General features: G+C 42.1%; 60 protein-coding genes, 16 tRNA genes, 1 riboswitch and 1 other annotated feature (1 of these 78 cut by a window edge). Of the genes, 22 read left to right on the top strand and 54 right to left on the bottom strand.

The window, feature by feature from the left end:
* Positions 1-410 carry the 3' portion of an aldo/keto reductase gene (locus tag ACP7A0_RS05715; protein WP_060597047.1) on the top strand. The gene continues 430 nt to the left of window position 1, outside the view, so the window shows 410 of its 840 coding nt (coding positions 431-840); its start codon lies beyond the left edge, outside the window; the stop codon is at positions 408-410.
* A gap of 45 nt (positions 411-455) precedes the next feature.
* On the opposite strand, the gene ACP7A0_RS05710 is transcribed toward ACP7A0_RS05715, so the two are convergent.
* The 6 genes from ACP7A0_RS05710 to ACP7A0_RS05685 all read right to left on the bottom strand — a co-directional run bounded on the left by ACP7A0_RS05710 (position 456) and on the right by ACP7A0_RS05685 (position 8,059).
* On the bottom strand, positions 456-1,955 hold the full coding sequence (locus ACP7A0_RS05710; RefSeq protein WP_106072890.1) for an extracellular solute-binding protein: 1,500 nt from the start codon (positions 1,953-1,955) through the stop codon (positions 456-458).
* 25 nt (positions 1,956-1,980) lie between these two features.
* Complete coding sequence (locus ACP7A0_RS05705) at positions 1,981-2,841, bottom strand: carbohydrate ABC transporter permease (RefSeq protein ID WP_426004744.1); 861 nt, start codon at positions 2,839-2,841, stop codon at positions 1,981-1,983.
* Between the two features lie 219 nt (positions 2,842-3,060).
* Complete coding sequence (locus ACP7A0_RS05700; RefSeq protein WP_426004521.1) at positions 3,061-3,813, bottom strand: NAD-dependent epimerase/dehydratase family protein; 753 nt, start codon at positions 3,811-3,813, stop codon at positions 3,061-3,063.
* A gap of 46 nt (positions 3,814-3,859) precedes the next feature.
* Positions 3,860-4,762: a dienelactone hydrolase family protein gene (locus ACP7A0_RS05695; protein WP_060597050.1), complete on the bottom strand. Its 903-nt coding sequence runs from the start codon at positions 4,760-4,762 to the stop codon at positions 3,860-3,862.
* 130 nt (positions 4,763-4,892) lie between these two features.
* On the bottom strand, positions 4,893-7,307 hold the full coding sequence (gene leuS, locus ACP7A0_RS05690) for a leucine--tRNA ligase (RefSeq protein ID WP_034665405.1): 2,415 nt from the start codon (positions 7,305-7,307) through the stop codon (positions 4,893-4,895).
* Between the two features lie 97 nt (positions 7,308-7,404).
* Positions 7,405-7,626: a binding site (T-box leader), on the bottom strand.
* Positions 7,627-7,729: 103 nt separating this feature from the next.
* The gene (locus tag ACP7A0_RS05685) at positions 7,730-8,059 is read right to left on the bottom strand and encodes a DUF4257 domain-containing protein (RefSeq protein ID WP_223249904.1); all 330 of its coding nucleotides are present in this window, start codon (positions 8,057-8,059) and stop codon (positions 7,730-7,732) included.
* Positions 8,060-8,485: 426 nt separating this feature from the next.
* On the opposite strand from ACP7A0_RS05685, the gene ACP7A0_RS05680 reads away from it, so the two are divergent.
* Positions 8,486-9,289, top strand: coding sequence for a PAS domain-containing protein (locus ACP7A0_RS05680; protein WP_426004518.1), 804 nt, complete (start codon positions 8,486-8,488; stop codon positions 9,287-9,289).
* An 84-nt stretch (positions 9,290-9,373) separates the two neighbouring features.
* A complete protein-coding gene (locus ACP7A0_RS05675; protein WP_106048480.1) occupies positions 9,374-10,075 on the top strand; it encodes a coiled-coil domain-containing protein in 702 nt (233 codons plus the stop codon).
* A gap of 62 nt (positions 10,076-10,137) precedes the next feature.
* On the opposite strand, the gene ACP7A0_RS05670 is transcribed toward ACP7A0_RS05675, so the two are convergent.
* The 7 genes from ACP7A0_RS05670 to ACP7A0_RS05640 all read right to left on the bottom strand — a co-directional run bounded on the left by ACP7A0_RS05670 (position 10,138) and on the right by ACP7A0_RS05640 (position 15,025).
* Positions 10,138-11,448 carry an ABC transporter permease gene (locus ACP7A0_RS05670; protein WP_426004516.1) on the bottom strand — a complete coding sequence of 437 codons (1,311 nt, stop codon included), beginning with the start codon at positions 11,446-11,448 and terminating at the stop codon, positions 10,138-10,140.
* Positions 11,438-12,136, bottom strand: a complete 699-nt coding sequence (locus ACP7A0_RS05665) for an ABC transporter ATP-binding protein (protein WP_066030519.1) — start codon at positions 12,134-12,136, stop codon at positions 11,438-11,440. Before ACP7A0_RS05665 ends, ACP7A0_RS05670 begins: the two co-directional genes overlap by 11 nt.
* Positions 12,137-12,157: 21 nt before the next feature.
* Positions 12,158-13,153, bottom strand: a complete 996-nt coding sequence (locus ACP7A0_RS05660; protein WP_375566170.1) for an ABC transporter ATP-binding protein — start codon at positions 13,151-13,153, stop codon at positions 12,158-12,160.
* Positions 13,147-14,025, bottom strand: coding sequence for an ATP-binding cassette domain-containing protein (locus ACP7A0_RS05655; RefSeq protein ID WP_060597055.1), 879 nt, complete (start codon positions 14,023-14,025; stop codon positions 13,147-13,149). The genes ACP7A0_RS05660 and ACP7A0_RS05655 overlap by 7 nt, the downstream gene beginning before the upstream one ends.
* On the bottom strand, positions 14,018-14,410 hold the full coding sequence (locus ACP7A0_RS05650; RefSeq protein ID WP_034665384.1) for a GntR family transcriptional regulator: 393 nt from the start codon (positions 14,408-14,410) through the stop codon (positions 14,018-14,020). The genes ACP7A0_RS05655 and ACP7A0_RS05650 overlap by 8 nt, the downstream gene beginning before the upstream one ends.
* Before the next feature lie 17 nt (positions 14,411-14,427).
* Positions 14,428-14,607, bottom strand: a complete 180-nt coding sequence (locus tag ACP7A0_RS05645; protein WP_034665379.1) for a hypothetical protein — start codon at positions 14,605-14,607, stop codon at positions 14,428-14,430.
* Between the two features lie 142 nt (positions 14,608-14,749).
* Positions 14,750-15,025, bottom strand: coding sequence for a YtzC family protein (locus tag ACP7A0_RS05640; protein ID WP_034665376.1), 276 nt, complete (start codon positions 15,023-15,025; stop codon positions 14,750-14,752).
* A 152-nt stretch (positions 15,026-15,177) separates the two neighbouring features.
* On the opposite strand from ACP7A0_RS05640, the gene ACP7A0_RS05635 reads away from it, so the two are divergent.
* Positions 15,178-16,143 (top strand): TIGR01212 family radical SAM protein, encoded by a 966-nt coding sequence (locus ACP7A0_RS05635; protein ID WP_003217704.1) that lies wholly within the window; start codon positions 15,178-15,180, stop codon positions 16,141-16,143.
* The gene (locus ACP7A0_RS05630; RefSeq protein ID WP_426004511.1) at positions 16,140-16,715 is read left to right on the top strand and encodes a class I SAM-dependent methyltransferase; all 576 of its coding nucleotides are present in this window, start codon (positions 16,140-16,142) and stop codon (positions 16,713-16,715) included. The genes ACP7A0_RS05635 and ACP7A0_RS05630 overlap by 4 nt, the downstream gene beginning before the upstream one ends.
* Before the next feature lie 215 nt (positions 16,716-16,930).
* Here the strand turns inward: ACP7A0_RS05630 and ACP7A0_RS05625 are convergent, their stop codons facing one another.
* Both ACP7A0_RS05625 and ACP7A0_RS05620 read right to left on the bottom strand, forming a co-directional pair.
* A complete protein-coding gene (locus tag ACP7A0_RS05625) occupies positions 16,931-18,010 on the bottom strand; it encodes a tetraprenyl-beta-curcumene synthase family protein (protein WP_060597057.1) in 1,080 nt (359 codons plus the stop codon).
* Positions 18,011-18,040: 30 nt separating this feature from the next.
* Positions 18,041-18,820 carry an alpha/beta hydrolase gene (locus ACP7A0_RS05620; RefSeq protein WP_034665364.1) on the bottom strand — a complete coding sequence of 260 codons (780 nt, stop codon included), beginning with the start codon at positions 18,818-18,820 and terminating at the stop codon, positions 18,041-18,043.
* 45 nt (positions 18,821-18,865) lie between these two features.
* Between ACP7A0_RS05620 and ACP7A0_RS05615 the strand changes: the two genes are divergently transcribed.
* Positions 18,866-19,381: a gamma carbonic anhydrase family protein gene (locus tag ACP7A0_RS05615; protein WP_375566174.1), complete on the top strand. Its 516-nt coding sequence runs from the start codon at positions 18,866-18,868 to the stop codon at positions 19,379-19,381.
* A gap of 142 nt (positions 19,382-19,523) precedes the next feature.
* On the opposite strand, the gene asnB is transcribed toward ACP7A0_RS05615, so the two are convergent.
* The gene (asnB, locus tag ACP7A0_RS05610; protein ID WP_375566176.1) at positions 19,524-21,422 is read right to left on the bottom strand and encodes an asparagine synthase (glutamine-hydrolyzing); all 1,899 of its coding nucleotides are present in this window, start codon (positions 21,420-21,422) and stop codon (positions 19,524-19,526) included.
* Positions 21,423-21,570: 148 nt separating this feature from the next.
* Positions 21,571-22,773: a methionine adenosyltransferase gene (gene metK / locus ACP7A0_RS05605; protein WP_066030513.1), complete on the bottom strand. Its 1,203-nt coding sequence runs from the start codon at positions 22,771-22,773 to the stop codon at positions 21,571-21,573.
* Positions 22,774-22,968: 195 nt separating this feature from the next.
* Positions 22,969-23,103, bottom strand: a riboswitch (SAM riboswitch).
* A gap of 227 nt (positions 23,104-23,330) precedes the next feature.
* Here metK and pckA point away from each other — a divergent pair.
* Positions 23,331-24,917, top strand: a complete 1,587-nt coding sequence (gene pckA, locus ACP7A0_RS05600; RefSeq protein WP_060597059.1) for a phosphoenolpyruvate carboxykinase (ATP) — start codon at positions 23,331-23,333, stop codon at positions 24,915-24,917.
* A gap of 45 nt (positions 24,918-24,962) precedes the next feature.
* On the opposite strand, the gene ACP7A0_RS05595 is transcribed toward pckA, so the two are convergent.
* From ACP7A0_RS05595 to ACP7A0_RS05570, 6 genes are read right to left on the bottom strand one after another with little or no spacing between them, the layout of a single operon-like run.
* Positions 24,963-25,205 carry a DUF2584 domain-containing protein gene (locus ACP7A0_RS05595; protein WP_003217584.1) on the bottom strand — a complete coding sequence of 81 codons (243 nt, stop codon included), beginning with the start codon at positions 25,203-25,205 and terminating at the stop codon, positions 24,963-24,965.
* A 39-nt stretch (positions 25,206-25,244) separates the two neighbouring features.
* Positions 25,245-26,039: an alpha/beta hydrolase family protein gene (locus tag ACP7A0_RS05590; protein WP_060597060.1), complete on the bottom strand. Its 795-nt coding sequence runs from the start codon at positions 26,037-26,039 to the stop codon at positions 25,245-25,247.
* Between the two features lie 31 nt (positions 26,040-26,070).
* Positions 26,071-27,549 (bottom strand): phytoene desaturase family protein, encoded by a 1,479-nt coding sequence (locus ACP7A0_RS05585; RefSeq protein ID WP_426004506.1) that lies wholly within the window; start codon positions 27,547-27,549, stop codon positions 26,071-26,073.
* Positions 27,546-28,673 carry a glycosyltransferase gene (locus tag ACP7A0_RS05580; RefSeq protein ID WP_106156478.1) on the bottom strand — a complete coding sequence of 376 codons (1,128 nt, stop codon included), beginning with the start codon at positions 28,671-28,673 and terminating at the stop codon, positions 27,546-27,548. The genes ACP7A0_RS05585 and ACP7A0_RS05580 overlap by 4 nt, the downstream gene beginning before the upstream one ends.
* Positions 28,658-29,404 (bottom strand): lysophospholipid acyltransferase family protein, encoded by a 747-nt coding sequence (locus ACP7A0_RS05575; RefSeq protein ID WP_375566181.1) that lies wholly within the window; start codon positions 29,402-29,404, stop codon positions 28,658-28,660. The genes ACP7A0_RS05580 and ACP7A0_RS05575 overlap by 16 nt, the downstream gene beginning before the upstream one ends.
* Complete coding sequence (locus tag ACP7A0_RS05570) at positions 29,373-30,101, bottom strand: carotenoid biosynthesis protein (protein ID WP_375566182.1); 729 nt, start codon at positions 30,099-30,101, stop codon at positions 29,373-29,375. Before ACP7A0_RS05570 ends, ACP7A0_RS05575 begins: the two co-directional genes overlap by 32 nt.
* Positions 30,102-30,274: 173 nt before the next feature.
* On the opposite strand from ACP7A0_RS05570, the gene ACP7A0_RS05565 reads away from it, so the two are divergent.
* The 3 genes from ACP7A0_RS05565 to ACP7A0_RS05555 are packed head-to-tail and all read left to right on the top strand — an operon-like array spanning position 30,275 to position 32,843.
* Positions 30,275-31,276, top strand: a complete 1,002-nt coding sequence (locus ACP7A0_RS05565; protein ID WP_106031921.1) for an ABC transporter substrate-binding protein — start codon at positions 30,275-30,277, stop codon at positions 31,274-31,276.
* A 15-nt stretch (positions 31,277-31,291) separates the two neighbouring features.
* Positions 31,292-32,062 (top strand): ABC transporter ATP-binding protein, encoded by a 771-nt coding sequence (locus tag ACP7A0_RS05560; protein ID WP_034665342.1) that lies wholly within the window; start codon positions 31,292-31,294, stop codon positions 32,060-32,062.
* 34 nt (positions 32,063-32,096) lie between these two features.
* Complete coding sequence (locus ACP7A0_RS05555; protein WP_370876318.1) at positions 32,097-32,843, top strand: ABC transporter permease; 747 nt, start codon at positions 32,097-32,099, stop codon at positions 32,841-32,843.
* A gap of 33 nt (positions 32,844-32,876) precedes the next feature.
* Here ACP7A0_RS05555 and ytkD read toward each other — a convergent pair whose 3' ends face one another.
* Positions 32,877-33,353: an RNA deprotection pyrophosphohydrolase gene (gene ytkD / locus ACP7A0_RS05550; protein ID WP_034665337.1), complete on the bottom strand. Its 477-nt coding sequence runs from the start codon at positions 33,351-33,353 to the stop codon at positions 32,877-32,879.
* Positions 33,354-33,602: 249 nt separating this feature from the next.
* Between ytkD and ACP7A0_RS05545 the strand changes: the two genes are divergently transcribed.
* Complete coding sequence (locus ACP7A0_RS05545) at positions 33,603-34,256, top strand: TerD family protein (protein WP_106031920.1); 654 nt, start codon at positions 33,603-33,605, stop codon at positions 34,254-34,256.
* Positions 34,257-34,278: 22 nt separating this feature from the next.
* Positions 34,279-35,070 carry an AIM24 family protein gene (locus ACP7A0_RS05540; protein WP_034665541.1) on the top strand — a complete coding sequence of 264 codons (792 nt, stop codon included), beginning with the start codon at positions 34,279-34,281 and terminating at the stop codon, positions 35,068-35,070.
* A 28-nt stretch (positions 35,071-35,098) separates the two neighbouring features.
* Here the strand turns inward: ACP7A0_RS05540 and ACP7A0_RS05535 are convergent, their stop codons facing one another.
* The 4 genes from ACP7A0_RS05535 to ACP7A0_RS05520 all read right to left on the bottom strand — a co-directional run bounded on the left by ACP7A0_RS05535 (position 35,099) and on the right by ACP7A0_RS05520 (position 36,762).
* The gene (locus tag ACP7A0_RS05535; RefSeq protein WP_034665329.1) at positions 35,099-35,407 is read right to left on the bottom strand and encodes a hypothetical protein; all 309 of its coding nucleotides are present in this window, start codon (positions 35,405-35,407) and stop codon (positions 35,099-35,101) included.
* 43 nt (positions 35,408-35,450) lie between these two features.
* Entirely contained in the window at positions 35,451-35,855 is a 405-nt protein-coding gene (locus ACP7A0_RS05530; RefSeq protein WP_060597096.1) for a phage holin family protein, read from the bottom strand.
* A gap of 156 nt (positions 35,856-36,011) precedes the next feature.
* A complete protein-coding gene (locus ACP7A0_RS05525; protein ID WP_034665322.1) occupies positions 36,012-36,203 on the bottom strand; it encodes a hypothetical protein in 192 nt (63 codons plus the stop codon).
* 121 nt (positions 36,204-36,324) lie between these two features.
* Positions 36,325-36,762, bottom strand: a complete 438-nt coding sequence (locus tag ACP7A0_RS05520; protein WP_003217576.1) for a Dps family protein — start codon at positions 36,760-36,762, stop codon at positions 36,325-36,327.
* A gap of 133 nt (positions 36,763-36,895) precedes the next feature.
* Here ACP7A0_RS05520 and ytzI point away from each other — a divergent pair, with 133 nt between their 5' ends.
* Positions 36,896-37,042: a YtzI protein gene (gene ytzI, locus ACP7A0_RS05515; protein WP_034665318.1), complete on the top strand. Its 147-nt coding sequence runs from the start codon at positions 36,896-36,898 to the stop codon at positions 37,040-37,042.
* A 7-nt stretch (positions 37,043-37,049) separates the two neighbouring features.
* Here the strand turns inward: ytzI and ACP7A0_RS05510 are convergent, their stop codons facing one another.
* Both ACP7A0_RS05510 and ACP7A0_RS05505 read right to left on the bottom strand, forming a co-directional pair.
* Positions 37,050-37,484: a FixH family protein gene (locus tag ACP7A0_RS05510; protein ID WP_106031918.1), complete on the bottom strand. Its 435-nt coding sequence runs from the start codon at positions 37,482-37,484 to the stop codon at positions 37,050-37,052.
* Positions 37,485-37,598: 114 nt separating this feature from the next.
* On the bottom strand, positions 37,599-38,072 hold the full coding sequence (locus ACP7A0_RS05505) for an S-ribosylhomocysteine lyase (RefSeq protein WP_003217624.1): 474 nt from the start codon (positions 38,070-38,072) through the stop codon (positions 37,599-37,601).
* Positions 38,073-38,198: 126 nt separating this feature from the next.
* Between ACP7A0_RS05505 and yidD the strand changes: the two genes are divergently transcribed.
* Positions 38,199-38,423, top strand: coding sequence for a membrane protein insertion efficiency factor YidD (gene yidD, locus ACP7A0_RS05500; protein ID WP_003217666.1), 225 nt, complete (start codon positions 38,199-38,201; stop codon positions 38,421-38,423).
* Position 38,424: 1 nt separating this feature from the next.
* Here yidD and ACP7A0_RS05495 read toward each other — a convergent pair whose 3' ends face one another.
* Complete coding sequence (locus tag ACP7A0_RS05495; RefSeq protein WP_034665310.1) at positions 38,425-38,991, bottom strand: beta-class carbonic anhydrase; 567 nt, start codon at positions 38,989-38,991, stop codon at positions 38,425-38,427.
* A gap of 212 nt (positions 38,992-39,203) precedes the next feature.
* Here ACP7A0_RS05495 and ACP7A0_RS05490 point away from each other — a divergent pair, with 212 nt between their 5' ends.
* Positions 39,204-40,193: a metal ABC transporter substrate-binding protein gene (locus ACP7A0_RS05490; protein ID WP_375566189.1), complete on the top strand. Its 990-nt coding sequence runs from the start codon at positions 39,204-39,206 to the stop codon at positions 40,191-40,193.
* Positions 40,194-40,469: 276 nt separating this feature from the next.
* Here ACP7A0_RS05490 and ACP7A0_RS05485 read toward each other — a convergent pair whose 3' ends face one another.
* On the bottom strand, positions 40,470-40,712 hold the full coding sequence (locus ACP7A0_RS05485; protein ID WP_034665302.1) for a type B 50S ribosomal protein L31: 243 nt from the start codon (positions 40,710-40,712) through the stop codon (positions 40,470-40,472).
* Between the two features lie 175 nt (positions 40,713-40,887).
* Here ACP7A0_RS05485 and ACP7A0_RS05480 point away from each other — a divergent pair, with 175 nt between their 5' ends.
* The 4 genes from ACP7A0_RS05480 (at position 40,888) to ACP7A0_RS05465 (ending at position 43,731) form a co-directional block, all read left to right on the top strand.
* Positions 40,888-42,219 (top strand): cytochrome ubiquinol oxidase subunit I, encoded by a 1,332-nt coding sequence (locus ACP7A0_RS05480; protein ID WP_066030510.1) that lies wholly within the window; start codon positions 40,888-40,890, stop codon positions 42,217-42,219.
* Between the two features lie 21 nt (positions 42,220-42,240).
* Positions 42,241-43,287 (top strand): cytochrome d ubiquinol oxidase subunit II, encoded by a 1,047-nt coding sequence (locus ACP7A0_RS05475; RefSeq protein WP_181185487.1) that lies wholly within the window; start codon positions 42,241-42,243, stop codon positions 43,285-43,287.
* A gap of 68 nt (positions 43,288-43,355) precedes the next feature.
* Complete coding sequence (locus ACP7A0_RS05470) at positions 43,356-43,514, top strand: DUF1540 domain-containing protein (RefSeq protein ID WP_008360682.1); 159 nt, start codon at positions 43,356-43,358, stop codon at positions 43,512-43,514.
* A gap of 25 nt (positions 43,515-43,539) precedes the next feature.
* The gene (locus ACP7A0_RS05465; RefSeq protein ID WP_034665287.1) at positions 43,540-43,731 is read left to right on the top strand and encodes a hypothetical protein; all 192 of its coding nucleotides are present in this window, start codon (positions 43,540-43,542) and stop codon (positions 43,729-43,731) included.
* 106 nt (positions 43,732-43,837) lie between these two features.
* Here ACP7A0_RS05465 and menC read toward each other — a convergent pair whose 3' ends face one another.
* The 6 genes from menC to ACP7A0_RS05435 form a co-directional block, all read right to left on the bottom strand.
* A complete protein-coding gene (gene menC, locus ACP7A0_RS05460; protein ID WP_106036999.1) occupies positions 43,838-44,962 on the bottom strand; it encodes an o-succinylbenzoate synthase in 1,125 nt (374 codons plus the stop codon).
* The gene (locus ACP7A0_RS05455; protein ID WP_106071951.1) at positions 44,949-46,409 is read right to left on the bottom strand and encodes an o-succinylbenzoate--CoA ligase; all 1,461 of its coding nucleotides are present in this window, start codon (positions 46,407-46,409) and stop codon (positions 44,949-44,951) included. The genes menC and ACP7A0_RS05455 overlap by 14 nt, the downstream gene beginning before the upstream one ends.
* 71 nt (positions 46,410-46,480) lie before the next feature.
* Positions 46,481-47,299 carry a 1,4-dihydroxy-2-naphthoyl-CoA synthase gene (gene menB, locus ACP7A0_RS05450; protein WP_034665273.1) on the bottom strand — a complete coding sequence of 273 codons (819 nt, stop codon included), beginning with the start codon at positions 47,297-47,299 and terminating at the stop codon, positions 46,481-46,483.
* 14 nt (positions 47,300-47,313) lie between these two features.
* Positions 47,314-48,138 (bottom strand): 2-succinyl-6-hydroxy-2,4-cyclohexadiene-1-carboxylate synthase, encoded by an 825-nt coding sequence (gene menH, locus ACP7A0_RS05445; protein ID WP_106037001.1) that lies wholly within the window; start codon positions 48,136-48,138, stop codon positions 47,314-47,316.
* Positions 48,123-49,865 (bottom strand): 2-succinyl-5-enolpyruvyl-6-hydroxy-3-cyclohexene-1-carboxylic-acid synthase, encoded by a 1,743-nt coding sequence (gene menD, locus ACP7A0_RS05440; protein ID WP_034665266.1) that lies wholly within the window; start codon positions 49,863-49,865, stop codon positions 48,123-48,125. Before menD ends, menH begins: the two co-directional genes overlap by 16 nt.
* Positions 49,858-51,276 (bottom strand): isochorismate synthase, encoded by a 1,419-nt coding sequence (locus ACP7A0_RS05435; RefSeq protein WP_034665263.1) that lies wholly within the window; start codon positions 51,274-51,276, stop codon positions 49,858-49,860. Before ACP7A0_RS05435 ends, menD begins: the two co-directional genes overlap by 8 nt.
* Before the next feature lie 382 nt (positions 51,277-51,658).
* Here ACP7A0_RS05435 and ACP7A0_RS05430 point away from each other — a divergent pair, with 382 nt between their 5' ends.
* From ACP7A0_RS05430 to ACP7A0_RS05420, 3 genes are all read left to right on the top strand, one after another.
* Positions 51,659-52,597, top strand: coding sequence for a 1,4-dihydroxy-2-naphthoate polyprenyltransferase (locus tag ACP7A0_RS05430; protein ID WP_375566194.1), 939 nt, complete (start codon positions 51,659-51,661; stop codon positions 52,595-52,597).
* Between the two features lie 117 nt (positions 52,598-52,714).
* On the top strand, positions 52,715-53,449 hold the full coding sequence (locus tag ACP7A0_RS05425; RefSeq protein ID WP_106072585.1) for a TraR/DksA C4-type zinc finger protein: 735 nt from the start codon (positions 52,715-52,717) through the stop codon (positions 53,447-53,449).
* Between the two features lie 86 nt (positions 53,450-53,535).
* Complete coding sequence (locus ACP7A0_RS05420) at positions 53,536-54,012, top strand: TspO/MBR family protein (protein ID WP_034620862.1); 477 nt, start codon at positions 53,536-53,538, stop codon at positions 54,010-54,012.
* Positions 54,013-54,089: 77 nt separating this feature from the next.
* Here ACP7A0_RS05420 and ACP7A0_RS05415 read toward each other — a convergent pair.
* The 16 genes from ACP7A0_RS05415 to ACP7A0_RS05340 form a co-directional block, all read right to left on the bottom strand.
* A tRNA-Glu gene (locus tag ACP7A0_RS05415) sits at positions 54,090-54,161 on the bottom strand.
* Between the two features lie 7 nt (positions 54,162-54,168).
* Positions 54,169-54,259 (bottom strand) — tRNA-Ser (locus ACP7A0_RS05410).
* 3 nt (positions 54,260-54,262) lie between these two features.
* Positions 54,263-54,337, bottom strand: a tRNA-Asn gene (locus ACP7A0_RS05405).
* A 6-nt stretch (positions 54,338-54,343) separates the two neighbouring features.
* Positions 54,344-54,420, bottom strand: a tRNA-Ile gene (locus ACP7A0_RS05400).
* A 17-nt stretch (positions 54,421-54,437) separates the two neighbouring features.
* Positions 54,438-54,511: transfer RNA gene (locus ACP7A0_RS05395), tRNA-Gly, on the bottom strand.
* 11 nt (positions 54,512-54,522) lie between these two features.
* A tRNA-His gene (locus ACP7A0_RS05390) sits at positions 54,523-54,598 on the bottom strand.
* Between the two features lie 27 nt (positions 54,599-54,625).
* Positions 54,626-54,698: transfer RNA gene (locus tag ACP7A0_RS05385), tRNA-Phe, on the bottom strand.
* A gap of 18 nt (positions 54,699-54,716) precedes the next feature.
* A tRNA-Asp gene (locus ACP7A0_RS05380) sits at positions 54,717-54,793 on the bottom strand.
* Positions 54,794-54,797: 4 nt separating this feature from the next.
* Positions 54,798-54,874 (bottom strand) — tRNA-Met (locus tag ACP7A0_RS05375).
* 22 nt (positions 54,875-54,896) lie between these two features.
* A tRNA-Ser gene (locus tag ACP7A0_RS05370) sits at positions 54,897-54,989 on the bottom strand.
* 7 nt (positions 54,990-54,996) lie between these two features.
* Positions 54,997-55,073, bottom strand: a tRNA-Ile gene (locus ACP7A0_RS05365).
* Positions 55,074-55,077: 4 nt separating this feature from the next.
* Positions 55,078-55,151 (bottom strand) — tRNA-Met (locus tag ACP7A0_RS05360).
* Between the two features lie 25 nt (positions 55,152-55,176).
* Positions 55,177-55,249, bottom strand: a tRNA-Ala gene (locus ACP7A0_RS05355).
* 7 nt (positions 55,250-55,256) lie between these two features.
* Positions 55,257-55,333: transfer RNA gene (locus ACP7A0_RS05350), tRNA-Pro, on the bottom strand.
* A gap of 7 nt (positions 55,334-55,340) precedes the next feature.
* Positions 55,341-55,417, bottom strand: a tRNA-Arg gene (locus ACP7A0_RS05345).
* A 12-nt stretch (positions 55,418-55,429) separates the two neighbouring features.
* A tRNA-Leu gene (locus ACP7A0_RS05340) sits at positions 55,430-55,515 on the bottom strand.
* Positions 55,516-55,540: the final 25 nt, after the last annotated feature.

The following is a 55,540-nucleotide window of genomic DNA, read 5'->3' as shown; positions in this document are numbered from 1 at the left end:
GCAACTTCCAGCCGCATCACCTAGACGAACTATTAAAAGATGCAGACATCATACCAGCTATCAATCAAGTGGAGTTTCACCCAAAACTGACGCAGGAAACACTCTTTACGTATTTGAACACACATGGCATTCAAATGGAAGCTTGGTCACCGCTAATGCAGGGGGAACTGCTTCATCATCCGGTGATCAAAGAGCTCTCGGACACATACGGCAAAACACCTGCTCAAATTATTTTGCGCTGGGATGTGCAAAAAGGCGTCATCACCATTCCAAAATCAACGAAAGCCCATCGTTTAAAAGAAAATGCAGACATATTTGATTTTGCCTTATCTGATGAGGATATGAAGCGCCTTTCTGACTTAAATGAAAACAAACGTATCGGTCCAGACCCAGACAACTTTGACTTTTAATAAAAACACCCCCGCTTTTTAACTGTGCGGGGGTGTTTATGTTGATCATTTTGATTTTTTAAAGGAAGCTTCATATTCTTCTATGATTTTATGACCACCGTTTGATTTCCACTTCTCTACATCTTTCTTAAATTGATCTTCACTGATGTCTCCAAGAATGAACTTATAAGTCGCATCATCGATGATTTTTTTCAACTCGTTTCCTCGCTCTGAGGCTGTTTCTGAATACAGGCTTTCAGCAGGATTGGCGACGATGATGTTTTGATTGTCTTCTTCTAGCTCTTCATATTTTGTACGAACCGCATCTCCTTTATTTTTCAAGTAACGTTTATCAATTCCTACTAGACTGACAAGCGGCTGTACGTCTGTCTGCCAGCTTTTCACTTGGCTTTCTTCTCTGACAAATGTATTCCCTTCTTCTTTCTTATAATGCTCGCCATCAATACCGTACGTCATGAGACCATATACATCTTCTTCTGCAATGCGGTCAAAGAAGGCCAAAATCCGTTTTAATTCTGCCTCTGATTTCACGCTTGTTTTAGGGAATGCAAAGATACCATTATGACCACCTGATGCCCACACACGTTCTTTGCCATCTGGGCCTTTGATTCGGTTGATGATATCTATTTCCATGTTTTTATCTGTCGCGTCATCTCTCAAGTTCACTGCGTCTACCATATTCCCAACATAGATCCCTGCTTTTCCTTGTGAGAATAATTCCTGCTGCTGTGTTTTGCTTGTAACAGGGAAGTCTTTGTTGATATAGCCATTGTCACGTAGTTTCTTCATGTATTTCATTGTATTCATGTACTCATCTGTCATGAAGTCTGGCGTGAATTTGCCGTTTTCTTCTTTCCAGTCTGTCGGCATTCCCTCATATGAACCGAGTGTTTTAAATGCCCCATAAATCAAATCGTTCCGATCCGTAAAGCCAATTGTATCCGCTTTTCCGTTTTGATTCGGATCTTTTTCAGTAAAAGCTTTAGCTACCTCATAAAGATCATCCAATGTTTTTGGTGTATCCAAATTTAAATTTTCAAGCCAATCCTTTCGAATGACAATTCCTTGTCTTGAAAGTGGTCTCTCTCTATAAATGCCATAAAGCTTACCGTCTATAGAGGCGTTTTTATTAATCAGTTCGTTCATCTTACTTAAATTTGGATAATCCTTTAAATACGGACCGACTTCCCAGAACATGCCTGATCTGAACGCATTAATAGCAGACGAATTCTTAATGTCTTGAATCGTGACAATCTGCGGCAGATTCCCTGCGGCAAGTGCGGAATTTAAACGGTCTTCCTTCACGGCATCAGGCACCCATGTAATATCAAGCTCTGTATTTGTGAGCTTCTCAATCTCTTTTATGACGGAATCCTTCGGCGGCTGCTGATGATACAAAATAGCCATCCAGGTCAGCTTTACCTCTTTATTTAAATCAACCTTTTCATCTGATGAACTTGTTCCTTTGCTTGAACATGCGGATAGAATACCGCTTGCTGCAAATAACAGGACAAACGCAATCAACCATAATTTCTTTCTCCCCATAAGATCCCTCCGTTGTTCCATCTTTTTAACCTTTTACAGAACCTAGTAATGCCCCTTTGTTAAAATGCTTTTGAATAAATGGATAGACAAGCAGAACTGGAATGGTCGCTACCACAATGACAGCCATTTTAATCGTTTGGTCTGGCGGTGGTGTGGATGATCCCATATCCGACATATCTCCCTGCATTCCGCTTGAGACAATGACAATCTGCCTTAGCAGCACCTGAATCGGCCATTTCACTGAATCATTTAAATACAGGATGGCGGTCATGTACGTATTCCAATACGTCACGGCATAAAAAAGTGAAATGGTCGCAATAGCTGGCAAAGAAAGTGGCAGCACAATTTTAAAGAAAATCCCTAAATCGTTACAGCCATCCATCTTCGCTGATTCCTCAAGGCTTGCCGGGATGTTTTGAAAGAAGTTTTTCAAAATGATCAAATTGAATGCATTGATCGCAACCGGTAGAATAAGTGACCAATAGGTATCAAGCAGACCAAGTGTTTTCACCACAATAAACGTCGGAATCATACCTCCACTAAACAACATCGTGAAGACAACGAGAAACATCAATGTTCTCCGGCCTTTTAGCTCCTGACGAGACAGCCCATATGCCATGAGTGAGGACAAAAACATGCTGACAGCTGTTCCAACGAGCGTCACAAGAATGGACACAATGAGGCTACGATACACAATATCCGTAGAGAAAATATATTGATAGGCCTCTATAGAAAACGTGGTCGGGAACAAGATAAACTTCTTCGTGATGACCTCTTCTACTGTAGCAAAAGAGGCTGCAATGACATGGATGAACGGAAGCACACATATTAATGCGAACATGAGTAGAAAAGAGTAATTAAATAAGTTGAACAATCGGCCTTTAATAGAACGATCTATGTTCATCACGCCCTTTCTTTGAAAGCGTTATCATTTCGTCCGAAAATAAGCTGCAGCCTGTGACGATATCGTGATTAAAATGTAACAAACGGGGGAAGAAAGCGTCTATAATCATCTTGACAGACCAACTGGATGGATCCTGTCAATCGTGCTTTTATGCTCATGAAACAAAAGAATAAGATCATCAGCTAATGACATGATTATGCCCTATGCCTGATCATTTTCTTCTAGGATTTCCGTCGTATTCACATCAGGTCTGTAGCCTAACTCCTGCTTTATTTTTTCCGTAGACCAGGGCTTTTCTTCGTTTTCTGATACGGCATAATATGTCCCAAAGGGGACGGTCGTTTCAATCGCTGCCTTTGTCATCCCTATAAGATCTTCATGTGACAGAAGTGTTCGTTTCGTTCTTCGTTTCTTGTGTAATGCCTCCATCTCATCCGTCACAACCGTTCCAATCCGTAAATTAATAACAGACATCCCCGTTTGATCGTGGAACAAACGGCCTAGCTGTTCTGAAGCAAATTTTAAAATACCATAGACATTTTTAGTCGCTGGCACATCGTCTGTTGTAATATTTCGCCCTAGTAAGGAGCGGCCATCCTCTTCATAACGATCGGTCACATGATTGCTGCTTGCAAAAATGACTTTTCGTATGCCGAGACGTGCAGCTGATCGAAACATATAATAGGAGCTCCTCCAAAAAATATCATTCATTTTTTCAAACTCCTCAAGATTCATCACATCATGCGTCATATCCATGTTTAAAAGGTGAATGATGACATCTGTATCTCTCGGAATCGCCTCATATAATTCCTGTTCATTCGCTGCATCTGCTAAAATGGCTCCTTTTACACAGCTCGTTTGATCAATGATGGTGATTTCGTACTCAGAAGAGAGCGCTTTTGTTAAAATACGGCCTATCACACCGCATCCGCCAATGATCGTGATCTTTTTCATCTGTTTCCTCCTTTCTATTGACGTAGTATGTCCAAGCCTTTATGGGTTACAGCCATTTTTTCAAAAATCGAGTGGCCTCGTGACGCATAGCGGCTGTTTCAAAATGACCTGCATGAAGACCAACAAGCTGATACCGTTCTTTCAATGAAGCAGTTTGATAGGTTTGGCTCAATCCCTTTTGAATGCGTCCGACGCCTTCAGCAGGCGTGAGCGGATCAAGTTTTCCAACTAAGCTTAAATGCGGCCTTGGAAAAATCATTGCCTGAATATCAGCTGCTGTAAAGTACTTTGCTAAGCTTGGTACATAGTAATAAAAGCCATGCCTGTCTAAATTGTTCGTTTCAATTAATGTGTGATGATCGACCTGTGCGCAAAGATCAATACACACACTGACCCTCTCATCAAGCGCAGCAGTCCACCAGGAAAGAAGCCCTCCCATTGACATTCCAAAAACAGCTAACCGGTCCGGCAGCACATCAGATCGAGACAGCACATAATCAATCGCACACATGCTTTCATACAGCATCATGCCCCACATCACTTTTCCTGTTAAAAGCATCTCCTTAAAAATTTCACTTTCTGTTCTTCCTCTTCTCTCACCAAACCCTGCATGATCGATAGCCAGGACACTATAGCCTTTTGATGTGAACTCTTTCGCATATGAAGGCGCTTGCAAATAATGAGCACCTTTGATCAGCTCTTCCTTCCCATCCACGTAGTTCCCGCCATGAGAGTGCTGGAACAGCACAACAGGTCTTTTTTTCACCGTATCCTTTGGCTTTACAAAATAAGCAGGCACTTCCTCTACACCATGAATCGAAAGAATGAGTGTTTCGACTACATACGATTCACGTTCCTCGATCTTTAACGTATATGCCTCCACGCGATGGCGTTCTGGCATTTCTCCTAACAGACTGAGCAGTTGTTCGCGTTTGCTTTCCTTTTCCATTGACGTCACTCCTCATTTTCTTGATCACCTGTTAAAATACGAGGTCGATGAAGTAATCACCTTGTTTTCGACAAAATTATGTCCCGGGAAATAAAGAACACCCACCGGTTCATACCGATGGGTGTCATCATTAGTTCGCAACAATATTGACAAGCTTCCCAGGAACCGCAATCACTTTGCGAATGGTTTTCCCTTCAAGCTGTTCTTTTACGCGTGCATCATTTTTCGCAAGCTCTTCTAACTGTTCTTTTGTTGCATCAGCAGGAACGGTTAATTTTGCTTTCACTTTTCCATTCAACTGTACGACAATTTCTACTTCATCGTCGACAAGTTTTGACTCGTCATATTGCGGCCATGCTTCATAAGAAATAGACCCTTCATGACCAAGTTTATTCCAAAGCTCTTCCGCTAAATGCGGTGCAATTGGAGAAAGAAGTTTCACAAAGCCTTCTGCATATTCTTTCGGCAGTGTATCAGCCTTGTAGGCATCATTGATAAACACCATTAATTGTGAGATCCCTGTATTGAAGCGCAGGCCTTCATAATGGTCCGTTACCTTCATCACGGTTTCATGATAGCTGCGTTCTAATGCGCCTCCAGTTTGCTCCGTCACTTTATCACTGATTGTGCCATCTTCATTTGTGAATAGACGCCATACACGATCAAGGAAACGGCGAGCACCATCAAGTCCTGTTTCAGACCAAGCGATTGATGCATCTAAAGGTCCCATGAACATTTCATAAAGTCGTAATGTATCCGCACCATGAGATTCTACGATATCATCTGGATTGACAACGTTCCCTTTTGATTTACTCATTTTTTCATTATTTTCTCCAAGAATCATTCCTTGGTTGAACAATTTCATGAAAGGTTCTTTTGTAGGAACAACACCGATATCATACAAGAACTTATGCCAGAAGCGCGCATATAGAAGATGCAGTACAGCATGTTCTGCTCCGCCGATATATACATCAACAGGAAGCCATTTCTTTAGTTTCTCAGGAGATGCAAGCTTTTCTGAGTTATGCGGGTCAATATAACGTAAGAAATACCAGCAGCTGCCTGCCCATTGCGGCATTGTATTGGTTTCACGGCGTCCTTTTTTACCTGTTACAGGATCTACAACCTCAACCCACTCTTTGATATTGGCTAAAGGTGATTCACCTGTACCACTTGGCTTAATCTCAGTGGTTTTAGGCAAAATCAGTGGAAGCTCTTCCTCTGAAACGGCTGAAGAAGTTCCGTCCTCCCAATGAATAATTGGAATTGGCTCACCCCAGTAACGCTGCCGGCTAAATAGCCAGTCTCTTAAACGATATGTGACTTTCTTTTCGCCTTTTTGATGTTCTTCAAGCCATGCAATGGCTTTTTCAATCGCTTCTTCTTTTCCTAATCCATTGAGGAAATCAGAGTTAATGTGTTTTCCATCACCTGTGTAAGCTTCTTTTTCAATGTCTCCGCCTTCTACAACTTCCTTGATTGGAAGATCAAATGTTTTGGCGAATTCATAGTCACGCTCATCATGGGCAGGTACCGCCATAATCGCGCCTGTTCCATAAGTAGCCAGCACGTAATCTGCAATCCAGATCGGCATCTTTTCACCATTTAATGGATTGATGGCATAAGCGCCTGTGAAAATACCCGTCTTCGTTTTTGCAAGATCTGTCCGCTCTAAGTCGCTCTTTGATTGAATTTCTTTGATATATGCTTCGACTGCTTCTTTTTGAGCAGCTGTTGTAATTTTTTCAACAAGTGCATGTTCTGGTGCAAGTACCGCATATGTTGCACCAAATAATGTATCCGGACGCGTTGTGAAAACAGTAAACTGTTCGTCATGTCCTTCTACTTCGAAATGAACGTGTGCACCTTCTGAACGTCCGATCCAGTTACGCTGCATATCTTTGATGCTTTCAGGCCAATCAATGTCTTCTAAATCTTCTAACAGCCTGTCCGCATATGCCGTAATCTTCAGCATCCATTGCTTCATCGGACGTCTTTCAACTGGATGCCCTCCGCGTTCACTTTTTCCATCAATGACTTCTTCATTTGCAAGAACTGTACCAAGCGCCGGGCACCAGTTCACTGGTACTTCATCGATATACGCCAATCCCTTTTCGTACAATTTCAAGAAAATCCATTGTGTCCATTTATAATAATTCGGATCAGTCGTGTTGATTTCTCGATCCCAATCATATGAGAATCCTAGTGATTGAATTTGGCGGCGGAAGTTATTGATGTTCTCTTCTGTAAAGACCGCTGGATCATTCCCTGTATCTAGTGCATACTGTTCTGCTGGAAGACCAAATGCGTCCCATCCCATTGGATGAAGAACATCATATCCCTGCATACGTTTCATGCGTGATAAAATATCCGTTGCTGTGTAGCCCTCAGGGTGCCCGACATGAAGCCCTGCTCCTGATGGGTATGGAAACATATCAAGCGCATAGAACTTTGGTTTATCTTCCGAGTCAGATGTGGCGAATGTTTTATGTGTCAGCCAATAATCCTGCCACTTCTTTTCAATTTCCCGATGCTGAAAACTCAATGTGAAAACCTCCTTTAATATGTACGGCTGTATCTGCTCAGATGACCACTGCAAGAATTCAGATTTTTCTAAAATCAACAAAAAACCCTCATCCCTGGAAAGGGACGAGAGATTTTTTGGTTCCCGCGGTACCACCCTTGTTAGCGTCACTTTCTGTTTGTACGCTCACTTAATATCTTTAACGCAGACATGCGACAGAAGCTTTAACGCAACTGCAACTCTGAGGCGAGTTCAGAAGCAGATTTGATTGACTTTCACCAGCCGTCAATTCTCTAAAGACAAATACTGCTTTCCTACTACTCCTCTTCACTGTTCTTATCGTAACCGTCATCTAAGTAGTATTTTATAGAATTATGATCATAAGTGCAAGCAGGTTTGTATACAATGGGAATGTACCCTAGATCAGGGTAAAGTAGAGGATATTATTCGTGTGGAGATCGGTTATGACGGTTGGAGTCTGCATCCTGTGAACGCTGTTCTCTTACAAAATCAAAGCTTCGCAGAACTGCTTCTCCTCCGTAACCTGAAATAATTGATAAGATGACCAAGTGCAGACTAGAATCGGGATTTGAGGATAAGACAAGCAGTGTAGCGGCAATCATCCCAACGAGCCAATCTTCAATAAACCCTAAATAAATAAACTTTTTTGTCATTCTGGGCTTCTCTAGCCTGCCTTTTTTCTTTACGTGACCGAGAATGCCCATGACCCCTCCAATGGCGCAAGCAATAATGACTTGTTGCAGCATTTTCATCACCTTCCTAAAGCCCTTAGAATAGTAAAGCGACTTCAGGCTGTCCAGCCCCCTGTAATGCCATTCTGCTGTTCCGTCATAATCCATGTAAAAGGTCTATTCTCTCTAACGAAGAAAAAAAGCTTGTTTCTTCCATTATATGTGAATGACCCAAAAACAATCTTGATGCATTGGAATCATTTTTACCTAATCCATATTAACTATTTTTGTCATTTTATGAATTATGAGCAATTGATTCCTTCTTTTTCTAAAGAAAAGTCTCCTTACTTACTATATTCTAATGGAGGACAAACTATGATGACAAATTTAACAAAGCCATTGCAATCATTGAAACAGAACATATGTTATGTTACGTTATTAAGGAATACTTTTGGTTGAAAAGACAGCCATTTGATATGTCTGCTAGTAGCAGCAAAGGAGGGTAATATGGTCAGCTCGAACATCTTCGGCTTGCAAAAACAGCTTGAACTCATAAAAAAAGCGCTAGATCATGCGCGGATCGGTGTTGTCATTACAGACCCTTCTTTAGAGGATAACCCTATCGTTTATGTGAACCATGGCTTTACACACATGACTGGATACAAACCAGATGAGATTCTTGGGCGTAATTGTCGATTCCTTCAAGGAAAAGACACAGATCAAGAGCAGCTTGATTTAATACGTCATGGAATACAGAATAAAATACCTATTACCACACAGCTAAAAAATTATAAAAAAGACGGTACTTTTTTTTGGAATGAACTCAATATAGATCCTCTATACATTGAACAAGATGATAAAACATTTTTCATTGGCTTTCAAAAGGATATTACGAAACAGAAAGAATATGAACAACTCCTAGAAGATTCCTTACAGGAAGTCACCTCTCTTTCGACGCCAATCGTCCCAATCAAAAATGGTGTATCTGCTCTACCACTCATTGGAAAACTATCTGAAGAACGCTTTGATGCCATTGTTGCGAAGTTAACTTGTATATTAGATGATTCAAAGGATGATTATTTAATTGTCGATCTTTCTGGCTTAATCGATGTCGATGATTCCGTTGCAGGACGCATTTTCAAGCTGCATCATCTTCTCAGTTTAACTGGAACCGAACTGATCATCACAGGGATCAAACCGCAGCTTGCGATGAAAATGAAAGACTTGGATACAGATTTCAAGGATGCGATCACATATTTGACGGTTAAGGAAGCAATCAAAGGATTACCATTAGCTGAAAACCCTGTGTAAACAGGGCTTTTTTAGTTAAACCGCCCCTAAAAATGGAAAAATGAGGTATGATAGGAGTAAATAGAGATTTAGGGGGGCTTCTAGATGATGATGTTACTCATCATAGGTCTTTTATGTGTTTGTTTCGCCATAGGATATGCCGTCAATTTCTTATTACTCAAACACCAGAACGAGCATATCTTTTCAAAGAAACTATTTTATCCTTTTTTGATCTTGGGTCTCGTCTTTTCCATTATGTCATTACCGTTTGCTGCCACAGATGCACCGAAGGCACAAGCAGATCCATCTTCAGAACAGCTGTTAAAGGATCAAAAGCAGCTCACATCTGACATATCGCGCTTAAAAGCTGATAAAGAGGAGCTTACTGCCTCTTTAGAGGACGCAACAAAGGATAAAGAAAAACTAGCTAAAAAGCTAGAAACCATCACCTCAGAAAAAGAAACAGTCAAAAAGCAAGAAAAGACCATTCAAGCGCTTGAAGAGAAAATAGACAAGCTTGCCTCAAGCAATGAAACACTCAAAAAAGAGAACAAGAAAAGCAGCAGCGATACGAAGTCTTCCACTGTTCAGCGCTCCGCTCCTAAAGATGAAGGAAAAAGTACAGGCGGTCATGAATCGCAGAAGGAAACAAAAAAAGAATCAGCAGCCTGTAACATCAAAGGAAGTGTCAATGGCATTTATCACACACCGAGCAGCAGATACTACTCTAGAACAAAAAATGTAACCGAACTATTCTGCTCCGTAGAAGAGGCAGAACGTGCAGGGTACCGGGCACCTAAGCAATAGCCATGTGTCACAAAAAAAGAACCTCCTGTCAGCCCAATCGGGTGTCTTAGGAGGTTCTTTTTTTAGATTTCTCTTCTTAATGCTGCTAATACATTCGTTTTTGTTGCTTTACGTGCCGGATTAAGCCCTGAAAGGATCGCTACCCCTGCGCTAATCACTGTTGCTGTGATCACAAGGCTGAGCGGAATATAGGAGAAGGTGATCGAGAATTGATCGCTTGACCCTCCCTCTGACATGGACGACAAAATGGCTGGAATGATTAAATTGACGGCGAAACTAATGATATATGAGATGATAATACCGATGATCGACCCAATCACCCCAATATAAGCACTTTCCATGAGGAACATTCGCTTGATAATCGATGGATTCGCACCAATGGCTTTCATAATCCCAATCTCTTGTGTTCGCTCTGTTACTGCCATTGTCATCGTATTAAAAATACCAATTGCAGAAATAATGACTGCGATACAGCCGACAAAAATGAGTCCAATTTTGAAGACAGTAAAGAACATATCCATACCTTCGAGCTGATTCGTCACAGAGATGACTTGGTAGCCCTCATCTGTCAGCTTATTCGTGAGTGCACCGACATTGTCGAATTTATCCGCATAGACAGAGGTCATTTTCTCGACATTTCCTGCTTCAGGAGATAGATCAAGTATTTGACCAAATTCCTTTTCATACGCATTCGGAATGAGAATTTTATGATCCTGCTGCCACTCCAAATTTGGCTTTTTCATGACTCCTACTACACGGAAATCAAATGTTTTTTCTTTGACGACTTCATTTTCTTCGTTGAGTTTTGGTACCTTGATTTGAATCACTTTATTTAAAATATCTTTCGTGTAGCCTTTTGGCTCTTTTGGTTCTTCTTCACCGTTTGACGTTTGATTTAATTCTTTTTCATAGGCTTTGCGCTCTTTATCCGTCCAGAGAAGTTCAACCATATGATACCCAACCACAATTTCGTTTGCTGATGTTGGGACTTTCCCTCTGTCTAGTTCAAGCCCTGCTTCTTTTTCCTCTTTCATATCGGTCAGAGCAGCCTGCGTTTCACTTGAGCGGTCATCGAGCTCGACGTTTACCGATGGAACGAGAGACGTTCTTGAGACGACAGATTTCACATGGTCATATTTCTTTAAATCATCTACCTTGACGGCACCTTTTTCCTTGCCTAACACTTTCACTTCAGTGATGATTTGCTGTTTCATGATTTCATCTTGCGCCGATTTTTGCAAACCAAAACCGACAGATGCTAGAACGATTAAGAAAGAGCATGCCATTGTCGTCGCAAGAATGGTCATAAACACACGCAATCTATTTTTCTTCATGTTTCTTCTAATGAATTTGACCTGATCTCTAAATTTCAATGGTCTGTTCCCCTTTCTTTAATACACCATCATGAAGCTGGAACGTTGTATCTGCAATTGAAGCGACTTCATCGTCATGTGTAATGATGACAAACGTAATTCCTTTTTCACGATTGAGCTGCTGGATAAAGGCTAGAATTTCTCCTTCGGTTTCTGAATCTAGACTGCCTGTTGGTTCATCCGCTAATATAATAGATGGATTTAAAATCAAGGCTCTTGCAATACTCACACGCTGTTGCTGCCCGCCGGACAACTCATTCGGGTAATGCCCTGCATGATGTTCGAGGCCTACTCGTTTCAGCATTTCTTTTACTTTCGTCTTTCGTTCAGACGGCTTCACACCTTTTAAAGTGAGCGGAAGTTCAACATTTTCATACGTCGTTAAGCTCCCGATCAATTGAAAGCTTTGAAAGATAAAGCCAAAGTGATCTAAGCGGAAGTCCGCCCATTCTTTTTCATTAAAGCCGGTCACATCGGTCCCATCAATGACAATTTGTCCGCTCGTTGGCGTAATATATCCTGAAATTAAGTTCAAAAGGGTAGATTTCCCCGAACCACTTCGTCCCACAATACAAGCAATGTCGCCTCTTTTGATGGATAGGTCAATCCCTTTCAGCACAGGAATTTCATTCTCTCTGCCCTTTTTACCAATTTTAAACACATGATCTAACGCTTGAACCTGAATCATCTCTACTCCCCTACTCTCTGTTTATCTTTTTCGATATATTAAGAAATAACTTGTTAGTGCACCTACAACGCCGCCGATGATCATGCCAACAATATAGCCCAATATGGAAGTGTCAGAAGAAAATCCAACCCATCCAAACCCTAGAACACCGAAGACAATGACCAAAATCTGAATCGGTCTATCCATTTTTGAGTAAAGGAAGAAACGGCCATTTCGTTCAATCGGATGCTTGATAAAGCTAAACAAACCAATGAGATAAAATACAATCATCATCACAATGGGTATGATGAATTCTTCACCAGTGAACCAAATTGGAAATTTATCTATATCTCGAAATTGAAAACGATCTGTTATATAAGTAATTGGGGCGATAGGCATAATAAAGTAGTCATAACTGACATCGACCCAATGTCTATTCGTTCTTAAAATAAAATCTAAATGAAACATCGGAAGCCAAATTAATAAATATGGCAATATCGATGTACTGAATGTAACAATGGCTTGACTAATTGTGCTTCCTGTTAAAGCACCTGCTGCAAGACACAAACTATAAATCATTAAGGTTGACACGAGCGCAATGAAGTAACCACTATTAAAGTCAAATGTCTCTTTTGGTTGAATACCTAATATGAGTAAGTAAGTGAAAGCATATGACAACACATGAACGAGCGTTATGATTCCGGCACCTAAGAAAAACTTTGTTTGATAAATAGTACTTCTACTGAACGGCAAGGATAAAGTAAAATCGATTTGCCCTTTATTTCTTTCATATCCCAGCTGGATCATCGCAAAAAGCAAACCCATAAGCCATGAGAGGGCGATAAAAATATCAGAACTGAAATTATAATAAAAACCATCATCTACTGTTGTACATGTCGTATCATTTAAACAAGTTTGAAAGGATGAGTATCCCAGTAAAAAGGATAATGGCGTCGTAAAGACTGCAACCAGCATCACTAAAATAAATGTCAGCTCTGATTGCTTCCACTCCTTATATAATAATTGCCGCTTTACCATCTCCGTTTCCCTCCAAACTTTGCAATGAATACTTCTTCTAAATTCACAGGCAGTTCATGCCATACTTTTGGCTGCAGCGACTTCAAGTACTCTTTAGCCTCTACATCGGTTTTAAGAACAAGCGCTGTATAAAAAATGCCCGCTTGATCTAATATAGCAACGCCATTTTTTCGTATACTCAAGTTCATATCTTCTTCAAAAGCCATCTGAATTTTGACATAATCATTCTTTAATTCATCTAGATCCATGACACTTGTGAGTTCATTTCCTTCTAAAAACCCGATTCGGTTACACATACGCTCAATATCCTCTAATCGGTGCGATGTAATGAGAATCGATGTTTCACGTTCCGCTACCTCGTCGATCATGAGCTGAAGAACATCATTTCTTGTGACGGCATCAATTCCATCTGTCGGTTCATCTAACAAAATCACCGCTGGCTTGATCGCAAAGCTTAAAATTAATGACAGCTGTTTTTTTAACCCTGTCGATAGTTCACGATATTTCACTTTTTCCGGAATTTCATAGCGGTTCACAAGCTCATTGGCATATGTCACGTCAAACTTCGGATAAATATGCTTTAACAGCTGTACAAGCTGTCCGTAATTGTATCTGTCAAAGTAGGGATTGACGACTGGCATATACACAATATTTTGCTTCACTAAAGGATGGTCTTTCACAAGCACGTCTTTAAAATAAATCTCTCCTTCATCTGGAAGAAGAATTTGCTGAATCAAGCGGAGAAGTGTTGTTTTTCCTGAGCCATTCCTGCCTAGCAGACCGAAGATCTCACCTTCGCCTATTTTGAAGGAAACGTTACTGAGTACTTCACGTCCATTTAATGTCTTTGATACATTTCTAACCTCAATCAACTTGTTTTCCTCCCTCAAGACTTGAGCCGATCTCTTCTATCCATTCCTTCAGTTGTTGAATATCAATACCGGCATAATGAGCTTCTATGATGAGTTGTTTTAATTGCTCCTTCATCTCCAACACCTTCCCTTCATTCAGCTTTAACTGAGCCCCTTCTGTTACATACGTACCGCGGCCTCTTAGTGTTTCAATAATCCCTTCCCGCTCAAGCTCTTTATATGCTTTACTGACGGTGTTTGGGTTGGCGATGATAATGGTGGCGAGCTCTCTGACAGAGGGCAGTTTGTCACCAGGTTTCATTACACCTTTTAGACATAAAATTTTGAGTTGCTCAATGATTTGTTCATATAATGGCGCAGCGCTTCGTGGATCTATTTGAATCATGATGGCTCCCTCTTTCCTCATTCATGCTTTTGCAGTCCTATCGCTTGTTCATGCCCTTGCATTAAAGGGATTGAATTAGGTATCAAATCTTTTTGAACTTCAAAACCAATGAAAACGAGAACGAAAAAAAATGTACATGCTAACGCAACAGCCAGCACCATCCACTTCAAATTGATTGGTTTTTTTTCTTTTTTCATGGTTGAACACCTTTCTTCACTTTTTAAGTGTCTTTAGTGTATTAGTTGTTGTAGTACACTTAACACAATAAAGACACTCAGCCAAAAAGTCAATAGCCTTTTAAAAAATAAAAAACAGACCCTTAAAAAAAGGATCTGTTCATCATTCGTTGTCGTAAGAAATACCTAAAATCATTTGATTTTGCAAGCTTTGAATTTGAACACGCGCCCTGTCTAATCGCTCTCTTTGCTGATCATTGGCGACATCTTTTAATTTTTCTAATTCGTTCACCGCATCTTCAAGCATAAGCTGCGCCTTAGAAAATTCGTCCTCATTATAATGCTCTTGGCGTAAGTTCAAATCAAATTGCTCATTTGCAAACTCAAGGGTTTCAGTACTTTTTTGGATAAATTCATCGATCGACTGCCTTGTTGCCATCTTGCATTCCCTCCATTTCATCATTGCTCCCGCCTATTTTGCCCACGTAAAGCTTTTTCACTAAAGAAAATGTTGGACAGATTCAATTGTCCTCCTTCATGATTTTTGTTAAACTTTAAGGATGCCTATTATTACGCAAGGAGGTTACTGACTTGGATCAGCATAACCCTTTTTTATATTCAAACAGCGAAAAACGCTATCACACATGGAACTATCATTTGCGAGAGCACTTTGGTCATAAAGTATTTAAAGTGGCCTTAGACGGCGGCTTTGACTGCCCAAACCGTGATGGTACTGTAGCCCACGGAGGCTGTACATTTTGCAGTGCAGCTGGGTCTGGTGATTTTGCAGGAAACCGGGCTGATGATCTCATCACTCAATTTAACGAAATCAAAGACCGGATGCACACAAAATGGAAAGACGGAAAATATATGGCGTATTTTCAAGCGTATACAAACACACACGCCCCGCTTCCTGTTCTAAAAGAAAAATTTGAAACCGTCATGAATCTGGATGGAGTGGTTGGTTTATCTATTGCGACAAGACCTGACTGCCTGCCAGATGACGTGGTGGAGTATTTAGCCGAATTAAATGAGCGCACTTATCTTTGGGTAGAGCTTGGTCTTCAAACGGTTCATGAACGTACAGCGATGCTCATTAACCGTGCCCATGATTATGAATGCTACGTAGAAGGTGTAGAAAAACTGCGAAAACACGGAATTCGTGTCTGCTCGCATATCATCAACGGACTGCCTCTAGAAAACCGGGACATGATGATGGAAACAGCAAAAGCTGTCGCAGATTTAGATGTGCAAGGAATTAAAATTCATTTACTTCACCTTTTAAAAGGAACCCCAATGGTCAAGCAATACGAAAAAGGCAAATTGGAGTTTCTAAGCCAGGAAGAATATGTTCAGCTTGTTTGTGATCAACTGGAGATCCTGCCGCCAGAAATGATTATTCACCGCATTACAGGGGATGGCCCAATTGAATTAATGGTTGGTCCGATGTGGAGTGTAAACAAGTGGGAAGTACTAAATGCCATTAATGCTGAGCTCGAAAGACGTAACAGCTACCAAGGCAAACGTTTCGTCAGATTGGAAGAAGCAGCCAAATGATTTTGAAACGCATGCTCCCTTTTAGTAAAGAGCTGTTAGAACGGGCTTGTCAAAAAGGCGATGTCGTCATTGATGCAACGATGGGAAATGGCCATGATACACTCTATTTAGCTGATCTTGTAGGTCATGATGGACAAGTTTTCGCATTCGACGTACAAGAGGAAGCCCTACAGCAGACGAGAAAAAGGCTTGGCGAGGGATATCCTTACGTTCATCTGATCCACGATGGGCATGAAAAACTGGCTCATCACCTGCCAAAGGATGTTTATGGACATATTTCTGGTGCGGTGTTTAACCTTGGGTACCTGCCCGGAGGCGATAAAGCCGTCACCACTCAGGCTCATACAACCATCGAAGCCATCGAGCAGCTCCTCGACTGGCTTAAACCCGGCGGTCTGATCGTCCTTGTGATTTACCATGGACACTCCGAAGGAAAAAGAGAAAAAGAAGTACTTCTTGACTATTGCAGATCACTTCCTCATGAAGAGGCACAAGTTTTATCATATCAATACATGAATATTCAAAACGACCCGCCTTTTGTGGTCGCCATTGAAAAAAAGCTCAAATCCTAATGATCTGAGCTCAGATTATTGACAAAGGGCTAAAATGATTTTTATTTTAGCCCTTTGTCTTCTTTCAGCGTGATAGAAAACCTTTGCAGTCTAGGAAGAACGAGCACCGGAACGGAGCGAATTTGACATTCGTGAGTACCGGCGCACAGGACTGACAAAGAATGCGAGGGTTTGTCTGCGCGCTGAAGCTCAAATCCTAATGGATTTGAGCTTTTTTATGAGGATTTCATCCAAGGCATTTTCTGATAGGTCCGGTAAGCTCTTCCGTTGATATAGAAAAAGAATGATGTTTTCCCGCTTGATTTGATCAGCCGTTTTGCCAGCTTATTCATCTCTTTTTGGGCTGTCACTTTTTCATCGGACAAATAGACTGCCAGTAACCCTCTGTTAATCAATTTGTGAAAGTTTTCGTGCGGAATGCCTTTCAGCTGCTCATCCGCTTTTTCAATAAAATGCTGAAGTCTATCCATCATCTCATGATGAGAAGCATAGTAGGAGCAAAAGTTCAGATCTCCCCCAAGCCGGTCTTCTTCTTGGTCAATTAAATAATCAAGTAAAATGTGCAGACCTTGGATATAAGGGAAATAGCTTTCGTAAATTTGCTTCGCCTGCTTTTCTGTAAAATCCGGCTGCAGCGCATACGCCACAAGACAGAAAATCCCTAACGTTGATCCTGCACAAGCTGAAAATTCATACCATTCCATCTTAGGCAAATCCTTTTCATACTGGCGAAACCACGATTCTAGCCGCGGGACCCGCTCATGAGGAACGACGTGTTTATGTACTTGCAAATCACTGTAGTAATCACACAGCGTGTGTAAATATGGCTGAATGATTGGATAATGCTCAAGGCGCGTAAGCACGTCTTGACATGTGCGGACAAGCGCATGTAAATACCCATGATCCTCTTGATCATCACGGAATTGATAGTAAGGCTTGAGCTCAGCATGAATATCAAGCGCATCTCTCATCGCTTGATGCAGCATATGAAAATCTTTTGGATCCAGCGACGTGCTGCGGTCACATAGGTTATCTAAGTAATCACTGATGGTTTGATACGCCACAATGAATTCAATACACGTTTCTTTCGCCTCACCTGCTAGAAGAGATAAAATGCCTCCGCCTTCACAGTGAAAGGTTTTACTGGATATGCTCGCTAGTGCCTGCGTTCGCAGTTCTTCATTTTCAATCATTTCTGCATGAGCCCGCCACTTTTTCAGCTCCTGATGAACAAGCGGAAAAATATCTTTATACACCTTTGTCATCAGTGCAAAAGGACGCTCTGGTACTGACAAATCAATCCACCCCCAACTTAAAGCTCACCATCAAATATATTGATCTGTAAAGGCTCTTGCTGCCTTAAACACATCTTCTCTTTCCGGTTCATTAAAAATTTCGTGATACAGTTCTTCCCATTCACGGTATGATTTATTGGTTGATTCAATGCCATTGAACCATTTGATCACCCTCGTTTTATCCACGATCTTATCATCGCCCGCCTGCATTAAAAGGAGCGGAATCGATTTAAAGACATTCGTTGGCTGCATGGCCGCATCAATATTTTTGATCAGCTCTCGGTACCAGCGAACCGACACCTTTGTTACGTAAAGAGAATCATTTGAGTCTGCCTCAATCACAGCCTGATTCCGTGTGGCTAGTTCAATCGACAGCCCTGACTCGACTTTAAAGGACGGTGCCAGCACATTTAGACCTTTTGATGCAAAATCCATTAGCTTCTTCGGTTTAAATTGCAGACCTAAACAAGGTGATGATAAAATAAGGCCATCAATCTTCGTATGGGTATACTGCTTGATCCACTCAATTGAAATGAGTCCACCCATACTGTGTCCAAGTAAAAAAGTAGGAAGCCTGAATGATTTCGCATGTTCGATCCATTCATCTATTGTATCAATGTATTCCTGAAACGAGCGAATGTGGCCGCGCGCACGTGTCGATGTCCCTTGCCCAGGGAGGTCACCCATAACGACGTGATAGCCTGCATTTCGCCACATTTCGATCAGCCATTTATATCGGCCGTGATATTCACTCGCACCATGTACAATTACAATTGTACCAACTGGTCTTTCAGCATGCCAAGTCCACAAAGTAAACACCTCACAAATGTTGTATTAAGAAAGGAAGTCGAAAAAGTGATTTATCCATATCATCAGTTTACACCTGAGATTCATGAATCGGTCTTTGTCGCAGATAACGTCACCATTACTGGTGATGTCACGATTGGAGAATATTCGAGCGTGTGGTTTCAAACCGTCATCAGAGGCGATGTCGCTCCTGTGAGAATTGGAAAAAACGTCAATATTCAAGATTTATCCTGTCTGCATCAAAGTCCTGGAAAAACACTTCTTATAGAAGATGGTGCTACCATTGGACACCAAGTCACATTACATAGCTCAATCATTCGAAAAAATGCCCTCATTGGTATGGGGTCCATCATTCTCGATGGTGCAGAAATTGGCGAAGGTGCCTTTATCGGTGCAGGTAGTCTTGTCCCTCAAGGAAAGGTTATTCCAAAAGGATCACTCGCTTTTGGCCGTCCAGCCAAGGTCGTCCGTCAGTTAACAAATGAAGATATCCAAGACATGGACAGAATCCGTAGAGAATATGTAGAAAAAGGACAATACTATCGTTCCCTTTTATCCCGTTAACATCATACGTGTATCTTCACTTTATCATGTTTTTTTCAGGATATTAAGCAATAACTATGAACCGCTTGTTATTTTACCCTTTTCCACTGCTTTCTATCATGACAAAAAAGGTTTTCAGCACAAAGCTGAAAACCTTTTTTCATTAACTAAAGATGACTTCTTTCGGTTGATGATTCAACTGCTCTGGATCAATGCTGCGCTCCACATAAATGTTGTGCCAAATCATAAAGATGAGGACGGTCCAAATCTTACGGCTATGATCTGCTTTGCCAGCACAATGCTCATTTAATAAATCAAGCACATATTGCTTGTTAATGTATTCATCTGTTTGACTGTTTTTGATGATGTCTTTCGCCCAAGCATTCATCTCATTTTTCAGCCAATGACGAATTGGCACAGGGAAACCAAGCTTTTTACGGTTTAACACATGGTCAGGCACAATGCCCTCTGCTGCTTTACGCAATAAATATTTCGTTGTGCCATCTTTTGTTTTCAGCTCTTCTGGAATTTTAGAAGCCGCTTCAAAAACGACCTTATCAAGGAATGGAACACGAAGCTCAAGAGAATTCGCCATCGTCATCTTGTCTGCTTTCAGTAAGATGTCTCCGCGCATCCACGTATGAATATCAACATATTGCATTTTGTTAATATCACTGTAGCCTGCGCTTTCCTCGAAGTATGTCTTCGTTACGTCACGATACGTGATGCTTGGATCATAATGTTTTAAGAGATTTTTCTTCACTGGCTCTTCAAAGATTTTCGCATTACCGATATAACGTTCCTCTAATGGCGTACAGCCGCGAACGATAAAGCTCTTCCCTTTCATTCCTTCTGGCATTAATCGCGCCAGACGAAGAAGAAGCTTTTTCAGCATAGATGGTACAGATTCAAATGGTTTAAGAGAAAGAGGCTCACGGTAAATATTATATCCGCCGAACAGCTCGTCCGCTCCCTCACCTGAAAGAACAACCGTCACTTGTTTCTTCGCTTCTTTTGCCACAAAATACAATGGAATCGCCGCCGGATCAGCTAAAGGATCGTCTAAATGCCAGACAATCTTCGGAAGCTCGTTCATATATTCCTCTGGAGAAATAACGGCACTGAAGTTTTGTAAGCCTAGCTTATCAGCTGTTTCCTTCGCGACATCGACTTCACTAAAGCCATCCTGCTGGAAGCCAACAGAGAATGTCTTCAGCTCAGGGTGTAATTCCTTTGCGACAGACACGATGAAGGAAGAATCAATACCACCTGATAGGAATGAACCAACAGGTACATCACTTCTCATGTGAACTTTCACAGAATCATAGATTGCATCGCGTACTTCTTCTATTAATTTCTGTTCTTGTGTTTGTTCAGGCTTGAATTGAACCTTCCAGTATGTCTTAAATTCGATCTCCTGTCCTGGGCGTAAAATAAACTGATGACCAGGCTCAACTTTGTGCACCTTTTGATCAAGTGTATTTGGCTCAGGAACGAACTGGAACGACATGTACTGCTGCAATGAAGTCTCATCAAATAAAATGTTCTCGTTCACAGCCATTAAGCTTTTGCGTTCAGACGCAAAGTACACTTGCTCATCCATTTGTGTAAAATAAAGCGGTTTGATGCCAAAAGGATCTCTCGCGCCATATAATTGCTGCGCTTCTTTATCCCAAATTAAAAATGCAAACATGCCGCGAAGTTTAGAAGCCGCCTCTTCTTTATAATGACGGTATGTGGCAAGCAGTACTTCCGTATCAGAATCTGTGCTGAACGTATAGCCCTTTTTCACAAGCTCTTCCTTCAGCTCCACATAGTTATAAATTTCTCCGTTGAAAATAATCCAATACTTTTCATCTTCATAAGAAAGCGGCTGCTTTCCGTGCTCAACATCTATAATACTTAAACGTCTAAATCCAAATCCTACATGCTCGTCATGAAAGTAACCCTCATCATCGGGACCACGGTGAACGATGAGACGATTCATTTGTTTAATTAACTCTTCCTGCTCAGTAGTTTCGGACAATGGACGGTGATTAAATACACCAACAAACCCACACATATTATTGCCTCCACGTTATGTTATTTCTTAAAAGTAGACCTATAATTAGACAGTATTTTGTCCGATTTTGTTTCACATTTTTTCACTTTTTGTAGAATTTTTTTTAATCAAAAGGAAAACCGCTTAAAATAAGCGGTTTTCTATGTTGTTATTGTCCTAATGCTTCTTTACGAAGTGTATCGGCTTTATCCGTTTTTTCCCACGGAAGATCTAAATCATGACGGCCGAAATGTCCGTATGCAGCTGTTTGTTTATAGATCGGACGACGCAGGTCAAGCATTTTAATAATGCCAGCTGGACGAAGATCAAAGTTCGCACGAACCACTTCAATTAATTTTTCTTCAGAAGCTTTTCCTGTTCCGAATGTATCAATTGAAATCGATACAGGCTGCGCAACACCAATTGCATAAGCAAGTTGTACTTCACAAGAATCTGCAAGACCGGCAGCTACAATGTTTTTCGCTACGTAACGAGCGGCGTATGCCGCAGAACGGTCAACCTTTGTTGCGTCCTTCCCAGAGAAAGCACCGCCGCCATGACGAGCGTACCCGCCATACGTATCAACGATGATTTTACGTCCAGTTAAACCAGCATCTCCTTGAGGTCCGCCGATGACGAAACGGCCTGTTGGGTTAATAAAGTATTTTGTCTCTTCGTCAATGAGTTCGCTTGGAACCACAGGGCGGATGACATGCTCTTTTAAGTCGCTTTGAATTTGTTCAAGCGTCACTTCTGGTGCATGCTGCGTAGAAATAACCACTGTGTCAATACGAACAGGTTTATTTTGCTCATCATATTCTACTGTTACTTGTGTTTTTCCGTCTGGACGAAGATAGGCAAGTGTTTGATCCTTGCGCACTTCAGTTAAACGGAGAGATAATTTATGCGCTAGTGAAATCGGCAGCGGCATAAGCTCTTCGGTTTCGTTGTTGGCAAAACCAAACATCAATCCTTGGTCACCTGCACCGATCGCATCAAGTTCTTCTTCAGTCATTGTTCCTTCACGTGCTTCAAGCGCTTTGTCTACACCTTGCGCAATATCAGCAGACTGTTCATCAATGGATGTGAGCACTGCACATGTTTCCGCATCAAAACCATATTTCGCTCGTGTGTAGCCAATTTCCTTAATCGTGTCACGCACCGTCTTTGGAATATCGACATAAGTAGACGTTGTAATTTCTCCGCTTACTAATACGAGACCCGTTGTAACAGAAGTTTCACAGGCAACACGTGCATTTGGATCTTTCTTTAAAATTTCATCCAAAATGCTGTCTGAAATTTGATCACAGATTTTATCCGGATGTCCTTCTGTTACTGATTCTGAAGTAAATAAACGACGATTTTGACTCATAATGGCTATTTCCTCCTGTACAAGACCACATCATCCCAAGATGAGGCCTCCAATATGATACGGAACTCGTTCCCTCTTATATTTGAAAACGTTTCTATTAGAGATGTTATTGGCAATTTGTTCATATGATATCCCAAAAATAAAAAAACCATTTCCTTCATTGCGAGGAAAGGGTCTGAGATCGCATGCCTTTCACTCTTATCGCTCAAGGTGTTCTTGTACCTTGCATCAGGTTAGCACCTTGGTTTCTCAGCATATTCATGCCTTTTTCACAAGAAACCGGTTGCTGGGCTTCATCGGGCCTGTCCCTCCACCAACTCGGGATAAGAGTATCCGTTCAATAAGATATCTTATCTCAAACCCTTGCATCATGTCAATGCTTCATCAGAATTATCTCCCCTCTTTTTTTACCTCACCCTTAGCATCACCAAAAAGCATATTTTCATAGCAGAAATGAAAAAACACACACAAAAATATTTAAATAGTATAGACTATTATTATCAATGTGTTATACTAATCGAAACAAACAAATTCAACGGTAAAGGAAGGGTTTTTTTATGAACTCAGTGGATTTAAAAGAAGATTTGCAGTCATTGTTCTCATTAGAAAATACGCACCAAAATTTATCTGTTCCGAAACTTGTTGAAAAGATTTTGGCACGTGATGAAGGCGTCTTAACATCAACAGGAGCTGTCCGCGCTACAACTGGTGCCTACACAGGACGTTCGCCTAAAGATAAATTTATCGTCAAAGAAGAAAGCTCTGAACATAAAATTGATTGGGGTCAAGTCAACCAGCCGATCTCTAAAGAAGCATTTGACCGTTTATATACAAAGGTTGTGTCATACTTAAAAGAACGTGATGAACTATTCGTCTTTGAAGGATTTGCCGGCGCTGATGAAAGATACCGTATGCCAATTACAGTGGTAAACGAATTTGCATGGCACAATCTCTTTGCAAAGCAGCTGTTCATCAGACCTGACGGATCCACACCTTCTTCAAACGAAAAACCGTTCACCATCTTATCTGCACCGCACTTTAAAGCAGATCCTGAAACAGATGGCACAAACTCTGAAACGTTTATTATCGTTTCTTTTGAAAAACGCACCATTCTGATCGGTGGTACAGAATATGCAGGAGAGATGAAAAAGTCCATTTTCTCTGTCATGAATTACCTGCTTCCTGAGCAAGATATTTTATCCATGCACTGCTCAGCAAACGTCGGTCAAGAAGGCGATGTCGCATTATTCTTCGGCCTTTCAGGTACTGGGAAAACGACGCTTTCTGCAAGCGCAAGCCGCAAGCTGATCGGTGACGATGAACACGGCTGGTCTGGCTCAGGAGTCTTCAATATTGAGGGCGGATGCTATGCGAAATGTGTGAACTTAAGCGAAGAAAAAGAACCGCAAATCTACAAAGCCATCAGCTTCGGATCAGTTCTTGAAAATGTTGTGCTTGATGAAGAAACACGTGAAGCGGATTATGATGACACATTCTTCACTGAAAACACACGCGCTGCTTACCCAATCGAAATGATTGATAACATCGTGAAGCCAAGTATCGCAGGACATCCTTCTGCCATTGTCTTCTTAACAGCTGATGCATTTGGCGTTTTACCTCCAATCAGCCGTTTAACAAAGGAACAGGCGATGTACCATTTCTTGAGCGGTTACACAAGTAAATTAGCAGGAACTGAGCGTGGTGTCACATCACCAGAAACGACATTCTCTACTTGCTTCGGTTCACCGTTCTTGCCGCTTCCAGCTCACGTCTATGCTGAAATGCTTGGCAAAAAAATTGATGAGCACGGCGCAAAAGTATTCCTTGTGAATACAGGCTGGACTGGCGGAGGCTATGGTACAGGCAAACGCATGAATCTAGCGCATACTAGAGCAATGGTGCAGGCAGCGATCGAAGGTGACCTCGACAACGCCGAAATGATCACTGATGACATCTTTGGATTACACATCCCGCTTCATATTCCTGGCGTACCAGATGAAGTGCTTCAACCTTCTAAAACATGGGATGACCAAGAGGCTTATCAAGAAAAAGCACACTTCCTTGCCAATGAATTTAAAAAGAACTTCCAAAAATTCAGCCACGCAGCAAGTGACATTGAAGCCAAAGGCGGACCACGCGTATAATCAAATGACAAAAGCTGAGGGGAATCATTCCCTCAGCTTTTTTTGTTAGTTCGTTGAATGCAGGGACACAAGACGGTAAGTCACTTTTGTGACATTGTCTGTAAGCTCCAGCTTTTCAACGTGTGCTGTCCCTGTTTTTTCTCCGTCTTTCGTTTTACGCACCTCAAGCGGAATATTTAATGGATAAATGCGGTACCCTTCCTTCATGAGCTCAAATACATTTTCTTCAATTCTTGTCTCTTTTCCCTTCGTGACAATCATTGTATTAAATTCAACAGGCATTCCCATATTGAAAATCCCCCTACTTTCTAAATTTCGTTATACTGCTTATTTTACCACATTTCCGCTTTTCCGGCTGTGCATCCATGTCGTCAGCCTTCTGACAATTTCCCGATTATGCTGCGGTGGGAAATAATGGTTGTATCCGTGAAAATACCAAGTCTCCACTGACTTTCCGTGCTGGCGCAGCGCATCTTCTAATAAATACGCATGCTCAATCGATACATTCTGATCCTCTTCTCCGTGGATGATGAGAACAGGCGCTTCAATTTTGTCCACATCATTTAAAGGCGTTCTGTCCTCATAGGCCTCTGGCACCTTGTGCGGGGGACCGCCAATCACACGCTTCATCATTCTTCTCATATCCACACGCTCTTCGTAGGTGAGCTTCATATCACTGACGCCTCCCCATGTCACAAAGGAAGCCGCCTCTTGTTTCATTTCAACAGCGGTCCAAATGCCCATTATCCCTCCGCGCGAAAAACCAAAGATATGAATACGATCCTGCTTCACCTTTTTGTGGTGCTTTAACAATTGAAAGGCAGCAAAAGCATCTTTCCGGTCCTCACCGGCAAAATCTTCGTTCCCTTCGCCTCCCTGATTTCCTCGGTAAAAGGGAGCAAATACGACAAAGCCCTGCGCTGCAAATTGCACAATCCGGCCTGGTCTCACCATCCCCACATTTTTAATGCCGCCTCGTAAATACAAAAAGCCGTCATAGAAACCTTCTCCGGCCGGTTCAGCGAGCAGCCCTTTGATCCGAAGCCCATCTGCCTCATAGGTCACTGTAAATAAGTGAATATGCGGATGGGGGGACGGAAACCTTCTTTTTTCCACAATCACTTGATTTCTCTCCTTTTCATCTGTTCTTACGTCAAGTGCTTAAAATGATCGCTTCTGCGACGAGCTGGCCTGATTTTGTCACCATCGGCGTGCCGCCGCCTGGATGAGTTGTTCCTCCAACAAACCAAAGCCCTTCAATGTCCTTTGACTGATTATTGATTCGGAAGAACGCCTGCTTGAACGAGTTGGAAGACATGCCATAAATGGCGCCATGATATGCTCCTGTTTTCTGCTGCAGATCAAGCGGAGTTTGAACCGCTTCATATTCGGCAACCTTATCCATATCAAAGAGACCCTTTTCCTTTAATTTTGTTTTCAAATGCTGCCGATACGTCTCCTTTAGCATGCCCCAATCTTGCTCTTTTGTCACATAAGGCGCATTCGTCAGTACAAAAAGGTTGCTTCTTCCCTGTCCTCCGCTTAAAGCTGGTTCTGAATGACCTGAATAACATATGTAAAGCGTTGGATCCTGAGGCAGTTGTTTTTTCTGAAAAATATCTTTGAATTCTTGCTCATAATTCTCTGGGAAAAACACATTGTGATGGGACAGCTGTTCATAGACTTTAGGTACACCTAATAAGAGAACAAAGCCAGATAATGACGGTTCAATATTAGCCAGCTTTTGATTTAAAAAGCTCGGGCGGTTTTTTTCATCTATGAGATAGCGGTAGACAGTCAGCGCGTCCGCCCCTGCAATGACTTGATCTGCTTCATACATCTGCTGAGCCGTCTCTACTCCTTTGATTCGCCGGTCCTTCACATGAATCTTGTTGACTTGTTCATTGAGGTGAATCTGCACGCCTAATTCCTTTGCCAAAGTCTCAAATGCTTCAACTAAACGATATGTACCGCCCTTTATTCCATAAATCCCTTTCTCCCCTTCTAAATACGCCATCATATTAAAAATAGCCGGTGCCTCATAGGGAGAAGAGCCGATGTATGTAGCATACCGTCCAAACATCGCCAATGTATGCGGATGACGGAAATATTGACGCAGCAGGCGTTGAACGGATGTAAACGGTTTGACTGAGAGAAGTGCTTTCATGAGCTTTACATCCGCCTTATCCTTCCACGTCAATAACAAACGATTTAAAAACTGCTCCTCAGCCTTTTGAAAAAGCATCTTTGATTCCTGTAAAAATGCACGGTATTGCTTCGCATCTTCAGGACTGAATGCTGCAATTTGAGATTCCATTTGCTCAATATTGGGCGTAAATTCGACCGTATGTCCATCTGAAAAAACGTTTTTGGTCAGGGGAGAAATCGGATAAAATGTGACGTAATCCTCCATCCGTCTATGACAGGAAGCAAACACTTCCTCAAAGTATGACTTCATTGTAATGGTACTCGGTCCTAGATCAAAAGAGTAGCCAGCTCCCTGATGGCGCTGCAATTTCCCGCCTAAAGCCGCTTCTTTTTCTAATATGGTGACCTGAACCCCTCGTGACTGCAAGCGGATCGCTGCTGATAATCCGCCAAGCCCGCCGCCGATGATGATCACTTTTTTCATTCGTACCTTCTCCCTTTCCATTCATACCCTTCTTTTTTCAGCGCGATTTTCATAGAAGCAAGGCCAATGGCGATCAAACTTAAAATGCTGACCGGCAATAAAAAGGCCATTGCAGATGTTCTCCCGTTCTCGATATCAATTGCCGCTTTGATCGACACACCCATCCCATAGCAAAGAATGGCTATGCATATACTGAGCACATCAAGCTGCAGCAATGCCATCATCAAACAAATGACAGGAGCCAAATAAAGCAGGGTGTATAAACAAAAGACACTGCTTAATAAAGCAATGCTTCGATTGACACCTGGGAACAAATTTTTCCGGTAGCCTTCCCAAACCTCTTGTCCACTCTCATACATTCTCATATACACAAATGGATGAATGCTTGCAAGTGTGAACGGAAAGCCTTTTTCCTTCACTCGTCTAGCCAAGGCCATATCATCCACTAGCGAATTCTTAATCGCTTCATGCCCGCCGATGTCGTGATAGCAATTCTTTTCAATGGCAATAAAGCCTCCATGTGCTGCGGCAAAAGCGGGGTTCCTTGAATTCCTTACCCACTTCACTGGCAGATGACAGCCTATGGTAAACATCATCATGGGAACCACAAGATGCTCAAAGAATGTACCTGTTTTTTGTTCTGGGAAGCCTGACAGCATGCCCGTATTTTGCGTGCATACCTGCTGATACACTGCTTCAATTGCCCCTCTTTTTAACCGGACATCCGCATCTAAAAATAGCAGCCAATCAGAAGCTGCTGCCTCAGCGAGCTGAGAACAGGCAAATGATTTACCTAGCCAGCCTTGCTTTAACGCTTGGCCTGACTGGACACGAATCCACGGATACGCTTCTGCAAAGCGCTCCACAATCGCTCTTGTCTGATCTGTCGAATGATCATCAAGAACAATGAGCTCTTTCGGATAAAGACGTTGATCAACGATCGACTGAAGACAGGCTTCTATCCGCTTCTCCTCATTTCTAGCCGGAATCAGTATCGATAACGAAATGGGTTCATCTGGCGAAAAAGAAGCGGACTTTATCACGGGAAACTGCTTCATATTCCATATGGTGAACATAAACTGACAAAGCAGCAACACACTGATCACGGTTAAGAAGAGCGCCATGTTTTCACCCACTTTTTAAAAGAATCAAACGCATCACTTGTTGACTGACTTGTCCTTGTCATCTGTTTAAATTCTTCGTTTAATGAAAGATCAGGATCAGCGATGACCTGCGCTTGATGTCGGTTTAACTGCGTTTCAAGCAGATCTCCAAGCATACGCGTCACGTCCTTGCTTCGTAGTGCCCCGCCAGATACTAAGGCATCTTCGCCGAACACAACAGAAACTGTCGGCTTTTGAAATTGATTAAATGTATACTGCAAGGTCACAGGCTTCACCACGACCTTCTCAAATTGCTTCACTAAAAAAGAAGCCCCTCCTTCCAGTTCAAGCGGCCGCATATCCTGATGCATAATTTTCCCCTGTGGAAAAAGCCATACAGCCCCGCCAGCCTGCATGTTCTCTCTTGCTGTCATCAATGCTTGTTTGACACTTTTCAGGTTCTCTTTATGAACCGGAAACGCTCCAAGCTTACGGAAAAAAGCATATTGCTTCAGCTGCTTCTCTTCCATCATCATGTAGTGATCAAGTTCAGACGCTTTTTCTGTTAAAAGAAAAATGATCAGTCCATCCCACCATGAGCTATGATTGGCGAGATAAAGAACAGGCAGCTTCTCCTTCGGGTCCACCGAGCCTTTCATCATCACACAGCGGAAATGCTTATGGAGTAAATACCGCTCAAGATAAAGTAAAAATATACGTCTAAACGATCGGCTTTTGTCGCTTTCTTTCAAATCGAACCCTTCCTTCACACAAAATGACAATGATCAGTGCTAAATAAAAAATGACATCGAGTCCGCCCTCTAATGCCAAAAGACCAAAAAAGAACACCATCGCCTGATAAATACGGCTCGTCCAGCTGAATGCCTTTTGATCAATTGAAACAAGCGGGAAAAGAAATGAAAGTCCTGCTCCAATCATACCCCAGCTCATAAAATTCTCAAAAGGAATACCATAAAACCCACCGCCGTCATACCACACCCAAAACTTCCGCTCAGCTGCTACTGGATCTAATATGAGGTCAAGCAAGACAATCCATATCCCCGTTTCGACGGCTCGTCTACACTTTGACTGCTGACTGGATAAAAAAAGGCTGTTTAAAAACACGCCAACCCATGCAAACGCAATGGTTAAGGGCACCCCTGCCACTAGAAAACCTAATGTCGGATAATAGTCATAGGCCCCGAATGGAAACCCCGTTGTGATACCTACCCACTCGACCGTAAATGTAAGCACCCCAACAATGGCTGCCCTTTTGATCACAAGCCCCCATGAGCCATAAATATGTCGCCCAATCTCTATGACGCAGCAGGCATACAGTACAAGAAAGATTCCGTTTGCAAACTGAAGCCATGCTGGCACTTCAAAAAAGACCATTAAGATAAGACCTACTAAATACCATCCAACAAATACCCAACTCGCTTTATACACGAAACCGCTCCTTTATTTCTGCCAAATTCAAGAAAGCATTCATTCCCCTAGTATAGAAAAAAAGACGCGTTCTATAAATAAACAATGCGCTTCTTATTTTCATCTAGGCACTCACCAAAAATCCCTTTTCACATACTTTAATAGTGATCTAGAACAAAGGAGGCGAATTACTCTTGAATCGTTCCATCAAAGTCAGACTGGCATTCATCGTCGTGGTCCTGCTCTTTATTCCATTTGTCGCCTGTAAAAAAGAACAAGAGCAGACCGTACAAGTAGCCGAGGTGACCCATTCGGTCTTTTATGCTCCGCTATATGTCGCCTTATCAGAGGATTTCTTCAAAGAAGAAGGCTTGGAGGTTGAACTGAAAACCACTTGGGGCGGTGATAAAACGATGACAGCTCTCTTATCAAGCGGTGCTGATATCGCCCTGACCGGGTCTGAATCCTCTATCTATGTAGAGGCTCAAGACACAAAGGACTCTGTCATGAACTTTGCACAGCTGACACAAACAGACGGCACATTTCTTGTTTCAAGGGAGGAAATAAACCAATTCTCTTGGGATCAATTAAAAGGGAAAGACTTCTTAGGACAGCGGAAAGGCGGCATGCCGCAAATGGTCGGTGAATATGTCTTGAAAAAGGAAGGCATTGATTTAAAAAAGGATCTTCGCATGATTCAAAATATTGATTTTGCCAACATTTCAGGTGCGTTCTCCTCTGGAACTGGCGATTTTGTGCAGTTATTCGAACCGACCGCTTCCTTACTTGAAAAAGAAGGTAAAGGGTACATTACCGCCTCCTTTGGAGAAGCTTCTGGCAAAGTGCCATATACTACCTTCATGGCAAAGAAGAGTTACTTAGAGGAAAACAAAGAGACAGCTGAAGCCTTCACCCGAGCCATTTACAAAGCGCAGAAATGGGTAGAAGCCAAGCAGCCTGAGGAGATCGCAAAGGCCATTCAATCTCATTTTCCTGATACAGATCTTGATGTCTTATCAACTGCCATCAAACGCTACAAACAGCAAGATTCCTATGCAACAGATCCCCTTCTGAATGAAGAGGAATGGAACAAATTGCAGGAAATCATGAAGGAGAGCGGTGAATTGCCGGAATTTATCCCGTACAAACAACTTGTCGATTCATCCATTGCAAAGAAGGTCACAGATCACAAATAGAATAGGAGGTAGCACATGTCTTTCCTTCAAATTGACCATGTGACCCACACGTACTTCTCTTTAAAAGAAAAAACAACGGCTATACAGCACATCAATATGGAGATAGACCAAGGTGAATTCATCTCATTTATTGGTCCCAGCGGCTGCGGAAAAACCACCTTGCTGTCTATCATCGCAGGCATTACGCCGCCCTCTGAAGGTCGAATTTTAATCGAAGGAAAAGAACCAAATCAAAAGGAGCATCAAATCGGCTATATGCTCCAGCAAGATTATTTGTTTCCTTGGAAAACCATCAAGGAAAATGTGATTCTCGGGTTAAAAATTGCGAAACAAGATTCACATGAGGCCACCTCAGCTGCCCTTGATTTACTGCCAAAGTTTGGACTGCATGAAGTAGAGGAAAAATATCCTAAGGAGCTGTCTGGCGGAATGAGGCAGCGTGCGGCTCTCGCCCGAACGCTTGCAGTTGATCCCGGTCTGCTTTTACTAGATGAGCCATTTTCAGCGCTAGACTACCAAACCAAACTGACATTAGAAGATCTCGTCTTTCACACATTAAAAAACTATCAAAAAACAGCAGTCCTTGTGACACATGACATCGGCGAAGCCATTGCGATGAGTGACCGCATTTTCTTATTCTCAAAGCATCCAGGCTCTATCCAGCGAATCTTTACCGTACCAGACGATATAAGGGCTCTCTCTCCTTTCGAAGCGAGACAGACCCCGCGTTTCCAAGAGCTCTTTCAAACGATTTGGAAGGAGCTGAAAACAGTTGAAACACAGTGACCTTTTACATGAAGCCTATCGCAAAAAATACCGAATGGAAAAACGTATCACACGTATCTATCAGTTCATCATATTCGCCAGCTTCTTTTCGCTTTGGGAGCTTGCCAGTCATTTCAGGCTCATCGATCCGCTGATTTTCAGTTCACCATCTGCGGTCTGCCAATTATTTGTGCAAAAAATATCAGATGGTTCTTTAGTAAATCATATGAGTATTACGTTATTTGAAACGGTGCTCGGTTTTCTACTTGGTACCTTTTGCGGCATTTTGCTCGCTGCCGCCTTATGGTGGTCCACCCGATTAGCAAACGTTCTTGATCCTTATTTAGTCATTTTAAATGCCATGCCGAAAGTTGCCCTCGCCCCCATTTTAATTGTTGCCCTTGGTCCTGGCATGATCAGCATCGTCGCGATGGGTGCGATCATTAGTGTGATTATTACAACGATCGTCATTTACACTGCCTTTCAAGAGGTCGATGAGAATTATTTAAAGGTGATGAAAACCTTTGGCGCGAAAAAAGGCGTCGTCTTTCGTGAGGTCATGTTGCCAGCCAGTATTCCAACGATGATTTCTGCCATCAAAGTCAATGTCGGTCTTTCTTGGGTTGGGGTCATTGTAGGGGAATTTCTTGTATCCTCAAAAGGGCTCGGCTACATGATTATTTACGGCTTTCAAGTCTTCAACTTTACACTCGTGTTCTTAAGTCTTTTCATTATTGCTGTGTTTGCTACCATCATGTACCAGCTTGTGGAATGGCTCGAACGCCGTTTTCTCCAAAAATAAAAAAAGCACAGGGATGGTCTCCCTGCGCTTTTTTTAACGAATCAAACCGTTCTTTTCTAAATAAGCAAGACTTTGTCTTAGCACATCATCTTTCATAATAAAACTGAAATTCTTATTTTTTGCGATAGATCTTGGCAAGTCTGCGAAAAGAACAGGTCCTTTCGTTTCAAAATACGTGTCCTGCTTCACTAGCCTTTCAATATCAGCGAAATAAATATTCTTTACGATGACCTTTTCTCTGCCTAGCACCTGATATTGGCCAATATACGTTAATTCACGAACAACAGCACCCGTCTCTTCTTGAATCTCACGTATAGCGGCTTGGTCTGCTTCTTCATTTGGCTCAACTTTCCCTCCTGGAAACTCATAGCCCCGATCCTCATGTTCAGTGAGCAGCCATTTTCCCTGGTAGCGGCAGATGGCCCAAACATGCTTTGGATGACTTGAAAAAGGCTTCTCTTCAAAGGAGAGCTTGACCGTATTATGATAATAGTCTTTAAATACATGCATGTGAAATCCCTCATATCCTGTCCTTGCTTCTTGTAAAACATCATACCACAGATCACATTTCTCTGAAGAATTTTTATCAAAAGTGAAACAAACGAGTGGTTTCATCTCGTCTGTATTTAAAATGAGGTTATTGTTGCTAAAACCTTTTTATCATCTCCAACTTCATCCAATTTTAATCATGAAACCTTTTATCCCTTGATGACGTAAATCAATAAGGGTTTGTCCTATCACGACGAGGAGGAAAACAGCATGAGTATAACAAATGGGTCAAAACAAAAGAAAGATCAAGCGCTTCCGCTCAGGAAAAATGAGAAAGAAGACGCACCTCATGAGGTGATCAAGAAACACCTCATCAAAGGACAAAAGCTAGATTTAACAAAAGACAATCCAAATATTGACCAAATTCATATCGGGCTTGGCTGGGATCTGGCTGGCCAGCCAATTGATTTAGATACGCAAGTGTTTCTCTTAAATGAAGAGGACAAGCTGTTGTCTCCAAGCCATCTGATCTATTATCATCAGCAGCAAAGCTTAGACGGGGCTGTTCGTCATCTTGGTGATCATCAATTTGGCGGCGGGTATCGAGACAATGAAATGATCATTATGCAATTAAGCAGAGTCTCACCTGATATTCATAAAATCGTCGTAACAGCCACAATACATGATGCACACGAGCGCAAGCATCATTTTGGACAAGTGACCAACGCCTACGTGCATCTTACTGATCAAATCTCGCAACAAGAGATTTGTACCTTTCAATTAACAGAAGATTATTCGTATTGTACCTCCATCATTTGCGCTGAACTCATAAGAGATGAGGACGAATGGGAAATTATCGCGACTGGGCAAGGAACTACGCTAGATTTAAATGACTTATGCCGCATCTACGGATTCACATCTTGACGCAGGAAAGGAGCCGGCACCAATGGGATTTCATTTCAACACGATAGAAGAACTCACTTTACAAGCAGAAGGCAGCGGAATCTTTTTTGCGAAAAAAGGCGCAATGATTGCCGATCAAGGAACGTTTCAATACCGCAAACGACTACTCGGGACAAATAAAGGAAATATGGTCAGTCAAGTATTTAACCACATCAGCAGAAAATTGACAGGTGAAAACCTTGAGGTGATGGAAGTGAGTGGACAAGGTACTTGTTATTTAGCTGATTCCAGCGAGCACGTGACAGTGATTAATCTTGAGCCGAGCGGTCCTTGGCAGCATGTAAGTGTAGAAAGTGAAGATCTACTTGCCTTTACTGAGGAGTGTCATTACGGCGTGACACCAGTAGGCGTTGGTATTTTATCACAGAAAGGACTGTTTACATCAAAGCTCTCCTATCAAGGCCACGGAGCGCAGGTCGCCATTAAAACGAATGGAAACCCGCTCATTTTAAAAGCCCCCTGCCGTGTAGATCCTGACGCCATTGTCGCTTGGACAGGCAAAGCACCGAAGGTCAAATTAGATGTGAACTGGAAAACCTTCATTGGACAAACATCTGGTGAATCCTACTTATTTGAGTTTCAAGAACAAGACCAAATTGTCATTATCCAGCCATCTGAGCGCACATCTGGCTTACGGGTTGGTTTAGATGATAACCGCTACAAGCCTCAAAGCCAGAGCTCTTCTCATGATTTCACTAATTCACAGACATCACAGCAAGAGAATAAAGGCGGGCTTAGTGACCTGATCGGAGGCATCTTACAACCGCGAAAATAAAGCATGTAGAAAATCTCTACATGCTTTTTCAATTCATTAATCCATTTGTTTCAATAAAGTTCTTTGTCTCTTCATTCCCGAGCTCATAAATCATTGAGTAAATCTCTTGTCTTTTTCGATCCATTTCATCATTCGGACTGTCATAATGATATTCTAGAAACGGAACATGCGCTCGAAAGAAGCCTTTCCAATCTGTCATATATTGTTCATCGAAATAGTCTCTCAGCTGCAAAATTTGATCATCATCTGCTTCTATTTGAAATTGCCAAGCCGCCGCATCTCTATGCTGCGATATCGACCCATCCTGTACAGATACATAATATGTGTGTCTCGCCATCTGATTCATCCTTTTTCCTTTAGTATGACCAGATATGAAGAAATTACGGCTTTTTGCGTAATTTATTTTTCAACATGTCCAACACATCAATAAACAACTGTGGAATGGGAATTCCGAGGGCATTGGCTGTCGAGACGATTTGGTAAGATTCATAAATAATATAAAAGATGATCGCTAAATCCTTAATCATCCCATTTGTCTTCAGCATGACATCGAAGAAATGCGCCATCGATATTAAGGAGACCGTCACAATCTTTCGAACAAGCCGTGTAAAAAAACGTTTCATTGTGAGCTGCCCAGTCAAAGATTCTCTTAGGCTTGAACAAATTAATTCGATGGCCATCAGTGTCACTAATATCATCAGTAAATATCCTGCTCCACCAAACAGAAAGCCCATCGCTGACAAACTGACTGTAAACAACGAAAAGATGCCTAAATCCTTGCTCACATGGCATCAACATCCTTTCAAAGTGGAACTCCTTACCTCAATAGTATATGCCGGATCCACGCAATAGCTTGGACGACAAAAAATAAAGGCGTCGTCTTTTAAATCAGACAGAGTGATGACAAGAAAAAAAGCCGCCTTGTGCGGCGGCTTCCATTCTTAGACTCTGACATCAATAAAGCGAGCGTCTGAATCCTTTGGCTGAACAGCTTGAGGCTGCTGCTGAACTTGATCCAGCATGACCATAGCTTGTGCTGTATTCGTAGCAAGCTGTGAATTCAACAAACTAATATTGAGTGTTCTTTGAATGCTCGCGACTTGTTGACTCATCATTCCTGCAATGGAAGACATCTTCTCCCCTCCCTTCTCTTTTCTCTTCGGCTGAAAGCCCTATGATTTCAATGGGCTGTCTGTCACAAATCCATCAAAAAAGAATGCCGATCTTATGATCGACATTCCTTTCACATTCGTATTATCCTAAAAATGCTTTAAGCATCCAGTTGTGTTTCTCAATAGATTGATGTATCGCAAGCAGCATATCACCTGTTGTTTCATCGCCAACTTCTCCAGCCAGCTCCATTCCTTGCTTTAATTCCTCTGCGATATTGGAGAAATCATCATATAGATTTTTCACCATTTGCTCCGCTGATTCATTGCCTTCAGCTTCTTGAATGCTAGAAATTTCTAAGCATTCTTTCATTGTCGCAACAGGCTGTCCATTTAACGCAAGCATACGCTCAGCCAAATCATCAATGTATGTCGCTGTTTCTGTATAAAGTTCCTCAAATTTCTCATGGAGTGTAAAGAAGTCTTTTCCCTTTACGTACCAATGATAGTTATGTAATTTCACGTAAAGCACAGTCCAATCAGCTACTTGTTTATTGACGACGTTTAATAATTTTTCAGACATGTTCATTCCTCCTTATGTAATTGCGTTTATAGTATGAGAATACCCTTTTCCTATTATACTGAAACCTGCCATGAATTTCTTCTATTTTGACTGCATGAAATATATGTTAATATGGAAATAAGGAGGGAGTTAGATGCTGTTACTTGGGATTATCAGCTTTATCATTATCTCAATCGTTGTCTTTTTATCACTGTGGACAACATCGAAGGCTTATGAATATAAGCATAAAATCGATTCACCACAGGATGCTGAACCAAACCAACGTCCTAACCCTAAATAAATCGCACTTAATGATGTGAGGTTTCTGCTTCAGTAGATGAACTCTCTTTTTTCACATCACCTACGTGGATGTTCGTCTTCGGCATATTATGCTGCTGTTTAGCTGTCACATGGACTTGTATGATATAAAGGCCATCTTTTTTAAAGGCTGTATGCAATTCATATACACCTTTGTTCTCTTTCTTTGGCTGAATCATCTTGCTGTTATCTTTGTCACCATCTTTCCACACTTCAAATTGAACATCGTCTGCATCATCAACAGGGGTATCACCATATGTGACAGCTGCTTTTACTATAACGCTTTCATTTTTCCCCACTTGCTCAGGTCCTGTAAGCTTCACTTCTAATAGCTCAGGCACCTCCCCTTTGCCGCTATTTGCTGCAGAGTTCCCACATGCACTTAGTAACATGAGCATCAAAATCATTCCCAACATTTTTCGCATCCCGAGTTTCCCCCTTCTTTTACTGACATGTCCATTTTAACAAATATCCCCTATTTTGACATCTCATGATCGAATTCAAAAAACCGGACATCAACATGTCCGGTTTATGATCTATTAACCAAATACTTTTAGGAGCTCTTCTTGATCTTGAGAAAGCCAGAAACGCATCAAACGTTTTGCCCCTTCAAGGTCATGAAGCTTCGCTTGGCCGCATTGCTCTTCGTTTGCAGCAGGAATCTCTGTTACCTCAACTGCATCCTTGAATGTTGCATCAAGAAGTTCAACGATCTCTTTTGGAGTAGGTGCACCACTGACCACTAAATAGTAGCCTGTCTGGCAGCCCATTGGAGAAATATCAATGATATCAAAATGATCGTATTTCTCTGAGTGTGTTCTAATGTTAAACGCAAGTAAATGCTCTAATGTATGAATCGTATCAGGTTTCATCGCCTGCTTGTTAGGCTGACAAAAACGAATATCAAATTTATTTACTTCCCCATCTGATCCCACTTTATGAACGCCACAATGACGAACGTATGGCGCTTTTACAGCATTATGATCAAGTTCAAAGCTTTCAACTGAAGGCATAATCACCACTCCTATAATTGCAATTTCCTATATTATAACATATTTCTCCGACCAGCTTAGTTTATAAAACTTTCCTTCCTTGTCCTTTTTTCTTATACTGTGAAAGACAGACAAGGAGGAACCTCTATGAAACAAATTTTTATCGGCATCATACGCTTTTATCAAAAATGTATTTCCCCTCTTACACCGCCTAGCTGCCGGTTTTACCCAACATGCTCAAACTATGGGCTAGAGGCGATCAAAACGCATGGCGCTTTAAAAGGCGGCTGGCTCACCATCAAACGGATTTTAAAATGTCATCCGCTCCACCCTGGCGGCATCGATCCTGTCCCGCCGAAAAAGGAAAAATAACTTATTTTTCTTCATATCCGTTGACGACTAAGTCAAGCTTGCCTGTTCCAGGATCAATGACAAGACCGTGCACAGGCACATCTGATGGAAGAAGCGGGTGATTTTTTACAACGGACACACTGTCCTTCACGCTCTCTTCAACAGAACTAAAGCTTTTGAGCCACTGTTTAAAGTCGATTCCTGAGTATTCCAGTACTTCAATACGCTTTTCTGGAATACCACGCTCAATGGCTTTGTTTAAAAGTGTTTGACTGTCTATTTTGCTCATACCACAATCATGATGCCCAATGACATAAACCTCGTCAGCATTTAATTCGTAAACAGCCACTAAAATGCTTCGCATGATACTTCCAAATGGATGAGAAACAAGAGCACCAGCACTTTTAACGATCTTGATATCTCCATTTTTCATGTTCATTGCACGCGGAAGCAGCTCGACAAGTCTTGTATCCATACATGACAGAATGACAGCTTTTTTCTGTGGAAACTTCGTTGTTGTAAATTCTTCGTATTTCTTTTCTTCAATAAACTGTTGATTATATTCGATGATTTCATCTAAAAGTTTCATACGTTTGCCCATTCCTTTATCTTTTTTAAAAATAAATATAGCACAATGTGAGAAATTTCGTCACGTTTTGCAGCGCATTTTTTTAAAGGAAACATCTGCTGATGAAATTTTTTTATTTTCCTCTTTTCAAATCGTAATTATTACGATACAATAACTCAGGACATTAAATCGTAATCATTTCTATCTAATAGATTGAGAGGAGACATTTCTACATGAAAAAAATCTTTTATATTTTAACAGCTGCTTTATTTGCGATCGGTCTTGCCGCTTGCTCAAGCAGTACGGGGACAAATGCTTCAAAAGGAAAGGCAGAGGGGAAACTAACCATTTACACCACGATCTTCCCGATCCAAGATTTCACTGAAAAAATTGGCGGTTCTCACGTTCATGCACAAAGTGTGTACCCGGCCAATGCAGATGCACACAGCTTTGAACCAAGTTCAAAAACGATGGTTGAAATGGCTGAAGGTGACGCCTTCATCTACAGCGGTACAGGAGCTGAAGCATTCGCTGATAAAACCGCTTCTACGTTAAAAGACCAAGGCGTGAAAACAGTCAAAGCAGCCGAAGGCATCAAATTGTTATCGACAAAAGAAGAGCATTCACATGAAGAAGGCGAAGACCATGATCACGACCATGAAAGTGAAGCTCATGACCATGATGAACACGACCATGGAGATAAAGATCCTCACGCATGGTTAGACCCAGTTTATGCACAGCAAATGGCGAAAAACATTAAGGACACTCTCGTTTCATTAGATCCAGATCATAAAGACGAATACACAAAAAACTATGAAAAACTAAAAAAGGATTTGCAATCGCTAGATCAAGAGTTCAACACAACGTTATCTAAAGCAAAACATAAAGAAATCCTTGTTTCTCACGCAGCTTACGGTTATTGGGAAAAGCGCTATGGCATTGAGCAAATCAGTGTATTAGGATTATCCGCTTCTGAAGAGCCTTCACAAAAGCAGCTCGAAAGCATTGTACAAAAAGCTGAAAAGCATCACATTCAATATGTGATTTTTGAAAACAACGTCAGCAGCAAAGTATCAGATACAATCCGTAGTGAAATTGGGGCAAAAAGCCTCACACTTAAAAATCTAGAATCTATTACTGAAGATGATGCCAAAAATGGCGAAAGCTACATCAGCTTAATGAAACAAAATCTAAAGACCTTAAAAACCGCTTTAAATGATTAATTACTAGAACCTCGGGTGATCATCCGGGGTTTTTTGCTGCAAAAAAGCACACCATTTGTAGGGTGTGCTTTTAGATTGTAGACAAAGGGCTAAAATGATGTTTATTTTAGCCCTTTGTCTTCTTTCCAGCGTGATAGAAAACCTTTGAAGTCTAGGAAGGACAGCTACCTTTGCGGAGCGAATTTAACATTCGTGAGCATCGGCGCACAGGACTGACACCGAATGCGAGGGTTTGTCTACACGCTGAAAGCACACCAATGCAGGGTGTGCTTTTTATTACATTTGATATTTTTTCTTAAACAACTCGGCTCTTCCGCCTTTTTCTCCGAATTTTTGTCGTCCTGTATAAAAAGGATGCGTATCAGAGCTTGTTTCTACTTTAATCACAGGATACGTTTTCCCATCTTCCCATTCTACTGTCTCATTGGATGTCTTTGTCGATTTACTCAAGAAGCGGTAACCGCTGTTTACGTCCATAAATACAACTTCATGTGAGGTTGGATGAATATCTCTTTTCAATGTCAAAACTCCTTTCGTTATCAAAACGTAATGATTACGCTTTATATTTATATTTTACTCCCTCTTTTACAACTTGTCAAAAATCAAGCTTTCTTAGTCAGGAAGAATAATCTAAAAATGGTGGAGAATAATAACATCATGAAAAAGAGAAGCGATAAGAAAGGCGGAGAAAAAATTGACTGATCTCGTTTTAGCTAGAAGCCTGTTCGGCACAACCATGGGCTTTCATATTATTTATGCCTCGCTTGGCGTCGGCATCCCGCTAATGATTTTGTTAGCTGAACTCATCTTCCAAAAAACGAAGGATCCTCACTATGCTGTCATGGCCAAACGGTGGACGAAAGCGCAGGCTGTCTTGTTAGGTGTCGCCATTCCAACAGGCACGATTGCTGGTACCCAGCTCGCTCTTCTATGGCCAGGTTTTATGGAGGTCATCGGAAAGGTCATGTCACTGCCATTTCAGATTGAAATTTATGCGTTCTTTATTGAAGCATTATTTATGTCTATTTATGTGTACGCAGCGGATCGCCTATCACCTGCTATGCGCATCATTACCGTTATTTTTGTCGTGATTGGCGCAGCCGCTTCAGCGATTCTGATCACAAACGTACATGCGTTTGAAGGTACACCTGCTGGCTTTCAAATGGTCAATGGAGAGATTACAAATATCGAGCCTTGGAAGGCCTTTTTCAATCCAAGCTTTGTGGTGACTGCGACACATGTCGTGCTGTCTGCTTTTACAACAGGTGCTTTTGTGATTGCTTCGGTGGCCGCTTTTAAAATGCTCAAAACAAGAAAGAATGAGAAACTCTATACTTTTCATCGAAAAGCCCTTTTTCTTGGACTTATTGTAGGAGGCCTTTTCTCATTTCTTACGGCCTTAAATGGTCATGAGTCTGCTCAGCTTCTGTATAAATATCAGCCTGAAAAGTTAGCCGGTGCTGAAGGTTTATTTGAAACACAATCACATGCGCCTCTTGCAATAGGTGGTTTTACTGATGCCGATTCACAGGAAATTAAAGGAGCAATTGAAATCCCTTGGGCGCTTAGTTTTCTGGCAGGAAATAGCTTTGATACGGTGGTCAAAGGCTTAAATGATTTCCCTCGTGACGAGTGGCCGCCTTTATTTATTCACACATTATTTAACGGCATGGTTATCATTGGCTCAGTCCTCATTTTGTTTGCAGTGTTAGCACTGCTTTACCGTAAAATTTTAAAACGCGAACATTATCCGAAGTGGCTCCTTTTTCTTTACTTATTCGGCGGGCCCCTTAGTCTTTTGGCCATTGAGTTCGGCTGGATCTTTGCATGTACAGGCCGTCAGCCATGGGTCATTTATCGAATGCTCAAAACCTCAGAGGTCGTCACATCATCCGGTTCAATCGGTACGCTCTTTATCCTTTTTGCCATTGTCTATCTCATCTTAGGCATAGCAACCGTTATTGTACTGACGTACTACTTTAGAAAACATTCGATTGAAGAAGACCTACGGTTAACAGAATCTTAAAAAGGAGCGATCTAGATGCAAATGGATGTTACAACTGATGCGCTCATTGCAATCACCATCTTATGGGGATTCGTTTTTATCTATGCAGTGATGGCATCAATGGATTTCGGCGCAGGATTTTGGTCGATGATTTATATGAATAGAGAACAAACAAAGGCCGCTAATATTGCAAATAAATATCTTTCTCCAACATGGGAAGTGACAAACGTCTTCATTGTGGCGATTGTTGTCGCATTGTTTAGCTTGTTTCCAGGTGCGACCTTTGTACTTGGTACCGTTTTATTAATACCCGGCAGCATCATATTGTTACTTCTTGCACTGCGAAGCGGGTTTCTCGTGTTTTCTCATTCACTCCCTAAAAAATACCGAAAAGCGGTTACTTACATTTCAGGGATAAGCGGCTTTATCATTCCGTCCATCCTGATCATGGTTCTTCCGATTACTCATGGTGGATTTATCTTTCAGGAGAACAACGTCTACTCATTAGATCTTGGACTGGTCTTTACGAGTGCAAATGTCTATTCTTTTGTCGGCTTTGCCATTTTCAGCACCCTTTTTCTTTCGTCTTTGCTTTTAGCTGATTTCTCGAATGTGGCTGATGAAGATGAAGCTTACAGCATTTATAGAAGAGGGGCTCTCATTACGGGTCCGCTTTCACTCTTGATGGCCTTTTTTATCATGCTGACATTAAGAAGCGAGGCCAATTGGCTGTTCACAAAAATGATGCAGAACATTCCTATTCTTCTTGTATCACTCCTGATGTTTTTGCTAGCAGGACTGGCTCTATTTTTACCAAACAGCCGGTTTAAGCAGCGGAAAGGCCGGCCCCGTTTAGCTGTCATTGCGATTACCATTCAATATTTTTTAGCAAGCTACGTGTACGGACGTGCCCATTTGCCTTATATGGCCTATCCAGATATTACAATCATGTCTGGATTTACAGACCCTGTCACATTTAGAGCATTGTTTATCACCTATATAGTAGGTTTTATCATCTTATTCCCTGGGTTCTATTTCTTCTGGAAATTGTTTATGAAGGATAAGCGCTATATTCGTCAGGAAGATTAACATGAATGGACGAGGTTCATTTCGGTTACATTATAGAAGAAAGACATACTCAAAAGGAGGTCATCTGTATGAGTCAAAAAATCCTTTGTGAAGTCAATAACTGTTCCTATTGGAATGCTGGAAACCGCTGTGGGGCAGATGCAATCTATGTCGTCAGCCACACAGGAAATACGGCTGAAAAAAGTGAAGAAACGGATTGTAAAACGTTTAAACCACAAGATCTTTAAGTCTCATTAAAGGAGGCGCTTCACATTGAAACACGATCGGCTGCTTCAAACGTTTTTTGACGAAATTCATGACGCGGACGAAGCCGCATTTTATCAGGCTGCTCACTCCTTTTTAAACCTTTGGGATTATGAATATGGCCATGCAGCAGACATGCCCAATGAAATGAATCACTATATCGGACAGCTTGCTTACGACAGCGAGCTTGTAGAAGAGTAAGAAAGAGCGGATCACCGCTCTTTCTTTCTTGATGAGACAGGAAGGAAAAACTTTCTCTCACTATACATAGATTTTATTGGATGTGCAAAAGGTGATTCACTCGTTTTCACATCACAAAATCATGTTTTGTAAACACGTCAATTTTATCTGAAAAAGAACGAAGCGCTTGATAATCCACTTCTACGCCCATTCCTGGGGAACGAGGTACCTCAATAAAACCATTCTCAACCTTGATTTCAGGAAAAATGATATCTTGCTCCCAATATTTTGATGAAGCTGAAATATCACCTGGGATTGTAAATTGAGGAAGGGAAGCAAGTGCCACGTTCTGCGCGCGGGAAATGCCTGTTTCAATCATCCCTCCGCACCATAATGGAATTTGATGCTCCTTACTGAATGTATGGATTTTAAGGGCTTCTGTCAGCCCCCCAACTCGTGAAGGCTTCACATTAATAATTTGACAGCTGCCAAGCTCTACAGCTTTTCTAGCATCATCTAAAGAACAAATACTTTCATCCAAACATATCGGTGTTTTTAAATGCTTTTGCAAATGGCGATGATCCACGATATCATCTGCAGCTAATGGTTGTTCAATCATTAATAAACGAAAGTCATCGAGCTGCTTGAGCTTGCTAATATCCTTTAATTCATAAGCAGAGTTTGCATCCGCCATTAATGGAAGGTTAGGGAAAGACTCTCTAATTTTTTTAAGAAGTCCAATATCCTGTCCCGGCTTAATTTTCACCTTCACACGCTGATAGCCTTGGTCAACATATTGCTGAATTTGCTTCAGCATGTCGTCAATGGGTCCTAACCCCGCCACAACACCAGAAGGTATTCTCTCTTTGGTGCCGCCTAATACATCGCGTAACGACTTATTCTCACGCTTCGCATAAATATCCCAAACAGCCGCTTCGATTCCCGCTTTCGCCATCCTATTACCTTTAAATTGGTACAGGCTGTCTGGTATTTCTGAAGGGTGTGTAAAGGTGCGTGTCAGTACATTCGGTATAAAGAAAGCTCTCAGCATATGATAGCAAGTCTCAATGGTTTCTTCTGTATACCATGGAGAAGAAAAGGCTGACACCTCTCCCCATCCAGTCAATCCTGTTTGATCTTTTACCTCGACAATAATAAACTCACGCTCTGAGATGGTTCCAAGACTTGTTGTAAATGGCTGCTTGAGCTTCATCGTGACATGATATAAAATCACTCGTTCAATTTGAATCATCTAAAAACCCCTTTGATTTGAGTCTGTGCCTCTGCAATTTATTCGACGCATTTCTTGGCAGCTCGTCCACAAAGTGAAAAGCGGCGGGCCATTTATATTTTGCTAAATGCGACTCACATAAAGCATAGAGCTCATTCTCCGGTATCTTATGGTCTGTGACAAGAAAGGCAGCCGGTACCTCTCCCCATCTATCATCATACATACCCGTCACTCCGGCTTCTTTTACATGCGGATGTGTTAACAGAACCGCTTCAATTTCAGCAGGATAAATATTCTCACCGCCAGAAATAATTAAATCTGAACGGCGGTCAAGCACAAATAAGAACCCTTCCTCATCCACATAGCCAATATCACCCGTTTTCAGCCAGCCTTGATCAAAGGCAGCTGTGGTTGCTTCTTCACGGTAAAGGTACCCTTTCATGACATTTGCCCCTTTCACCATAATTTCGCCATGCTCAAAAGGACGACAAGTGCGTGTACCATCTTGAATTTTCAGCTCACACCCAAAAAGGGGTTTTCCCGCTGATCCAAGCTTCTCTACACTAAATTCAGGCGCAAGGGTCACAATTTGTGAACAGGTTTCCGTCATACCGTACGATTGAAACACAGGGAAGCCTTTCTCTTTGCTTTCTTGAAGTATCGCAAAAGGCGCAGGTCCTCCGCCTAATAAAAGACAGCGCAAAGAAGACGGGCATTCTTCCAGTCTGCTTAATAAACGGGATAACATCGTTTGAACAACAGATATCATCGTCACACGATGCTGTTCAATAGAATCCTTTACTTCATCGACATCAAACTTCTCATGAAGTACGACAGTCATCCCATAGATCACAGACTTAAATAAAGCGGATAACCCGCTAATATGAAAAAGAGGCAGTGCAATAAGCCAGCGGTCATCCTCTCTGATGCCCATATTTAGTGCAGAGGAAATGGCACTATGAAAATGATTGCCAAACGTTTGCTCCACGCCTTTTGGGCGTCCTGTTGTGCCAGATGTATACATGATGGTCGCTGTTTCATTCAAATCAAATTCGCTCTCGATTTTCTTTTCATTATCTTGACCTGCTTCAGGTAAAGTCTCCATTGTATAAACGGGGAGATCACCTTTATGATCACTGGCATAAACAGGTTCAGTTAATAAAGCGGCTGCTTTTGCATCTTCAAGCTGATAGCGCCTCTCAGCTTTTGTTAACTTATTGTTCAATAGCACGATTTTTAATCCTAATGAAAAACAAGCATGAACAAGCATCACCATTTGAGGCTGATTGTTCATCAAAAGCCCAACCGTTTCCCCTTTTTTCAATGATGCATCTGCAAGTCTATTAGAAAGCTCATTTACTTCATCAGCTAAATCGCGAAATGTCCACTTTTTATCCTGATAAATGAGCGCGACTCTTTCTGGCGTTAAATAAGCACGGTACAGCAGCCAATTAGGTTGCTTCATCATGACACCTCCTCTTCTTAAAAGAAAACAGCTTAGTCTGATGCACTAAGCTGTTTTTCATCGATATGATTGAATCAAGGGAAACGCGGGAACTGACCGAAGTCCGGCTTGCGTTTTTCCTTAAAGGAATCGCGTCCTTCTTTTGCTTCATCTGTTGTGTAATAAAGAAGTGTCGCATCTCCTGCAAATTGTTGAATTCCAGCTAATCCATCCGTATCTGCATTAAATGCAGCCTTCAAGAATCGTAAAGCAGTCGGGCTCTTTTCTAGCATCTCCTCACACCACTTCACAGTTTCTTCTTCAAGCTGCTCTAATGGTACAACTGTATTGACAAGTCCCATATCAAGCGCTTCTTGTGCATTGTATTGACGGCATAAGTACCAGATTTCTCTCGCTTTCTTATGACCAACAATACGTGCAAGGTAGCCTGAACCATAACCAGCATCAAAGCTGCCTACTTTTGGACCAGTTTGTCCAAAAATCGCATTATCTGCTGCAATTGTCAGGTCACATACAACGTGAAGAACGTGCCCGCCGCCGATTGCATAACCAGCAACCATTGCAATCACCGGTTTTGGAATCACACGAATCAAACGCTGTAAGTCTAATACATTTAGACGCGGAATTTGATCGTCTCCTACATAGCCGCCATGGCCGCGTACTTTTTGATCTCCACCAGAACAGAATGCTTTGCCGCCAGCTCCTGCAAGTACGATTACACCAACATTTGAATTATCACGAGCACGTGAAAATGCATCAATTAATTCACTCACAGTCTTTGGTGTAAACGCGTTATGTACATGTGGACGATTAATCGTGATCTTTGCGATCCCATTGTACGTTTCATATAAAATTTCGTCATACTGACGCTCAGTTTGCCATTCAATAGCCATCAATAGTTCCTCCTCTAATCTTGCGTAATAAACTCACTTACTATTTTACCAAAAAAATGTGGTTGTTCCACATGAACTGTATGCCCAGCCTGCTCAGCCAATATGAATTGACTGCCTTCAAGCTCCTGCTGCATACGTTTGGCGATATTGCAGAACTTTTCATCAAGCGCTCCGCAAATCAACAAAACAGGTAAATTCATATGCTTTAAAGCCTTCCAAACAGAGGGCTGCGAACCTGTTCCTAGGCCTTCTAAGCTGCGAGCCAGTCCAAGTGGATTGGCTTTCAGCCTTCCCTCTCTCAGTTGAGCCTGCGTTTCAGCTGATAAAGTTTTCTGCGAAGCAAACAGTGGAATACTCTCCCAAAAATCCACAAACTTCACTAAACCTTCATGTCTAAGTTTCTGAGCGAGCTGATGATCGTGTTTGAGTCTTGCCATCCGCTCTTTAAAAGTGCGAAGCCCTGGAGAGGTACTCTCAAGGACCAATTTGTTGACTTGATCTGGATAACGAGAGGCAAATGATAAAGCAATACGTCCTCCCATAGAATATCCGAGAATATTCACTTTGTGAAGCTTTAATTGGTTTAAAATCTCTGCAAGATCTGCCAGCTGATGCGACATCGCATATCTTCTCATACTTTCTGGTGAGTCCGTGCGGCCATGTCCAAGCAAGCTGACTTGAATCAATCTTGTATTCACCATATAACCATTCAAGAACGTCCAAGAAGCCGCGCTTCCAGTGAAGCCATGTAAGCATAGCGTGGCATTCTCAGCCAATGGATTCTGATCCACCACCTCGTACGCCACACCATCACGCATCCGTATTATGAAAGAAGACATTCTTTTTTCACTTCTTCCAATATGTCATCCATCATTTGACGATGCTTGCTTACACGAGAATGGCGATCAGTTTCAATTTCAATTAAATGAAGCCCAGGCTCTTCTATATGTGCCATGTAGACATCATGTAATTCTTGTTTCGTTGACGGTTTCGAATAGGTTCCCCCATACAGCTTCGAAGCATACTCAAAATTCAGTCCAGTCGGCGTACCGAAGAGTTTTTCATAATACGGTTCATCAGACGCCTGTGGAAGGAAAGAAAAGATGCCTCCCCCATCATTGTTTAACAACACAACCGTCAGCGGAATGTCCAGCAGCTTAGCTGCAAGCAAACCGTTCATATCATGATAAAATGATAAATCTCCAATCACTAAGGTGACTGGCTGTTTCAAAGCCGCATACGTGCCAAGTGCTGTAGACACAACGCCATCAATGCCATTGGCTCCTCGATTCGCCATCATCCGAAAAGGCTTCGATTGCGCTTCAAAAAATGTATCCACATCACGAATCGGCATACTGTTTCCGATAAAAAGGACACTCTCCTTCGGCAAGAGATGCTGAAGCTGACGGTACACATTTCCCTCAAATGACAGATTCTCATCAGAATAATGGGATGCATGCGTTCTGAATGAAGAATTAACATTCTGCCAGCGTTTTAGAAAACTTGTATCCTCACGTTGATCCGCTCTCTTGAATACTTCATCTACAAAAGTTGCCACATCACTTTCAATGACGTATGAAGCACTTAATCCAGGATCTCGAAAACCTCCGGCAGCATCAACGACAATCTGATTCACTTCCACATGTTTTTCCAGCCACTTGAATAAAGGTTTGGACACAGGCATCGGTCCAAAACGAATGACCATATCCGGCAATAGATGCTGCTGCAATGCTTCATCTTTCAATAATGAATCATACGCATCAATAATAAGATCTGCATGTTCATGACCATTTCGCAAATGAGAAAGCGGGTCCGCTAAAATCGGAATATGCAAGGCTTTCGAAAGACGTAACACTGCCTCTTTCTCTTCCTGTGTATGAAGTTCACCACACACAATCAGTCCCTTTTTGGAATGGTTCATGACCGTCACGATTTCAGACATCACATCATCATTTGGGAAAGCCTGTCCTGCAGCTATGACCTTTTTTCGGCCTGTTTCTTCTCGCTCAAAAGGATCAATAGACAAATCAGGAAGCAATGGTTCTCTCAGAGGGACATTGATCTGAACAGGTCCCTTCGGCTCTTGCATTGACATATGATTTGCTCTTGCCGCAGCCGTCTGAACATAGCGTAACATCGTCTGACTTTCTTCTGGCAATGCTAAGTCTGTGAACCATTTAACAAACTTACCGAATAAGAATTGCTGATCAATCGCTTGAGGTGCCCCAACTTCCCTCAATTCGTGCGGCCGATCAGCAGTTAAAACAATAAGTGGTACACGGGAATAATGTGCCTCTACAATGGCTGGGTAAAAGTTAGCAGCTGCCGTACCTGATGTACAAATAAGCAGCACTGGTGCTTGACTTGCTTTTGCAAGACCAAGCGCATAAAAAGCAGCAGACCGTTCATCCACTAATACATGAACATTGATGTCTTGATGGGCAAGAGCCAGCATCGCAAGCGGGGTTGAACGGGAACCAGGACAGACAACCGCTTCCTTCACACCACCTTGTACAAATTCATCCATCAATCTGCCAATATATGTTGTCATGATTTGATTATTCAATCGGACGACCTCCAAGAGCAGATAGCATTGGTCTTAATTTCACTTGCGTTTCCTCGTACTCCTGCTTTGCAAGGGAATCCTCTACAATGCCGCAGCCAGCGAACAAACGAACATGGTCTTCCTCAATAAGACCTGACCGAATGGCGACAGCAAATTCTCCATTATCCTGAGAGTCAATCCAGCCCACCGGCGCCGCGTACCAGCCACGCTTCAACGGTTCGATTTCACGAATGACCTCAACCGCTTTTTCCTTCGGATATCCGCCTAATGCTGGCGTCGGATGGAGCTGTTCAATTAATGAAAAGAGGGAACAGCTGCTTTTAATTTCTCCCACAATCGGTGTAAACAAATGCTGAATGTTTTTTGTTTTATAAAGACTAGGTTGATTTGGTTTGTGCACGTGAAGGCAATTGGCCTCAAATGCTTGCTGAATCATATTGACGACAATTTGATGTTCAATCAAATTCTTCTCATCATGCAGCAGTTCCTCGCCTAATGCTCGATCTTCCGCTTCATCTTTTCCTCGAACAATCGAACCTGCTAAACAAGATGAAAAGACCTCTCCGCCGCTTTTTTTTACTAAGCGTTCCGGCGTAGCTCCGACAAATGCTTGTCTTCCTTGTTCAACCGCAAATACATAACTCGTTGTTTGATGCTTTAATAATTCTGCTAACAGTGGAGCGAGTTCTATTTGATTTTTATAGTGAAGCAAGACTTCTCTTGCTAAAACAACCTTTTCATATTCGTTTGCACGAATGTGGTCTGTCGCTTCTTGGATCGCCTTCATCCATTCCTTCACATCTAGTTCTTCCATATGAACAAGTTCAGCTTGTCCATCATGTCTGAGCGGTAATGTTTCAAAATGAGAGGCTTTTTGTTCTAATTCTTGAATGAGCTGATGAACATTCCCGTCCACCTGCTTCCATTCATTGATCGTAAGAAACGTGCCTTCTTTCGAGACAGTGAGCATCATCGATGGCACAAAAAAATGAGCCTCGCCAAAAGCTTCCCAGTGACGCGCCTTCTCTTCATACGGATCAAATGAGAATCCTCCAAATAAAAGCGGACCAACAGCCGCTTGCCTTAACTCCTTCTCATCATGAAAATGGAACATGTGCTGCTTCAGCTGTTCCCATTCTTGATGGACTATATCAAATCGTTCCTTGCCTTGCTCAGTTGATTTAATGACGGCCGCTCTGCCAAGTCCAGAAAATATCATTTGGCTTTCTGGATCAGACCAAAAAAACCGCTCGCCTAAAAAATCCGCTTCGCCGCTTTGGAAAAAGGCAAGAGGATCCAGATCGTCAACTCTTCTGGAGTAGCTTATCAAAACAGCATGGTTGACGTTATTCGCTTCTTCTAATGTCGCAAGCGCTTCCTGCCGGAAAGTACTTTGCACTGTTGTCACCATGATACATTCCTCCAAAATCCATGAAATAACATAAAAAAATAAAACCATAATGAAAAAATACATGATCATTCGAGTATGTCGAATGACCTGCTTTTCTATTATAAACCTTAACAGATGAACTTAGTAAAGAAAACAGCTTTTAAAACCTCGAATCCTTATTATATCACGCTTTCTAGATTTTTTCGCTCCTGCTTCTTTTAACGAGAGCATCTAAAGGAAAAATGGCAAGTCCTGTTCTAAGATCAAGCTTTCTCTCGATATGGCAACGATTAGCAAACATCTTTTTCCGGTTTCATCGCATCAATATATTGACACCTTTTTGAACTTTGCTAAACTGGAATTTGGACGTGTACGTATTTTTTTATTTAAAGGAGTATATTTTATGCAGCATCAATCGATATCAGATCAGCTTTCACCGATTAAGCCTGATAAGAACTGGCGGATTTGGTGGAATTTACTACGACCGCATACATTAACAGCGGCATTTATTCCCGTTACTTTAGGAACTGTTCTAGCACTTCCAAGTGGTCAAATACATGTTGGGCTATTTTTAGCTATGCTGTTTGCATCTATGTTTATCCAAATCGCAACGAACATGTTTAATGAGTACTTTGATTATGTTCGCGGATTGGACAACGAGAAATCTGTTGGCATCGGCGGAGCCATTGTAAGAAACGGTGTGAAGCCAAAAACAGTCCTCGGCCTCGCTTATGCACTATTTGCGCTTTCTTTACTACTAGGGGTGTATATTTGCATGATGTCTAGCTGGTGGATTGCACTGATAGGACTCATTTGTATGGCAGCAGGCTATTTCTATACCGGCGGCCCTGTACCCATTGCATATACGCCGTTTGGAGAACTTGTGTCAGGTGCTTTTATGGGACTAGGAATCATCTTGATTAGTTTCTATATCCAAACAGGCACACTGACATCTAAAGCTTTTCTCGTTTCACTACCAATTTCTATTTTAGTTGGTGCCATCTTACTATCGAACAATATCCGCGATTTAGACGGCGATAAAGAAAATGGACGAAAAACACTTGCAATCCTTGCTGGGCGAAAAGCTGCAGTGAACATTTTACTTTCCATGTTTTTGGTCTCATATGTACTTATTTTTGTTTATATCTTCACAGATATTGTCGGCCTTTGGAGTCTTCTTGTTTTACTCAGTGTGCCAAAAGCATATACAGCTATCAAAGAATTTAAGCAAAAAGAAAAACCAATTGAATTAATGAATGCCATGAAATCTACAGCTCAAACCAATACATTTTTCGGTTTCCTGCTGACAATCGCTTTGATCTTACAATACTATATTGCGTAACAAAGAACGCCTGCAGCCGCAGGCGTTTTTTCATGAGGAATTGCTTCAAATTGGAACTAGTCTTGCAGACAAAATTGCTCATACTAACATTATGTTTGATATGAAAGGATGATCGCTTTGTTGTCTAAAGACGAATTACATCATTTGAAGCAGCGACTTCTCGATGAAAAGCAAGAACTCGAAGCTAAAAGCCATGACGATGAACAAAAAGTATCATTTCCTTATGATTCGCTCGGAGAACTGTCAGCCTATGATAACCACCCAGGTGATCAAGGGACAGAGCTATTCGAACGCGGGAAAGATATTGCGTTAAACAGTTTGGAACATGAACATTTGTTAGACATCAATGAGGCACTTCAAGCCATCACAGACGGCTCTTATGGCCTGTGCAAGGTCTGTAAGGCCCCTATTCCAAAGGAACGCTTAGAAGCCTTGCCTAGTGCCGTCACATGCACAGAGCATTCAAAAGAACAAACCGTTTCACAAAACCGTCCGATTGAAGAGGATTTATTAAGTCCGCCATCAGGTCAATTTGAAAATGAAGAAAGCGCAGCCTACGATGGAGAGGATGCCTATCAAGACGTAGAACGCTATGGAAACTCTGATACCCCGTCCGATATGGAATTCCCTCCATTGACATACGATGATGTGTATACGCAATCAGAAGATGAAGATTATGTGGAGGGCTATGAAGGATTCGCAGCAGCTGATATTGAGGGCAAGGCAAGCAAGGTATATCCAAATAAAGCCCACGAAGCCTATGAAGAGGCATTAGACGAAGAAGGTGTCATGACGGTATTTGGTGACTTGAAGCCGTACGAAGAAGAACCTTATACAGAAGAAAATCATTAGTCCCCTCATATTGGGGGCTTTATGTTTATATCATGTAATGATTGGGAAATCACTTTAAGAGTGAATTTGATTGGAGGAGATTCTTAATGGCAAGAAAAAGTATCATTTGGGCAGTGGTTGTCTTCTTTATTACATATGCATTATTCTCTATTGCCGGATTCTTGTTTCCGATTGACAGAGAGTGGTATGATGCACTGAATAAACCGGAATGGACACCAAGTGGTGGTGTAATTGGTGCTGTGTGGGCTGTCTTATTTGCTCTGATCTCGTTGTCTGCAGCGATCATTTATGGAAAGTACGGATTTCAAAAAATCACTTTACCATTTTGGATTCTTTTTCTTTTAAATTACGTATTTAATCAAGCCTTTAGCTTTTTTCAATTTACACAAAAAGATTTATTTGCCGCTACGATCGACTGCCTGCTTGTAGCACTGACAGCACTTGCACTTGTCATCGTCTCGCGTAAACTAAGCAAAGTCGTTCCAATTTTACTGATCCCTTATGTCTTATGGGGCTTCTTTGCGACATACTTGTCTTATACGATCTATTCCATGAATATGTAAAAAAAGACCGCTATGATGGCGGTCTTTCCTTTTGAAGAAAATAAAAAAGAGATCTTTGACAAGACCTCTTTTAAACATGACCCGTACGGGATTCGAACCCGTGTTACCGCCGTGAAAGGGCGGTGTCTTAACCGCTTGACCAACGGGCCAGATAAATGGCGGAGAAGGAGGGATTTGAACCCTCGCGCCGCTTGCGCGACCTACACCCTTAGCAGGGGCGCCTCTTCAGCCACTTGAGTACTTCTCCATTTGGCTCCGCAGGTAGGACTCGAACCTACGACCGATCGGTTAACAGCCGATAGCTCTACCACTGAGCTACTGCGGAATATCATGGTGGGCCTGAGTGGACTCGAACCACCGACCTCACGCTTATCAGGCGTGCGCTCTAACCAGCTGAGCTACAGGCCCATGAACGGATATACAAATGGAGCGGGTGATGGGAATCGAACCCACGACATCAGCTTGGAAGGCTGAGGTTTTACCACTAAACTACACCCGCAAAAATATGTATGGGGCGATTGATGGGAATCGAACCCACGAGTGCCAGAGCCACAATCTGGTGCGTTAACCACTTCGCCACAACCGCCATACTGTCAATATTTTTTTATAAAAGTGGCTCGGGACGGAATCGAACCGCCGACACACGGATTTTCAGTCCGTTGCTCTACCAACTGAGCTACCGAGCCAAGTATTCTTTTTGAAAATGGCGGTCCGGACGGGACTCGAACCCGCGACCTCCTGCGTGACAGGCAGGCATTCTAACCAACTGAACTACCGGACCATTTTGGTTGCGGGGGCAGGATTTGAACCTGCGACCTTCGGGTTATGAGCCCGACGAGCTACCGAACTGCTCCACCCCGCGATGATATGGGTATTAAAAAATATGGCGGAGGAAGAGGGATTCGAACCCCCGCGGGCTTTGACACCCCTGTCGGTTTTCAAGACCGATCCCTTCAGCCGGACTTGGGTATTCCTCCGTATAGATGGTGGACCTTGTAGGACTCGAACCTACGACCGGACGGTTATGAGCCGTCTGCTCTAACCAACTGAGCTAAAGGTCCTTTATAGCGGCGGAGGGGATCGAACCCCCGACCTCACGGGTATGAACCGTACGCTCTAGCCAGCTGAGCTACACCGCCATGATCAAAATAATCTTTTAAAAAGTGGAGCCTAGCGGGATCGAACCGCTGACCTCCTGCGTGCAAGGCAGGCGCTCTCCCAGCTGAGCTAAGGCCCCATAAAGATGGTCGGGAAGACAGGATTCGAACCTGCGACCCCTTGGTCCCAAACCAAGTGCTCTACCAAGCTGAGCTACTTCCCGATCTTAATGGCGCGCCCGAGAGGAGTCGAACCCCTAACCTTTTGATCCGTAGTCAAACGCTCTATCCAATTGAGCTACGGGCGCTTATTTTTATAATGCCGAGGGCCGGACTTGAACCGGCACGGTAGTCACCTACCGCAGGATTTTAAGTCCTGTGTGTCTGCCAATTCCACCACCCCGGCGTGGATGGTATAAGCGGAAGACGGG

It is taken from the genome of Bacillus sp. DWP3-1 (assembly GCF_049896565.1).
Classification (GTDB): Bacteria; Bacillota; Bacilli; order Bacillales; family Bacillaceae; genus Bacillus.
This window is presented reverse-complemented; position numbering and strand designations above follow the sequence as displayed.

What these genes read in the sequence shown, in the direction of transcription:
- ACP7A0_RS05710 (WP_106072890.1), bottom strand. Translation starts at nt 1,955, where the DNA reads ATGGGGAGAAAGAAATTATGGTTGATTGCGTTTGTCCTGTTATTTGCA.
- ACP7A0_RS05700 (WP_426004521.1), bottom strand. Translation starts at nt 3,813, where the DNA reads ATGAAAAAGATCACGATCATTGGCGGATGCGGTGTGATAGGCCGTATT.
- ACP7A0_RS05695 (WP_060597050.1), bottom strand. Translation starts at nt 4,762, where the DNA reads ATGGAAAAGGAAAGCAAACGCGAACAACTGCTCAGTCTGTTAGGAGAA.
- ACP7A0_RS05685 (WP_223249904.1), bottom strand. Translation starts at nt 8,059, where the DNA reads ATGAAAATGCTGCAACAAGTCATTATTGCTTGCGCCATTGGAGGGGTC.
- ACP7A0_RS05680 (WP_426004518.1), top strand. Translation starts at nt 8,486, where the DNA reads ATGGTCAGCTCGAACATCTTCGGCTTGCAAAAACAGCTTGAACTCATA.
- ACP7A0_RS05675 (WP_106048480.1), top strand. Translation starts at nt 9,374, where the DNA reads ATGATGATGTTACTCATCATAGGTCTTTTATGTGTTTGTTTCGCCATA.
- ACP7A0_RS05665 (WP_066030519.1), bottom strand. Translation starts at nt 12,136, where the DNA reads ATGATTCAGGTTCAAGCGTTAGATCATGTGTTTAAAATTGGTAAAAAG.
- ACP7A0_RS05660 (WP_375566170.1), bottom strand. Translation starts at nt 13,153, where the DNA reads ATGGTAAAGCGGCAATTATTATATAAGGAGTGGAAGCAATCAGAGCTG.
- ACP7A0_RS05650 (WP_034665384.1), bottom strand. Translation starts at nt 14,410, where the DNA reads ATGATTCAAATAGATCCACGAAGCGCTGCGCCATTATATGAACAAATC.
- ACP7A0_RS05645 (WP_034665379.1), bottom strand. Translation starts at nt 14,607, where the DNA reads ATGAAAAAAGAAAAAAAACCAATCAATTTGAAGTGGATGGTGCTGGCT.
- ACP7A0_RS05640 (WP_034665376.1), bottom strand. Translation starts at nt 15,025, where the DNA reads ATGGCAACAAGGCAGTCGATCGATGAATTTATCCAAAAAAGTACTGAA.
- ACP7A0_RS05630 (WP_426004511.1), top strand. Translation starts at nt 16,140, where the DNA reads ATGATTTTGAAACGCATGCTCCCTTTTAGTAAAGAGCTGTTAGAACGG.
- asnB (WP_375566176.1), bottom strand. Translation starts at nt 21,422, where the DNA reads ATGTGTGGGTTTGTTGGTGTATTTAATCACCGTCCATTGTCCGAAACT.
- metK (WP_066030513.1), bottom strand. Translation starts at nt 22,773, where the DNA reads ATGAGTCAAAATCGTCGTTTATTTACTTCAGAATCAGTAACAGAAGGA.
- pckA (WP_060597059.1), top strand. Translation starts at nt 23,331, where the DNA reads ATGAACTCAGTGGATTTAAAAGAAGATTTGCAGTCATTGTTCTCATTA.
- ACP7A0_RS05595 (WP_003217584.1), bottom strand. Translation starts at nt 25,205, where the DNA reads ATGGGAATGCCTGTTGAATTTAATACAATGATTGTCACGAAGGGAAAA.
- ACP7A0_RS05585 (WP_426004506.1), bottom strand. Translation starts at nt 27,549, where the DNA reads ATGAAAAAAGTGATCATCATCGGCGGCGGGCTTGGCGGATTATCAGCA.
- ACP7A0_RS05580 (WP_106156478.1), bottom strand. Translation starts at nt 28,673, where the DNA reads ATGGCGCTCTTCTTAACCGTGATCAGTGTGTTGCTGCTTTGTCAGTTT.
- ACP7A0_RS05560 (WP_034665342.1), top strand. Translation starts at nt 31,292, where the DNA reads ATGTCTTTCCTTCAAATTGACCATGTGACCCACACGTACTTCTCTTTA.
- ACP7A0_RS05555 (WP_370876318.1), top strand. Translation starts at nt 32,097, where the DNA reads ATGGAAAAACGTATCACACGTATCTATCAGTTCATCATATTCGCCAGC.
- ytkD (WP_034665337.1), bottom strand. Translation starts at nt 33,353, where the DNA reads ATGCATGTATTTAAAGACTATTATCATAATACGGTCAAGCTCTCCTTT.
- ACP7A0_RS05545 (WP_106031920.1), top strand. Translation starts at nt 33,603, where the DNA reads ATGAGTATAACAAATGGGTCAAAACAAAAGAAAGATCAAGCGCTTCCG.
- ACP7A0_RS05540 (WP_034665541.1), top strand. Translation starts at nt 34,279, where the DNA reads ATGGGATTTCATTTCAACACGATAGAAGAACTCACTTTACAAGCAGAA.
- ACP7A0_RS05535 (WP_034665329.1), bottom strand. Translation starts at nt 35,407, where the DNA reads ATGGCGAGACACACATATTATGTATCTGTACAGGATGGGTCGATATCG.
- ACP7A0_RS05525 (WP_034665322.1), bottom strand. Translation starts at nt 36,203, where the DNA reads ATGTCTTCCATTGCAGGAATGATGAGTCAACAAGTCGCGAGCATTCAA.
- ACP7A0_RS05520 (WP_003217576.1), bottom strand. Translation starts at nt 36,762, where the DNA reads ATGTCTGAAAAATTATTAAACGTCGTCAATAAACAAGTAGCTGATTGG.
- ytzI (WP_034665318.1), top strand. Translation starts at nt 36,896, where the DNA reads ATGCTGTTACTTGGGATTATCAGCTTTATCATTATCTCAATCGTTGTC.
- ACP7A0_RS05510 (WP_106031918.1), bottom strand. Translation starts at nt 37,484, where the DNA reads ATGCGAAAAATGTTGGGAATGATTTTGATGCTCATGTTACTAAGTGCA.
- ACP7A0_RS05505 (WP_003217624.1), bottom strand. Translation starts at nt 38,072, where the DNA reads ATGCCTTCAGTTGAAAGCTTTGAACTTGATCATAATGCTGTAAAAGCG.
- yidD (WP_003217666.1), top strand. Translation starts at nt 38,199, where the DNA reads ATGAAACAAATTTTTATCGGCATCATACGCTTTTATCAAAAATGTATT.
- ACP7A0_RS05495 (WP_034665310.1), bottom strand. Translation starts at nt 38,991, where the DNA reads ATGAAACTTTTAGATGAAATCATCGAATATAATCAACAGTTTATTGAA.
- ACP7A0_RS05490 (WP_375566189.1), top strand. Translation starts at nt 39,204, where the DNA reads ATGAAAAAAATCTTTTATATTTTAACAGCTGCTTTATTTGCGATCGGT.
- ACP7A0_RS05475 (WP_181185487.1), top strand. Translation starts at nt 42,241, where the DNA reads ATGGATGTTACAACTGATGCGCTCATTGCAATCACCATCTTATGGGGA.
- ACP7A0_RS05470 (WP_008360682.1), top strand. Translation starts at nt 43,356, where the DNA reads ATGAGTCAAAAAATCCTTTGTGAAGTCAATAACTGTTCCTATTGGAAT.
- menC (WP_106036999.1), bottom strand. Translation starts at nt 44,962, where the DNA reads ATGATTCAAATTGAACGAGTGATTTTATATCATGTCACGATGAAGCTC.
- ACP7A0_RS05455 (WP_106071951.1), bottom strand. Translation starts at nt 46,409, where the DNA reads ATGATGAAGCAACCTAATTGGCTGCTGTACCGTGCTTATTTAACGCCA.
- menB (WP_034665273.1), bottom strand. Translation starts at nt 47,299, where the DNA reads ATGGCTATTGAATGGCAAACTGAGCGTCAGTATGACGAAATTTTATAT.
- menH (WP_106037001.1), bottom strand. Translation starts at nt 48,138, where the DNA reads ATGTCTTCTTTCATAATACGGATGCGTGATGGTGTGGCGTACGAGGTG.
- ACP7A0_RS05435 (WP_034665263.1), bottom strand. Translation starts at nt 51,276, where the DNA reads ATGGTGACAACAGTGCAAAGTACTTTCCGGCAGGAAGCGCTTGCGACA.
- ACP7A0_RS05430 (WP_375566194.1), top strand. Translation starts at nt 51,659, where the DNA reads ATGCAGCATCAATCGATATCAGATCAGCTTTCACCGATTAAGCCTGAT.
- ACP7A0_RS05420 (WP_034620862.1), top strand. Translation starts at nt 53,536, where the DNA reads ATGGCAAGAAAAAGTATCATTTGGGCAGTGGTTGTCTTCTTTATTACA.